General features: G+C 75.0%; 55 protein-coding genes, 2 pseudogenes and 1 riboswitch. Of the genes and pseudogenes, 30 read left to right on the top strand and 27 right to left on the bottom strand.

Annotated elements, in window-relative coordinates; translation table 11 throughout:
- Window positions 1–132: 132 nt before the first annotated feature.
- On the bottom strand, window positions 133–552 hold the full coding sequence (locus tag DQ240_RS21525) for a DUF5313 family protein (RefSeq protein ID WP_113841752.1): 420 nt from the start codon (window positions 550–552) through the stop codon (window positions 133–135).
- Between the two features lie 103 nt (window positions 553–655).
- On the opposite strand from DQ240_RS21525, the gene DQ240_RS21520 reads away from it, so the two are divergent.
- The 6 genes from DQ240_RS21520 (at window position 656) to DQ240_RS21495 (ending at window position 7,956) form a co-directional block, all read left to right on the top strand.
- The gene (locus DQ240_RS21520; protein WP_113841751.1) at window positions 656–1,087 is read left to right on the top strand and encodes a CBS domain-containing protein; all 432 of its coding nucleotides are present in this window, start codon (window positions 656–658) and stop codon (window positions 1,085–1,087) included.
- Between the two features lie 55 nt (window positions 1,088–1,142).
- Window positions 1,143–2,060, top strand: a complete 918-nt coding sequence (rarD, locus tag DQ240_RS21515) for an EamA family transporter RarD (RefSeq protein ID WP_113841750.1) — start codon at window positions 1,143–1,145, stop codon at window positions 2,058–2,060.
- Window positions 2,061–2,139: 79 nt separating this feature from the next.
- Complete coding sequence (locus DQ240_RS21510) at window positions 2,140–2,508, top strand: DUF3263 domain-containing protein (protein ID WP_113841749.1); 369 nt, start codon at window positions 2,140–2,142, stop codon at window positions 2,506–2,508.
- Window positions 2,509–2,519: 11 nt separating this feature from the next.
- The gene (locus tag DQ240_RS21505) at window positions 2,520–4,148 is read left to right on the top strand and encodes a LytR C-terminal domain-containing protein (protein WP_113841748.1); all 1,629 of its coding nucleotides are present in this window, start codon (window positions 2,520–2,522) and stop codon (window positions 4,146–4,148) included.
- Window positions 4,149–4,207: 59 nt separating this feature from the next.
- Window positions 4,208–7,087: an alpha/beta fold hydrolase gene (locus DQ240_RS21500; RefSeq protein ID WP_113841747.1), complete on the top strand. Its 2,880-nt coding sequence runs from the start codon at window positions 4,208–4,210 to the stop codon at window positions 7,085–7,087.
- Window positions 7,084–7,956, top strand: coding sequence for an ABC transporter permease (locus DQ240_RS21495; RefSeq protein ID WP_113841746.1), 873 nt, complete (start codon window positions 7,084–7,086; stop codon window positions 7,954–7,956). Before DQ240_RS21500 ends, DQ240_RS21495 begins: the two co-directional genes overlap by 4 nt.
- Before the next feature lie 42 nt (window positions 7,957–7,998).
- On the opposite strand, the gene DQ240_RS21490 is transcribed toward DQ240_RS21495, so the two are convergent.
- The gene (locus DQ240_RS21490; protein WP_113841745.1) at window positions 7,999–8,820 is read right to left on the bottom strand and encodes an HAD hydrolase family protein; all 822 of its coding nucleotides are present in this window, start codon (window positions 8,818–8,820) and stop codon (window positions 7,999–8,001) included.
- A gap of 58 nt (window positions 8,821–8,878) precedes the next feature.
- A riboswitch (SAM riboswitch) is annotated at window positions 8,879–9,015 on the top strand.
- Window positions 9,016–9,027: 12 nt separating this feature from the next.
- On the opposite strand from DQ240_RS21490, the gene thrC reads away from it, so the two are divergent.
- The 3 genes from thrC to groL all read left to right on the top strand — a co-directional run bounded on the left by thrC (window position 9,028) and on the right by groL (window position 12,744).
- Entirely contained in the window at window positions 9,028–10,329 is a 1,302-nt protein-coding gene (gene thrC, locus DQ240_RS21485) for a threonine synthase (protein ID WP_199589454.1), read from the top strand.
- Between the two features lie 211 nt (window positions 10,330–10,540).
- The gene (locus DQ240_RS21480; RefSeq protein WP_073418412.1) at window positions 10,541–10,741 is read left to right on the top strand and encodes a cold-shock protein; all 201 of its coding nucleotides are present in this window, start codon (window positions 10,541–10,543) and stop codon (window positions 10,739–10,741) included.
- 374 nt (window positions 10,742–11,115) lie between these two features.
- Window positions 11,116–12,744, top strand: a complete 1,629-nt coding sequence (gene groL, locus DQ240_RS21475; protein ID WP_113841744.1) for a chaperonin GroEL — start codon at window positions 11,116–11,118, stop codon at window positions 12,742–12,744.
- Between the two features lie 193 nt (window positions 12,745–12,937).
- On the opposite strand, the gene DQ240_RS21470 is transcribed toward groL, so the two are convergent.
- Together DQ240_RS21470 and DQ240_RS21465 are read right to left on the bottom strand one after the other, a co-directional pair.
- Window positions 12,938–13,324: a VOC family protein gene (locus DQ240_RS21470; protein WP_113841743.1), complete on the bottom strand. Its 387-nt coding sequence runs from the start codon at window positions 13,322–13,324 to the stop codon at window positions 12,938–12,940.
- On the bottom strand, window positions 13,321–14,751 hold the full coding sequence (locus DQ240_RS21465; RefSeq protein WP_113841742.1) for a glucose-6-phosphate dehydrogenase (NADP(+)): 1,431 nt from the start codon (window positions 14,749–14,751) through the stop codon (window positions 13,321–13,323). The genes DQ240_RS21470 and DQ240_RS21465 overlap by 4 nt, the downstream gene beginning before the upstream one ends.
- A gap of 69 nt (window positions 14,752–14,820) precedes the next feature.
- Between DQ240_RS21465 and DQ240_RS21460 the strand changes: the two genes are divergently transcribed.
- Window positions 14,821–15,627 (top strand): DUF72 domain-containing protein, encoded by an 807-nt coding sequence (locus DQ240_RS21460; RefSeq protein WP_113841741.1) that lies wholly within the window; start codon window positions 14,821–14,823, stop codon window positions 15,625–15,627.
- Here the strand turns inward: DQ240_RS21460 and DQ240_RS21455 are convergent.
- Window positions 15,624–16,619 carry a Gfo/Idh/MocA family protein gene (locus DQ240_RS21455; protein WP_113841740.1) on the bottom strand — a complete coding sequence of 332 codons (996 nt, stop codon included), beginning with the start codon at window positions 16,617–16,619 and terminating at the stop codon, window positions 15,624–15,626. The genes DQ240_RS21460 and DQ240_RS21455 overlap by 4 nt on opposite strands.
- 37 nt (window positions 16,620–16,656) lie before the next feature.
- Here DQ240_RS21455 and DQ240_RS21450 point away from each other — a divergent pair, with 37 nt between their 5' ends.
- Window positions 16,657–16,950: a DUF4031 domain-containing protein gene (locus tag DQ240_RS21450; RefSeq protein WP_113841739.1), complete on the top strand. Its 294-nt coding sequence runs from the start codon at window positions 16,657–16,659 to the stop codon at window positions 16,948–16,950.
- On the opposite strand, the gene DQ240_RS21445 is transcribed toward DQ240_RS21450, so the two are convergent.
- Both DQ240_RS21445 and DQ240_RS21440 read right to left on the bottom strand, forming a co-directional pair.
- Complete coding sequence (locus DQ240_RS21445; protein WP_113841738.1) at window positions 16,904–17,548, bottom strand: metal-dependent phosphohydrolase; 645 nt, start codon at window positions 17,546–17,548, stop codon at window positions 16,904–16,906. The genes DQ240_RS21450 and DQ240_RS21445 overlap by 47 nt on opposite strands.
- Window positions 17,548–18,819 carry an ArgE/DapE family deacylase gene (locus DQ240_RS21440; protein WP_113841737.1) on the bottom strand — a complete coding sequence of 424 codons (1,272 nt, stop codon included), beginning with the start codon at window positions 18,817–18,819 and terminating at the stop codon, window positions 17,548–17,550. The genes DQ240_RS21445 and DQ240_RS21440 overlap by 1 nt, the downstream gene beginning before the upstream one ends.
- An 84-nt stretch (window positions 18,820–18,903) precedes the next feature.
- Between DQ240_RS21440 and DQ240_RS21435 the strand changes: the two genes are divergently transcribed.
- From DQ240_RS21435 to DQ240_RS21425, 3 genes are all read left to right on the top strand, one after another.
- On the top strand, window positions 18,904–19,698 hold the full coding sequence (locus DQ240_RS21435) for a phospholipid scramblase-related protein (protein ID WP_113841736.1): 795 nt from the start codon (window positions 18,904–18,906) through the stop codon (window positions 19,696–19,698).
- A gap of 332 nt (window positions 19,699–20,030) precedes the next feature.
- Window positions 20,031–20,165, top strand: a complete 135-nt coding sequence (locus DQ240_RS24325; RefSeq protein WP_255410925.1) for a hypothetical protein — start codon at window positions 20,031–20,033, stop codon at window positions 20,163–20,165.
- A 38-nt stretch (window positions 20,166–20,203) separates the two neighbouring features.
- The gene (locus tag DQ240_RS21425) at window positions 20,204–23,179 is read left to right on the top strand and encodes a helix-turn-helix transcriptional regulator (protein ID WP_113841762.1); all 2,976 of its coding nucleotides are present in this window, start codon (window positions 20,204–20,206) and stop codon (window positions 23,177–23,179) included.
- Between the two features lie 99 nt (window positions 23,180–23,278).
- Here DQ240_RS21425 and DQ240_RS21420 read toward each other — a convergent pair whose 3' ends face one another.
- Both DQ240_RS21420 and DQ240_RS21415 read right to left on the bottom strand, forming a co-directional pair.
- Complete coding sequence (locus DQ240_RS21420; protein ID WP_113841761.1) at window positions 23,279–25,054, bottom strand: DEAD/DEAH box helicase; 1,776 nt, start codon at window positions 25,052–25,054, stop codon at window positions 23,279–23,281.
- A 212-nt stretch (window positions 25,055–25,266) separates the two neighbouring features.
- Window positions 25,267–25,551 (bottom strand): hypothetical protein, encoded by a 285-nt coding sequence (locus DQ240_RS21415; RefSeq protein ID WP_113841734.1) that lies wholly within the window; start codon window positions 25,549–25,551, stop codon window positions 25,267–25,269.
- Window positions 25,552–25,759: 208 nt separating this feature from the next.
- Between DQ240_RS21415 and DQ240_RS21405 the strand changes: the two genes are divergently transcribed.
- A complete protein-coding gene (locus tag DQ240_RS21405) occupies window positions 25,760–26,977 on the top strand; it encodes a PLP-dependent aminotransferase family protein (protein WP_113841732.1) in 1,218 nt (405 codons plus the stop codon).
- Here DQ240_RS21405 and DQ240_RS21400 read toward each other — a convergent pair.
- The 5 genes from DQ240_RS21400 to DQ240_RS21380 all read right to left on the bottom strand — a co-directional run bounded on the left by DQ240_RS21400 (window position 26,952) and on the right by DQ240_RS21380 (window position 32,279).
- Window positions 26,952–27,491 (bottom strand): GNAT family N-acetyltransferase, encoded by a 540-nt coding sequence (locus DQ240_RS21400; protein WP_233498890.1) that lies wholly within the window; start codon window positions 27,489–27,491, stop codon window positions 26,952–26,954. The two genes, DQ240_RS21405 and DQ240_RS21400, sit on opposite strands and share 26 nt — an antisense overlap.
- A gap of 107 nt (window positions 27,492–27,598) precedes the next feature.
- Entirely contained in the window at window positions 27,599–29,284 is a 1,686-nt protein-coding gene (locus DQ240_RS21395; RefSeq protein ID WP_113841731.1) for a DNA repair helicase XPB, read from the bottom strand.
- Window positions 29,285–29,437: 153 nt separating this feature from the next.
- Window positions 29,438–29,893 (bottom strand): PaaI family thioesterase, encoded by a 456-nt coding sequence (locus DQ240_RS21390; protein WP_113841730.1) that lies wholly within the window; start codon window positions 29,891–29,893, stop codon window positions 29,438–29,440.
- Entirely contained in the window at window positions 29,890–31,140 is a 1,251-nt protein-coding gene (locus DQ240_RS21385; RefSeq protein ID WP_113841729.1) for an FAD-dependent monooxygenase, read from the bottom strand. The genes DQ240_RS21390 and DQ240_RS21385 overlap by 4 nt, the downstream gene beginning before the upstream one ends.
- Window positions 31,137–32,279, bottom strand: a complete 1,143-nt coding sequence (locus DQ240_RS21380) for a cupin domain-containing protein (RefSeq protein WP_199589452.1) — start codon at window positions 32,277–32,279, stop codon at window positions 31,137–31,139. Before DQ240_RS21380 ends, DQ240_RS21385 begins: the two co-directional genes overlap by 4 nt.
- Window positions 32,280–32,328: 49 nt before the next feature.
- Between DQ240_RS21380 and DQ240_RS21375 the strand changes: the two genes are divergently transcribed.
- Entirely contained in the window at window positions 32,329–33,066 is a 738-nt protein-coding gene (locus DQ240_RS21375) for an IclR family transcriptional regulator (protein WP_199589451.1), read from the top strand.
- A gap of 16 nt (window positions 33,067–33,082) precedes the next feature.
- Window positions 33,083–33,418 (top strand): hypothetical protein, encoded by a 336-nt coding sequence (locus DQ240_RS21370; RefSeq protein WP_113841727.1) that lies wholly within the window; start codon window positions 33,083–33,085, stop codon window positions 33,416–33,418.
- On the opposite strand, the gene DQ240_RS21365 is transcribed toward DQ240_RS21370, so the two are convergent.
- Window positions 33,375–35,627, bottom strand: coding sequence for a helicase C-terminal domain-containing protein (locus DQ240_RS21365; RefSeq protein WP_113841726.1), 2,253 nt, complete (start codon window positions 35,625–35,627; stop codon window positions 33,375–33,377). The two genes, DQ240_RS21370 and DQ240_RS21365, sit on opposite strands and share 44 nt — an antisense overlap.
- 35 nt (window positions 35,628–35,662) lie before the next feature.
- On the opposite strand from DQ240_RS21365, the gene DQ240_RS21360 reads away from it, so the two are divergent.
- Together DQ240_RS21360 and DQ240_RS21355 are read left to right on the top strand one after the other, a co-directional pair.
- The gene (locus DQ240_RS21360; RefSeq protein ID WP_113841725.1) at window positions 35,663–36,181 is read left to right on the top strand and encodes a hypothetical protein; all 519 of its coding nucleotides are present in this window, start codon (window positions 35,663–35,665) and stop codon (window positions 36,179–36,181) included.
- A 97-nt stretch (window positions 36,182–36,278) separates the two neighbouring features.
- Window positions 36,279–36,512, top strand: coding sequence for a hypothetical protein (locus DQ240_RS21355; RefSeq protein WP_113841724.1), 234 nt, complete (start codon window positions 36,279–36,281; stop codon window positions 36,510–36,512).
- A gap of 44 nt (window positions 36,513–36,556) precedes the next feature.
- Here DQ240_RS21355 and DQ240_RS21350 read toward each other — a convergent pair whose 3' ends face one another.
- Both DQ240_RS21350 and DQ240_RS21345 read right to left on the bottom strand, forming a co-directional pair.
- Window positions 36,557–36,868, bottom strand: a complete 312-nt coding sequence (locus DQ240_RS21350) for a hypothetical protein (RefSeq protein ID WP_113841723.1) — start codon at window positions 36,866–36,868, stop codon at window positions 36,557–36,559.
- Window positions 36,869–36,887: 19 nt separating this feature from the next.
- Window positions 36,888–37,697, bottom strand: coding sequence for an endonuclease/exonuclease/phosphatase family protein (locus DQ240_RS21345; RefSeq protein ID WP_233498889.1), 810 nt, complete (start codon window positions 37,695–37,697; stop codon window positions 36,888–36,890).
- 60 nt (window positions 37,698–37,757) lie between these two features.
- Between DQ240_RS21345 and DQ240_RS21340 the strand changes: the two genes are divergently transcribed.
- From DQ240_RS21340 to DQ240_RS24135, 3 genes and pseudogenes are all read left to right on the top strand, one after another.
- The gene (locus DQ240_RS21340; RefSeq protein ID WP_113841722.1) at window positions 37,758–38,327 is read left to right on the top strand and encodes a nucleotidyltransferase family protein; all 570 of its coding nucleotides are present in this window, start codon (window positions 37,758–37,760) and stop codon (window positions 38,325–38,327) included.
- Between the two features lie 108 nt (window positions 38,328–38,435).
- Window positions 38,436–39,692: a cytochrome P450 gene (locus tag DQ240_RS21335; RefSeq protein ID WP_199589450.1), complete on the top strand. Its 1,257-nt coding sequence runs from the start codon at window positions 38,436–38,438 to the stop codon at window positions 39,690–39,692.
- Window positions 39,693–39,817: 125 nt separating this feature from the next.
- Window positions 39,818–40,003: pseudogene (locus DQ240_RS24135) on the top strand (cold-shock protein); the annotation flags it as partial.
- 307 nt (window positions 40,004–40,310) lie between these two features.
- Here the strand turns inward: DQ240_RS24135 and DQ240_RS21325 are convergent.
- Together DQ240_RS21325 and DQ240_RS21320 are read right to left on the bottom strand one after the other, a co-directional pair.
- Complete coding sequence (locus tag DQ240_RS21325) at window positions 40,311–40,736, bottom strand: DUF2771 family protein (protein ID WP_113841756.1); 426 nt, start codon at window positions 40,734–40,736, stop codon at window positions 40,311–40,313.
- Between the two features lie 14 nt (window positions 40,737–40,750).
- The gene (locus tag DQ240_RS21320; RefSeq protein ID WP_233498888.1) at window positions 40,751–42,625 is read right to left on the bottom strand and encodes an MFS transporter; all 1,875 of its coding nucleotides are present in this window, start codon (window positions 42,623–42,625) and stop codon (window positions 40,751–40,753) included.
- Window positions 42,626–42,706: 81 nt separating this feature from the next.
- On the opposite strand from DQ240_RS21320, the gene DQ240_RS21315 reads away from it, so the two are divergent.
- Window positions 42,707–43,474, top strand: a complete 768-nt coding sequence (locus DQ240_RS21315) for a DUF3027 domain-containing protein (protein ID WP_233498887.1) — start codon at window positions 42,707–42,709, stop codon at window positions 43,472–43,474.
- Between the two features lie 330 nt (window positions 43,475–43,804).
- On the opposite strand, the gene DQ240_RS21310 is transcribed toward DQ240_RS21315, so the two are convergent.
- Window positions 43,805–44,026: a DUF2530 domain-containing protein gene (locus DQ240_RS21310; RefSeq protein ID WP_113841719.1), complete on the bottom strand. Its 222-nt coding sequence runs from the start codon at window positions 44,024–44,026 to the stop codon at window positions 43,805–43,807.
- A 96-nt stretch (window positions 44,027–44,122) separates the two neighbouring features.
- On the opposite strand from DQ240_RS21310, the gene DQ240_RS21305 reads away from it, so the two are divergent.
- From DQ240_RS21305 to thpR, 5 genes are read left to right on the top strand one after another with little or no spacing between them, the layout of a single operon-like run.
- Window positions 44,123–45,649: an NCS2 family permease gene (locus DQ240_RS21305; RefSeq protein WP_113841718.1), complete on the top strand. Its 1,527-nt coding sequence runs from the start codon at window positions 44,123–44,125 to the stop codon at window positions 45,647–45,649.
- 31 nt (window positions 45,650–45,680) lie between these two features.
- Window positions 45,681–46,115 carry a MarR family winged helix-turn-helix transcriptional regulator gene (locus DQ240_RS21300; protein ID WP_199589449.1) on the top strand — a complete coding sequence of 145 codons (435 nt, stop codon included), beginning with the start codon at window positions 45,681–45,683 and terminating at the stop codon, window positions 46,113–46,115.
- Window positions 46,112–47,407, top strand: a complete 1,296-nt coding sequence (locus DQ240_RS21295) for an MFS transporter (RefSeq protein ID WP_233498886.1) — start codon at window positions 46,112–46,114, stop codon at window positions 47,405–47,407. Before DQ240_RS21300 ends, DQ240_RS21295 begins: the two co-directional genes overlap by 4 nt.
- A gap of 49 nt (window positions 47,408–47,456) precedes the next feature.
- Window positions 47,457–47,840: a hypothetical protein gene (locus DQ240_RS21290; protein ID WP_113841716.1), complete on the top strand. Its 384-nt coding sequence runs from the start codon at window positions 47,457–47,459 to the stop codon at window positions 47,838–47,840.
- Window positions 47,837–48,406: an RNA 2',3'-cyclic phosphodiesterase gene (gene thpR / locus DQ240_RS21285; protein WP_113841715.1), complete on the top strand. Its 570-nt coding sequence runs from the start codon at window positions 47,837–47,839 to the stop codon at window positions 48,404–48,406. Before DQ240_RS21290 ends, thpR begins: the two co-directional genes overlap by 4 nt.
- A 66-nt stretch (window positions 48,407–48,472) precedes the next feature.
- Here thpR and DQ240_RS21280 read toward each other — a convergent pair whose 3' ends face one another.
- Window positions 48,473–49,441 (bottom strand): aldo/keto reductase, encoded by a 969-nt coding sequence (locus DQ240_RS21280; RefSeq protein WP_113841714.1) that lies wholly within the window; start codon window positions 49,439–49,441, stop codon window positions 48,473–48,475.
- 27 nt (window positions 49,442–49,468) lie between these two features.
- On the opposite strand from DQ240_RS21280, the gene DQ240_RS21275 reads away from it, so the two are divergent.
- Entirely contained in the window at window positions 49,469–50,278 is an 810-nt protein-coding gene (locus DQ240_RS21275) for a thioesterase family protein (RefSeq protein ID WP_113841713.1), read from the top strand.
- Here DQ240_RS21275 and DQ240_RS21270 read toward each other — a convergent pair.
- The 5 genes from DQ240_RS21270 to DQ240_RS21250 form a co-directional block, all read right to left on the bottom strand.
- The gene (locus DQ240_RS21270; RefSeq protein WP_233498884.1) at window positions 50,275–50,835 is read right to left on the bottom strand and encodes a TetR family transcriptional regulator; all 561 of its coding nucleotides are present in this window, start codon (window positions 50,833–50,835) and stop codon (window positions 50,275–50,277) included. The genes DQ240_RS21275 and DQ240_RS21270 overlap by 4 nt on opposite strands.
- 59 nt (window positions 50,836–50,894) lie before the next feature.
- Window positions 50,895–51,662, bottom strand: a complete 768-nt coding sequence (locus tag DQ240_RS21265; RefSeq protein WP_199589448.1) for an ABC transporter permease — start codon at window positions 51,660–51,662, stop codon at window positions 50,895–50,897.
- On the bottom strand, window positions 51,659–52,384 hold the full coding sequence (locus DQ240_RS21260; protein WP_113841712.1) for an ABC transporter ATP-binding protein: 726 nt from the start codon (window positions 52,382–52,384) through the stop codon (window positions 51,659–51,661). The genes DQ240_RS21265 and DQ240_RS21260 overlap by 4 nt, the downstream gene beginning before the upstream one ends.
- 156 nt (window positions 52,385–52,540) lie before the next feature.
- Entirely contained in the window at window positions 52,541–53,566 is a 1,026-nt protein-coding gene (locus tag DQ240_RS21255) for an ABC transporter permease (RefSeq protein ID WP_147262059.1), read from the bottom strand.
- Window positions 53,566–54,516, bottom strand: a complete 951-nt coding sequence (locus DQ240_RS21250) for an NAD(P)/FAD-dependent oxidoreductase (protein WP_113841710.1) — start codon at window positions 54,514–54,516, stop codon at window positions 53,566–53,568. Before DQ240_RS21250 ends, DQ240_RS21255 begins: the two co-directional genes overlap by 1 nt.
- Before the next feature lie 50 nt (window positions 54,517–54,566).
- Between DQ240_RS21250 and DQ240_RS21245 the strand changes: the two genes are divergently transcribed.
- Window positions 54,567–55,370 (top strand): RNA methyltransferase, encoded by an 804-nt coding sequence (locus DQ240_RS21245; RefSeq protein WP_113841709.1) that lies wholly within the window; start codon window positions 54,567–54,569, stop codon window positions 55,368–55,370.
- On the opposite strand, the pseudogene DQ240_RS21240 reads toward DQ240_RS21245, so the two are convergent.
- A pseudogene (locus tag DQ240_RS21240) lies at window positions 55,367–55,492 on the bottom strand (integrase core domain-containing protein); the annotation flags it as partial. The gene DQ240_RS21245 and the pseudogene DQ240_RS21240 overlap by 4 nt on opposite strands.

Here is a 55,492-nt window from a genome sequence, read left to right as displayed (position 1 = left end):
GCCAAGACCGTCGCCCGCACCAGCCGAGGGGAGGTCCGCAAGAAGCGGGCATCGATCCAACGAACGACGTCCTGAGCGTCAAGGATCAACCGACGTAGCTCCGTCAAGCATCAACCGAAGCTGGACATCGGCTCAGTCGAAGCTGCCGGCGCCGTCGACCCGGTACGGCGCCCGCCGCTCGAGCTGCGCGCGTTCGGTGCGCTCCTCGCGCAGTGCCGCCGCGGTCCCCGCCGGGTACCCGGCCTTGGCCACCCGGTGCTCGGTCGTCTCGACCATGAACGCCAGGGAGAAGGTCAGGCCGATGAGCAGCCCGCCCAGGGCCGCCGACACCCGGTAGGCCCACGGCATCGGCACGAGCAGGCACAGGGCGACCAGCGGCAGCATCTGCACGACGGCGCGCGCGACGTGCCGGCGGATCCAGCCCGGCTCCGTGGTGTCGGCGAGCACCCACGGCGCGAACCGCTCGGGCAGCCCGCCGCCGAGGGCGTAGCGGAGCCACCGGAGGGCGCCGGGGCGGGGGAGGGCCGGCGCCGCGGTCTGCTGTGTGCGCACACCCCGACGGTAGGCCTCCTGGGGGAACGGGGGGAGTGGCATTGCCACGCAGATGTGACCGCGAGCACACTCCTGGCCGTCGCCCGCGTCCCGAGGAGGTCCCGTGCAGATCGCGCAGCTGCTCCGCCACAAGGGCCCGGAGGTGGCCACGGTCGACCGGGAGGCCACCGTCGCGGCCGCCCTCGCGCTGCTCGCCGAGCGTGGGATCGGGGCCCTGGTGGTCTCCCCGGACGGCCGTTCCATCGAGGGCATCGTCACCGAGCGGGACGTCGTCCGTGCGCTGCCCGAGCGCGGACCCGCCCTGCTCGACCAGCCGGTGTCGGCGCTGATGACCCCCGACGTCCGGACCTGCGTGCCCACCGCCTCGGTGCACGACCTCGCGCGCACGATGACCGACCACCGCATCCGGCACGTCCCCGTGGTCGAGGACGGCGCCATGGTCGGCATCGTGTCGATCGGCGACGTCGTCAAGGCGCGGCTCGACGAGCTGGAGCAGGAGCGGGCGCAGCTGGTCGACTACATCCAGACCGCCTGATCCGGCGTCGTGAGCCCGGCTCACGACCCCGGCTGGCCGGGCGTACGGTTCGGCGGTGCAGGAAGGCCGCTCCGGGGTGCTGTTCGGCCTCGGCGCCTACCTCCTGTGGGGCGTCTTCCCCCTGTACTTCCGCCAGCTCGAGCCCGCCGGTGGCCTGGAGATCGTCGCCCACCGGGTGCTCTGGTCGGTCGTCTTCGTCGCGCTCCTGCTCACCGTCGTCCGGCGCTGGCGCCAGGTGCCGCCGGCCGTCACCGACCGCCGGACCCTCCTGGTCCTCGCGACCGCCGCCGTCCTCGTGACGATCAACTGGCTGGTCTACGTGGTGGCGGTCAACTCCGGGCACGTCGTCGAGGCGTCGCTCGGCTACTTCATCAACCCGCTGGTGAGCGTGCTCCTGGGCGTCGTCTTCTTCGCCGAGCGGCTCAGACCGCTCCAGTGGACGGCGGTCGGGATCGCCACCGTCGCGGTGCTGGTCCTGACCCTCGACTACGGCCGCCCCCCGTGGATCGCCCTCGCCCTGGCCGGGAGCTTCGGGCTGTACGGCCTCATGAAGAAGCTCGTGCGCGTGGACCCCGCGCCCGGGCTCTTCGTGGAGACGGCCGTCGTGCTGGTGCCCGCGGTGGTCTTCCTCGCCGTCCTGCACGGCCGCGGCGAGGGGACGGCGGGCAGCGAGGGCGCCGGGCACCTGCTGCTGCTCATGAGCGCCGGCATCGCGACGGCCATCCCGCTGCTGCTGTTCGCCGCGGCGAGCCGCCGCGTGCCGCTGTCGACCATGGGGCTGCTGCAGTACGTGACGCCGCTGATCCAGCTCGCCGTCGGCGTCTTCGTCTTCTCCGAGCCGATGCCGCCGGCGCGGCTGGCCGGCTTCGTCATCGTCTGGGTCGCCCTGGCGGTGTTCAGCCTCGACAGCCTGCGCAACGCCCGCGCCGGCGCCCGCCGGCGGGCCGCCGACACGGTGCCCGAGCCGGTCTGACGACGTCGAGAACGTCGGTACCCCGGACTACCGTCGCCTCAGCGCTCCTTCCCCGCGCGCACGAACCGGAGGACGTCCGATGCACCCCGAACCAGCTCCCGCGGTCTCCCCGCCGGGGGGCGAGGGAACCCCGCCCGGGTCCGCCGTCCCGGCACCGGTGGCCGAGGCCGCCCCCCAGGACCCCGGTCCCGTCCTGACCGAGCGCGAGCAGGAGATGCTCGCCTTCGAGCGGCAGTGGTGGCGCCACGCCGGCGCGAAGGAGACGGCCATCCGGGAGCGCTTCGGCCTCGCCCCCACGCGGTACTACCAGGCGCTGAACGCGCTGGTCGACCGGCCTGCGGCGCTCGCCGTCGACCCCCTGCTCGTCCGCCGTCTCCGACGCCTGCGCGCCGCGCGCGGGCAGCGTCGTTCGTCGCACCTGCTGGGAAATGACAACCGTGTTGTCTAGATTCGAACACCGTGGGGAGGCATGACGCACCAGGCGGTGACGGACGGGACCGGGGGAACCCCTCGGCCCCGCTGAACCGTCGCCGGACCGACGCGCGCACCCCGCCCCCGGCCGAGCTGCCCGACGACCTCGGCGACCACCCGACGTCTCCTGCCCGCAGCCGCGCCGACCGGCGCCGCGAGGGCCTGCTCGAAGCCGGCATCGACCCCGGTCGTCCGCCCCGGCTGGGCCCGCCCGCCCCGCCGTCGCCGGCCCGCCCGGCCGCCGCGCAGCCCGCCCGCCTGGCCGGCCGGCCGGCCGCGCCGTCCCGGCCGGCCGCGGCGGTCCCGCCGGCTGCCGCAGCCGCGGCTCCCGCCCGTCCGCGACCGGTCGAGCCCCCGGCGCCCGCGACCGCCCGACCGCCGGTCTCCGCTCCCGTGACGGCCGCCGTGGCCGCCGCGCCGTCGCGCACCCCCGCGCCGGTGGCCCAGCCGCCGGCGTCGGTCCCCGGACCGCGGACCACGATGGCGCCGTTCCAGGCCGTCCCCACGCCGGAGCCGACCGAGCACCCGTCGGCGCCGCTGCCGGACGTCTCCTCGCCGGGTTGGGACCGCATCCGGCTCGACGAGCCCCCGGCCGCCCCGCCGACCGTCGTGCCGGGCGAGCCGGAGCGACCCGCCGAGCCGTTCCGCGCCCCGGTCGGCCCGCCGCCCGCCACGCCCAACGGCAACCCGGCCTACCGCGACTGGACCAGGCCCTCGGGCGCCGGGGCACCCCCGGCCACGACGGCGATCCCCGACCGGGAGATCGTCCGCGGCCGGGTCTCGGCGCCGGAGACCGTCGTCCCGGCCACGGAGGTCCCCGGCACCGGGGCGTACGACGAGCGGTTCGGTGAGGAGCCGTTCCCCGACCAGCGCCTCGACGAGGACGACCGGTTCTCCGGCGGCCGCGGCTCCGGCCTGCCCACCGGTGCCCGCGCCGCGAGCGGGCCGGACAGCGGCTCGCACACCGGCGTCGTGGGTGGTCGCGCCGCGCTCCGCGCCGAGCGCCGGGCCGCGGAGGAGGAGCGCCGCCGCGAGGACAAGCGCAAGGGCGTCCGGCACGTCCGCACGCCGGTTCCCGGCACCGAGGACGACGAGCCGGCCCCGACCCGCCGTCGCGGGCTGGCGGCGCTGGTCGCCGTCGTCGTGGTCGCGCTGCTGGTCCTGGGCGTGTACTCCTTCACCTCCCCGGACACGCAGGAGGCCTCCGACGGCCGCGACCAGGCCGCGCCCACCACCTCCGCGCCGGTGCAGACCAGCGGTGCTCTCCCGCCGCTGAGCGTCGAGCCGCTGCCCCCGGTCGAGGAGGCCCCGGCCACCCCCGTGCGGGTGCCGGTCACCGTCCTCAACGCGACGGGCGTCACCGGCCTGGCCGGCAGCATCGCCGGTGTGCTCGACGAGGGCGGCTGGCCGACGGCGGAGACCGGCCCGTACGAGGGCGCCGACGTGCCCGTCACCACCGTGTACTTCACCGAGGGCGACGAGACGCAGCGGCAGTCGGCGCTCCAGCTGGTCGAGGCCCACCCCGAGGTGACCGGGCCGGCGGTGCGCTTCTTCGAGGTCTCCGAGACCGCCGCCGACGGGCTGGTCGTGGTCGCCGCCGGAGACTGGCAGCCCTGACGCATCCGCCGGGCGGACACCTCCGGAACACCATCGTGTCGCCGTCCGTTGGCCGCTGCGTGCGCCGCCCTCACCGCGGGCCCGAACGTCCCCGCCCGCGCCCCGGCGCCCGGTCGACGCTCGTCGCCCTGCTGACGCTCCTGTTCTCCGGCGCCCTCCTCGTCGTCGTCCCCCCGGCCGCCGCGGCCGAGGTGACCACCGAGGACGCGATGGTCCCCTCGGGGACCGGCGCGGACGCGGTCGAGCTCGACACCACGCTCTACCTGCCCGACGCCGACGACCCGGCTCCGGCCGTCGTCCTGGCCCACGGCTTCGGCGGCAGCAAGGAGTCGGTGGCCGGCGACGCCCGGGACCTCGCCGGGCGCGGGTTCGTCGTCCTCACCTTCTCCGCCCGCGGCTTCGGTGTCAGCACCGGTCAGATCGGCCTGGACGACCCGCGCTACGAGGTCGCCGACCTCTCCACGCTGCTGGACCTGCTCGCCGACCGCGACGACGTGCTGCTGGACGGCCCGGGCGACCCGCGGGTCGGCGTCGCCGGAGCCTCCTACGGCGGGGCGCTGTCACTGCTGGGCGCCGCCTACGACGACCGGGTGGACGCGATCGCCCCGCAGATCACCTGGAACTCCCTGTCCGCCGCGCTGTTCCCGAACGCGTCCGGCTCCGTCGACGCCGCCACCGTCGCCGCGACCCCGCAGGGCGACGGCGGGGTCTACAAGCGGCTGTGGGCGGGCCTGTTCTTCGGCGTCGGCTCCGTGCCGACGGGCGGCGGCCTGCTCGAGGCACTGGGTGGCGGCGGAGGAGGGGACGCGGCGGACCTCCCGCAGATCGACCCGACCACGCTGGACCCCGACGCCGTCGACCAGTTCCTGACCTGCGGCCGCTTCCGCGCCGACATCTGCGCCGCCTACGGGGACGCCGCCGCGACCGGCACGCTGACCCCGGAGATCGCCGAGATCCTCGACCGGAGCAGCCCGGCCGGCGTCCTGGACCGCATCACCGCGCCCACCCTGCTGGTCCAGGGCACCCGGGACTCGCTGTTCGGTCTGGGCCAGGCCGACGCCAACGCCCGGGGCATCGCCGCGAACGGCACCCCGGTCCGGGTGGTCTGGTACGACGGCGGGCACGACGACGCCGGGTCCGACCGGGTCGCCGGCGCGCTGCGCGACGAGGTCGCCGGCTGGTTCTCCTGGCACCTGCGCGATGCCGACGACCCCGCCCGCGGCAGCGACCCGGGCACCGGCTTCGAGTTCCCCGCACCGACCGGCATCGCCACCACCGGCCTCACCGTCCAGGGCGGCAGCGCCGCGCGGACCGTCGTCGCCGACGCCTACCCCGGCCTGGACGACGCCGAGCCCGCCGAGCGCAGCGCCGTCCCGGTCTCCGGACCGGCCCAGCCGGTGGTCACCCCGGCCGGCGGGTCGCCCGCGGCGCTGACCACCGTGCCCGGGCTCGGCGCGGTCACCGCGGCGCTGGGCGGGGCCACCGTGGAGATCCCCGGCCAGTTCGCCACCTTCGCCAGCCGGCCCCTGGACGCCGCCGTCGAGGTGGTCGGCGCCCCGACCGTCGACCTCGCCGTCTCCTCGCCCAGCGGGGAGGCCGTGCTGTTCGCCAAGCTCTACGACGTCGACGCCGACGGCGGCCTGACCCTGCCGTCCGGGCTGGTGGCGCCGCTGCGGCTCAGCGGCGTCTCCACCGACCCGGCGGCGCCCACCGAGGTCTCCGTCGCCCTCCCGGGGATCGTGCACCGCTTCGAGGCCGGGCACACGATGCGCGTCGTCGTCTCCACCACCGACCAGGGCTTCGCGTTGCCGGCGGAGCCGACCGTCTACTCCGTGGCGCTCGCCGACGGCGACGGCGCGGTGCTCTCCGTGCCCGAGGTCGAAGGCACGCCGGTCGGGGACAGCGCCGCGACCCGCTGGTGGGTCCTGCTCGGCGTCCTGGTCGCCCTGGGCCTGCTCGGGTGGCTCGCCGCGCGGCTGTGGGGCCGGCGGCAGCGCCGGCGGGTGTCGGAGGTCGAGCCCGACGGCGAGGACGTGCCGCTGCGCTTCGAGGGCGTCACCAAGGCCTACAAGGACGGCTTCGTCGCCGTCCGGGACCTGTCGTTCGAGGTGCGGCGCGGGCAGGTTCTGGGCCTGCTCGGCCCGAACGGGGCCGGCAAGACGACGTCGCTGCGGATGCTCATGGGGCTGATCCGGCCGACCGAGGGGCGGATCAGCGTCTTCGGCCACGCGGCCGGACCGGGCCAGCCGGTGCTGTCGCGGCTCGGCTCGTTCGTCGAGGGCACCGGCCTGATGCCGCACCTGTCCGGCCGGGAGAACCTGCGGCTGTACTGGGCGGCGACCGGGCGTCCCGACGCGGACGCGCACATGGAGGAGGCCATCGAGGTGGCCGGCCTCGGCGCCGCCATCGACCGGCCGGTGCGCCGCTACAGCCAGGGCATGCGGCAGCGGGTGGCGATCGCGCAGGCGATGCTCGGCCTGCCCGACCTGCTGGTGCTCGACGAGCCGACCAACGGGCTGGACCCGCCGCAGATCCACGCGATGCGCGACGTGCTGCGCTCCTACGCGGCGACCGGGCGCACGGTGATCGTCTCCAGCCACCTGCTCAGCGAGATCGAGCAGACCTGCAGCCACGTGGTCGTGATGGCCAAGGGGCAGAAGATCGCGCAGGGCACCGTCGAGGAGATCGTCGGCACCGGCGGTTCGGTCCTCGTGGGTCTGGCCGACGAGGCGGACGAGGCCCGGGCGATCGCCGTCCTCACCGGGCTGCCGGGCGTGACCGCGGAGCGGGGCGACGACGGGCTGGTCGCCGACCTCGGCACCGGCGTCTCCCGGGCGGCGGCGCTGCAGGCACTGGTGGCGGCGGACGTCGCGGTGGACCAGTTCACCCCGCGACGGCGGCTCGAAGACGCGTTCCTGGCGCTGGTGGGGGAGTCATGACCGCGACCCGGCACGTGCAGCCGACCGGAGCGGTCGCCGGCTACCGGCCCGAGCGCACCCTGCGGCTGTCGGTGGAGCTGCGCCGGCAGTTCAAGCGGCGGCGCACGATCGGCGCCCTCGGGTTGATGGTCGCGCTCCCGCTGATCCTCATCGCGGCGCTGAAGTTCGGCGCCAGCGAGGACGCGCAGGAGAACAGCCGGCTGAACCTGGTCGACGTCGCCACCTCCGGCGGCCTCAACTTCACGCTGTTCGTCCTGTTCGCCACCACGAGCTTCTTCCTGGTGGTGGTCTACGCGCTGTTCTTCGGCGACACCGTCGCCAGCGAGGCGCAGTGGGGGTCGTTGCGCTACACGCTCGCGACGCCGGTCCCGCGGATGCGCCTGCTGCGGCAGAAGTTCGCCGCGGCGCTGCTGCTGTCGGTCGGTGCGCTCGTCGCCCTGACCGCGGTCGCGGTGGTCGCCGGCGGCATCGCGTTCGGCTTCGACGCCATCCGGACCCCGCTCGGGGTGACCCTCGACCAGGGCGAGGGGATGCTGCGGCTGGCCGGCATGGTCGGCTACCTCGCCGTCCACCTGCTCGTCGTCGGCACGCTGGCGTTCTGGTTCTCGACGATCACCGACGCGCCCCTGGCCGCCGTCGGTGGCGCGGTGTTCACCGTGTTCGTGTTCGCGATCCTCGACGAGGTGGAGCAGCTCGGCTCGATCCGCGACTGGTTCCCGACGGCGGGGTCGTTCGCCTGGACCGACCTGCTGCAGACACCGGTCGACTCCGGTGACCTGTTCCGCGGCGTCATCCAGTCGCTGGTCTACGCCGCCGTCTTCACGGCACTGGGCTTCCGCCACTTCGCCCGCCGCGACGTCACCTCGTGAGCGGAGTCGCTCGAGTGCGGAAACCGCACTCGAGCGACTCCATCACAGGCTGGCGCGGACGGCCTGGGCCCAGCCCTCGCCCATGGGTGCGTCGGTCACCGACGCGTTGGGGACGTCGTCCAGGCGGCGGCGCATCCCGTCGACGGCGGCACCGTTCGCGGTGATCCAGAGCCGGCCGACCGCGGGCGCCATGTCCAGGTCGCTGACGCTGTCGCCGATGGCCACGGCGTCGGCCGGGTCGATCCCGCGCCGCTCGAGGTCCCAGGCGATGGCCGTGCCCTTGGAGATCCCCCGCGGCATCAGGTGGTAGACGTGCGGCGGTGTGGGGTCGGGGTCCAGGCCCATGTACGACGCCGCGGGGATGGCGCCGTTGTCGTTGAGCGTCAGCCACTCGTAGCCGTGCTCGGCCAGCTCGGCGTCGACGGCCCGCGGGTCGACCCGGCCGCGCAGCAGGGCGTCGGCCTCGTGGGTCGCGTGCCAGGGCGCGTGCCACTCCAGCCGGCCCGCGTGCCGGGCCAGCAGGTCCTCGACCACCCGTGTCTCGGCGAAGACATCCATGGGCGTGCGGCCGGCGTACCGGTCGGGCAGCTCACCGGTGAGCAGGTGCCGGTGCCGACCGGCGTTCCAGCTGACCATCGCGCCCAGCTCGGCGATGGCGCCGTCCGCGGCGAAGATGCGCCCGGCCTCGATCACCTGCTCCAGCGTCCGGCCGCTGACCAGCACGAGGGCGATCCCGGCGCGGTGCAGCTCCAGCAGCGCCGTCGCCGGGTCGGCGGTCAGGTCGCGGCCGGCGGTGTGCCAGAAGGAGCCGCGCGGGCCCACCATCGTGCCGTCGAGGTCGGTGTAGACGATGCGGGTGGCCACGCGGTCAGTCTGGCCGCGTCCGGCCGGCCGCCCGGACGCGGGTAGCATGACGACGTTCCACTCATCCAGAGGGGCAGAGGGACACGGCCCGATGAAGCCCCGGCAACCGCGATGACGCAGCTCCCGAGCTGGCGCGTCGGCAGGTGCCAATTCCGTCCCGCGCGGCTCGACGGCCCGACGCGGGGAAGATGAGGAGGTAGTCGTCGCATGACTCTGACCGCTCCCGGATCCCTGCAGGCGGACTCCAGCGCGGGGGGCCCGGTCCCCCCGTGTCCGGCCCGCGGGCTGGTCTGTCGCAACTGCGGCGCCACCTTCGGCCTGATCGCCGAGCACGCCTGCGCCGAGTGCTTCGGCCCGCTCGAGGTCGACTACGACCCCGAGATCATGCGGGCGGTCACCCGCGAGCAGATCGAGGCCGGCCCGCAGAACATCTGGCGCTACGTCGCCCTGCTGCCGGTGGGCCAGGACCCGGCGGGGCGCGTCTCGCTCGACCCGGGGATGACCCCGCTGGTGCGCGCCGAGCGGCTGGCCGACGAACTGGGCATCACCGGGGGCCTGTGGGTCAAGGACGACTCGGCCAACCCCACGCACTCGTTCAAGGACCGGGTGGTGAGCCTCGCGGCCACCGCCGCCAAGGGCCTGGGCTACACGAAGATCGCCGCGGCCTCGACCGGCAACCTGGCGAACTCGGTGGCCGCGCACGCCGCCCGCGTCGGCCTGCCCTCCTACGTCTTCATCCCGTCGGACCTGGAGCCGGGCAAGGTCGTGCAGTCGGCGGTCTACGGCCAGACGCTGGTCGCCGTCGACGGCTCCTACGACGACGTCAACCGGCTGACCAGCGAGCTCGCCGAGACCGACGAGTTCGAGGACACCGCCTTCGTCAACCAGAACGTCCGGCCCTACTACGCCGAGGGCTCCAAGACGGTGGGCTACGAGATCGCCGAGCAGCTCGGCTGGCGGATCCCGGCCCAGGTCGTGATCCCGATGGCCTCGGGGTCGCTGCTGACCAAGGTCGACAAGGCCTTCCGCGAGCTGACCGCCGCCGGGATCGTCGAGGCCTCCGAGTGGACGATCTTCGGTGCCCAGTCCGCCGGCTGCGACCCGATCGCCACCGCCTTCGACAACGGCTGGGACGTCGTGAAGCCGGTCAAGCCCACCGGCATCGCGAAGTCGCTGAACATCGGCAACCCCGCCGACGGCCCGTACGCGCTGGACGCCATCCGCCGCACCGGCGGCTCGGTCGGCCGAGTGGGCGACGACGAGATCGTGCAGGGCATCCGCGACCTGGCCCGGACCACCGGCGTCTTCGCCGAGACCGCCGGCGGGGTCACCGTCGCCGTCCTCCGGCAGCTCGTCGCCGACGGGCGGCTGGACCCGGCCAAGGAGACCGTCGTCCTCAACACCGGTGAGGGGCTGAAGACCCTCGACCCGCTCGAGCCGGTCGTCGGCCCGACCCACCGTGTGGAGCCCTCGCTGAAGTCGGTCCGCGCCGCGGGGCTGATCCGCTAGCGCTACGCTGGTCACCTGACCGGGTGACGATACGAGAACGTCCGCCTCACCTGGGGCTCCGTCGCGCGCCGCACAGGTGTGTTCGACGTCTCTTTGTTGTAGCTTCTCGCGCGGTTCGAGTTCCACGCACGTGTCCGACGGGCGGGTAACGAGTGACCCGGCTCCCGGCATCACGGGGGACCGTCCGCACGCACCGAACGTGGGAGCACACGTGGCACAGGGCACCGTGAAGTGGTTCAACGCCGAGAAGGGCTTCGGCTTCATCGCCGTCGACGGCGGCCAGGACGTCTTCGTCCACTACTCCGCCATCCAGATGGACGGCTACAAGAGCCTCGACGAGGGCCAGCGGGTCAGCTTCGAGGTCGTGCAGGGCGAGAAGGGCCCCCAGGCGGACGCCGTCCGCGCCGTCTGAGTCCAGCAGTCCGCGCCGAGGCCCGGTCCCCGCTCGGGGGCCGGGCCTCCGTGCTGTGCGCCCCCACCCGGGTCGAGGCATCGCCTCCGATCCCCACGTCCTGGGGTGCGAGTACGGGGGGATCGCTTCCCATGCCGTGACGAGGGAGGGGGTCCTGCGGGCTGCGGGAACAGTCGGCGACGACCCCCCGTTCTTGCACTCGGCAGGGGCGAGTGCCAGACTTCTGGCTGGCACTCGACAGTGCCGAGTGCCAATCAGGTCGGAACGGTGAGGCACTGGTCCGCGGGCCGACGGAGCGCCCGCAGCACCGGTGTCGTCCGTCGCGGGCGCCGGTCCCGGCCGTGCAGCGATCCATGCATGGAGGACATCACCACATGGCCAAGATGATCGCCTTCGAAGAAGAGGCGCGCCGCGGCCTCGAGCGGGGCATGAACACCCTCGCCGACGCCGTCAAGGTGACGCTCGGCCCCAAGGGCCGCAACGTCGTCCTGGAGAAGAAGTGGGGCGCCCCCACGATCACCAACGACGGTGTGAGCATCGCCAAGGAGATCGAGCTCGAGGACCCGTGGGAGAAGATCGGGGCCGAGCTCGTCAAGGAGGTCGCGAAGAAGACCGACGACGTCGCGGGTGACGGCACCACCACCGCCACCGTGCTCGCCCAGGCTCTCGTCCGCGAGGGTCTGCGCAACGTCGCCGCCGGCGCCAACCCGATGGCCCTGAAGAAGGGCATCGAGAAGGCCGTCGCCTCGGTCACCGACTACCTGCTCTCGACGGCCAAGGACGTCGAGACCAAGGAGCAGATCGCCGCCACGGCGTCGATCTCCGCCGCCGACCCCGCCATCGGCGAGCTCATCGCCGAGGCGATGGACAAGGTCGGCAAGGAAGGTGTCATCACCGTCGAGGAGAGCAACACCTTCGGCCTCGAGCTCGAGCTCACCGAGGGCATGCGCTTCGACAAGGGCTACATCTCGCCCTACTTCGTGACCGACACCGAGCGCATGGAGGCCGTCCTCGACGACCCGTACGTGCTCGTCGTCAACTCGAAGATCAGCTCGGTCAAGGACCTGCTCCCGCTGCTGGAGAAGGTCATGCAGTCGGGCAAGCCGCTGGCCATCATCGCCGAGGACGTCGAGGGCGAGGCCCTGGCCACCCTGGTCGTGAACAAGATCCGCGGGACCTTCAAGTCCGTCGCGGTGAAGGCCCCCGGCTTCGGTGACCGCCGCAAGGCCATGCTGACCGACATCGCCATCCTCACCGGTGGCCAGGTCATCAGCGAGGAGGTCGGCCTCAAGCTCGACAACGCCGGTCTCGACCTGCTCGGCCGCGCCCGCAAGGTCGTCGTCACCAAGGACGAGACGACCATCGTCGAGGGCTCGGGCGACAGCGACCAGATCGCCGGCCGGGTGAACCAGATCCGCGCCGAGATCGAGAAGTCGGACTCCGACTACGACCGCGAGAAGCTGCAGGAGCGCCTGGCCAAGCTGGCCGGTGGCGTCGCCGTCATCAAGGCCGGCGCCGCGACCGAGGTCGAGCTCAAGGAGCGCAAGCACCGCATCGAGGACGCGGTGCGCAACGCGAAGGCCGCCGTCGAGGAGGGCATCGTCGCCGGTGGTGGCGTCGCTCTCGCGCAGGCCACGGCCGTCGCGTTCGAGAAGCTCGAGCTCGAGGGTGACGAGGCGACCGGTGCCAACATCGTGCGCGTCGCGCTCGAGGCCCCGCTGAAGCAGATCGCCGTCAACGCCGGCCTCGAGGGCGGCGTCGTGGCGGAGAAGGTCCGCAACTCCGAGACCGGCTGGGGCCTCAACGCCGCCTCCGGTGAGTACGTGGACCTGGTCGCGGCCGGCATCATCGACCCGGCCAAGGTCACCCGCTCGGCGCTGCAGAACGCCGCCTCCATCGCGGCGCTCTTCCTCACCACCGAGGCCGTCATCGCCGACAAGCCGGAGAAGAACGCCCCGGCCATGCCCGGTGGCGACGGCGGCATGGGCGGCATGGACTTCTGATCGAAGGACCCCCTCGCTCCCCGGGACACGCTCCGCGCGCCCCGGGTCCCTGCGAGGGGGCCGTTCCAGAACGTCTCGATGGGGGCGGTCCGCTTCGGCGGGCCGCCCCTGTCGGCGTTCCGCGGCCCGGCTCAGCCCGCCCCGGCGACCGTGGAGCCGCGTCGCGCCTCGGCCCCGGGGACGGCGAGGCGGCTCAACCCTCCTCGGGGGAGAAGACGCAGAACTCGTTGCCCTCGGGGTCGGCCAGCACGTCCCACTCGATGCCGTCGGGGGTGGGGACGGGGTCCCGCCGGCGCACCAGCCGCGCGCCCGCGGCGATCAGCGCCTCCGTGTCGCCGACGACGTCGACGTGCATCCGGTTCTTCAGGATCTTCGGCTCGGGCACCGGCACGATCCAGATGAGGGGTCCCTCTCCGGCACGATCGACGATCGGCACCGGCCAGTCGGCGGGGCGCGGGTCGCCGTCGGGCTCGAGATCGTCGCGGCGCACGTAGCCGAGCGCCGCGCACCACCAGTCGGCCTGCGACTGGTGGTCGCGCGCGTCGAGGCAGAGGTCCTTGAAGCGGGCGGGGGCGGTCACCCGCCGGAGTCTGCACCCCCCGAGGCGGGGCCGAGGACCCAGCCGCACGGCCCGGGCAGGTCGGTCGCGGCGTCGGGCCCCCAGGACCCGGGGGCGTAGGGCTGCACCTGGGGCGGCTGCTGCTGCAGCGGGGCGAAGGCCGTCCACGCCCGGGCGAGGCCGGCGCTGCTGGTGAACAGCGACCGGTCGCCGGTCATGACGTCGTGCAGCAGGGACACGTACGGCGGCAGGGGCGTGCCACCGGGGACGTCGGCCAGGTGCAGGACCGCGGTCCCCTCCGACAGCGCCAGCTCCGGGCCGGGCCGCTTGGCGACCAGCCGCAGCTCCACGGCCCCGGAGCCGGAGAGCGACAGCGTCAGCACGTTGCCGTGCCCCGGGACGTCGTCCAGCGGCCCGTCCGGGCGCCGCATCACCAGGCTGACCCGCTGCTGGCTGGCCGCCATCCGCTTGCCGGTGCGCAGCAGGAAGGGCACGCCGCGCCAGCGGTCGGTGTCGACCCAGAGACGGGCGGCCACGAAGGTGTCGGTGGTCGAGTCGTCCGCGACGGCGTCGATGTCGCGGTAGCCCTCGAACTGGCCGAGCACCACGTCCGCGGGGGCCAGTGGCCGGAACGCGTCCAGGACGCTCTCCCGGGCCGCCAGCAGGTCGGCGGGGGAGAAGCTGACGGGCGGTTCCATCGCCACCTCGGCCGCCAGTTGGAACAGGTGGGTGACCAGCATGTCCAGGGCGGCGCCCGTGGCGTCGTAGAACTCGGCGCGGTCGGCGACGTCGAGGTCCTCCGGCACGTCGATCTGCACCTCGGCGACGTGCTCGCGGCTCCACAGGTGCTCGAACATGCCGTTGGCGAAGCGGAGCACGTGCAGGTCCTGGGTGCCCTCCTTGCCGAGGAAGTGGTCGATCCGGAAGACCTGCTCCTCGTCCAGGACCGACAGCACCAGCTCGTCGAGCTCACGGAAGGACTCCGGCGACGTGCCGTAGGGCTTCTCGTAGACGACGCGGGCGCCCTCGGTGAGGCCGTGCGCGTCCAGGCCGCGGGTCAGTCCCTCGAAGGCCGACGGCGGGACGGCGAGGTAGTGCACGTACTGCACGTCGTCGCCCAGCTCCTCCCGGGCCTCGGCCAGGACGTCGAGCAGGCTGCCCGGGTCGTCGCTGCCGAAGCCGCCACCGGCGAAGCGCAGCCGATCCGCGAACCCGTCCCAGGGCCCCTCGCCCGGCTCGGGGCCGAACTCGGCCAGCGCCTCGCGCACGCGGTCGGCGAAGTCCTCGTGCGAGACGTCGCCGCGGCCGTTGCCGATCAGCCGCCAGTCCCGGGGGAGGAGGTCGTGGCGGGCGAGGTCGAAGAAGGCCGGCAGCACCATCCGGCGAGCGAGGTCCCCGGTGGCGCCGAAGAGGACGAAGACGGTGGGCGGCAGCTCGGACGAAGGCACGGGCAGCCCTGTGCCCCGGACGGGGGAACGGCACGCGTCGCCGTCTCTCCGTGCGGGTAGGCGGCCCCGGTGGCCGTGGTCATCGGGACGTCGGGGTGGCAGTACCGCGACTGGCGTGGGCGCCTGTACCCGCCCAGGCTGCCCCAGCGGCTGTGGCTGGAGCACCACGCCGCGCTGTTCGCCACGGTGGAGAGCAACGCGGCCTTCTACCGGCTGCCCGAGCAGCACACCTTCGAGGCGTGGCGGCAGCGCACGCCGGCCGACTTCCGGTGGGCGGTCAAGGCCAGCCGGTTCCTCACCCACATCAAGCGGCTGCGTGAGCCCGAGGAGCCCGTCGCCCGGCTGATGGAGCGCGCGACCGGCCTGGGGGAGCGGCTGGACGCCGTCCTGCTGCAGCTGCCGCCGACGCTCAAGGCCGACGCCGGGCTGCTCCGGGAGTGCCTCGCCTGCTTCCCGCCGACCGTGCGGGTGGCGGTCGAGCCCCGGCACGACAGCTGGTGGACCGACGAGGTACGGACCCTGCTGGAGCGCTACGGCGCCGCCCTCTGCTGGGCCGACCGCGGCGAGAAGCCGATCGCGCCGCTGTGGCGCACCGCCGACTGGGGCTACCTGCGCTTCCACACCGGCGCCGAGGGCTGGGGCTACCCGCCGGCGGTGCTGCAGACCTGGGCGGACCGGCTCGCCGCGACCTACACCGACGACGAGGACGTGCTCGTCTACTTCAACAACGATCCGGGCGGGAACGCCGTGGTGGACGCCGTGGTGTTCGCCGAGGCGGTGCGCCGGGCCGGCCGCACGCCCACCCGCGTCCCGACCGCCGAGCAGGCCACCGGGCTCGCCTGGACCGGAGAGGAGCGGCTGCCGGTCGCCACCTAGAGGGCGGCGGGGTCGTCCCGGTGCACCACGCCCAGAGCCCGCGCGGCCTGCCCGAGCACGTCCTGCACCGCCTGCGTGTCGGCCAGCGGCATCACCGTGCTCTCGCGGGACCCCGCCCGCAGGCAGTCCGTGACCTCGATCAGCTCGTGCGCGTAGCCGGTGCCCGACTGCGGCCGGGTGATGGTCTCGGGCTCGGCGCCGGCGCGGTTGAGCACGATCGTGTCGGGGTGGTGGAAGCGCGGCAGCACGTCGATCCAGCCGCCGGTGCCCATCACCCGCGCGGCACCCGGGGTGGGGTACCGCAGCGACGTCGTCAGGGTGGCCGAGCGGCCGTCGGCGTACCCGAGCAGCAGGGCGGCCTCGGCGTCGGCCCCCGTCGGGAAGGTCGACCCCGCGACGGTGACCGAGTCGGGCGTGCCGAGCAGCATCTGCGCGAAGGAGACGACGTAGACCCCGAGGTCGAGCAGCGCCCCGCCGCCGAGCTCGAGGGCGAACAGCCGGTCGGCGGGGTCGTACTCACGCGCGACGCCCAGGTCGGCCTGCACGGACCGGACCTCGCCGATGGCACCGTCGGCGATCAGCCGGCGCAGCTCCACCACGGCGGGCTGGAACCGCGTCCACATCGCCTCCATGACGAAGACGCCGGACTCCCGGGCCGCCGCGATCACCTGGGCCGTCGCCTCCGGGGTGGCGGTGAAGGCCTTCTCCACCAGCAGGGCCTTGCCGGCGGCGATCGCGCCGAGGGCGACGGCGCCGTGCTGGGCGTGCGGCGTCGCGAGGTAGAGGACGTCGACCTCGGGGTCGGCGAGGATCTCCGCATAGGAGCCGTGCGACCGCGGGATGCCGTGCCGCTGGGCGAAGTCGGCCGCCCGCTCGGCGGACCGGGAGGCCACCGCGGTCACCCGGGCCCCCTCGACGTGCGCGAAGTCCGGCAGCACGCTCTCGGCGATGCGCCCCGGCCCGACGATTCCCCAGCGGATCTCCGACGTCACCCGGCCGACGCTAGCCGCCGCGCGGGAGACTCGTCCGGTGGCCCTGCTGATCGACAGTCCGGTGTGGCCGTGGCGCGGACGGCGGTGGTCGCACCTGGTCAGCGACGTCTCCTACGACGAACTCCACGCGTTCGTGGCCGCCGAGCTGGGCATCCCGCGGCGGGCGTTCCAGGGCGACCACTACGACGTCCCCGAGGAGCTGCACGAGGTCGCGGTGGCCGCCGGTGCCGTGCCGGTGGGCTCCCGCGAGCTGCTCAGCCGGCTGGCGGCGGCGGGGCTCAGGGTCAAGAAGCCCCGCCCGCCCCAGCGGCGCGGGACCGCAGGAGGGTGAGCTCGGCGGTCAGGTTGGCGCGGGCGCGCGGCGTCCAGTCGGCGGCGACCGCGGGCAGCCGGAACAGCGTCTCCAGGCCGAGCAGGTGCTCCAGGACGGCGATCCGCCCGGTGGTGAACTCCGCGTCGGACAGGTGGCCGTACTCCTCGCGCACGGCCGAGGCGTACGCGGCATAGGCGTCCGGAGGGCCGGCCAGCACGGCCAGGTCGGCGTCGCAGAGGACGGCGCCGTTCGCGTCGCCGGGCGCGGCCCCGTGCCCGGCGGTGAGCAGCACCAGCCGCACGACCTCCTCGACCCGCTCGTCGGGTACCAGGCCGCGCAGCCCGGCCCGGGCCCGCTCGGCGCTCACCTCTTCGTTGTCCGCGCGGCGGGGGTCGTAGACGACGTCGTGGTACCAGGCTGCCAGCCGGACGGCGGCCGGGTCCTGCGCCGCCTCTTCCAGCCGCCCGACGATGCCCAGGACGGCGGCCAGGTGGGCCAGGTCGTGGTACCGGCGGTGCGGCTGTCCCCAGGCGTCGAGGACGGCCGCCCACTCGGTGCGCGAGGTGGCGGAGTCCCCGGCCAGAGCGGCCCAGGCGTCGAAGCCGACCAGGTCCATCAGGCGGTGCCGCAGCGGCGCAGGGTGAGCAGCGCGAAGGCGCGCGCCGCGGTGACCACCTCGGCCAGCGGCACCCGCTCGGCCGGGGCGTGCGCCAGGTTCAGGTCGCCCGGCCCGTAGTGCAGCGTCGGGATCCCCGCGGCCGCGTACAGCCGCAGGTCGGTGCCGGCCGCCACCGCCCGCTCCGGCACCGGCCCGGCGCCGACGTCGGCCAGGGCGGCCCGGACCTCGGGGAGCAGCTCGGAGCCGGGGGTGAGCTCGCCGCTGGCGAACGAGCCGCCCGTCCAGTCGACCTCCACCGGGTGCGCGGACAGCCACGGGTGCCCGGAGCAGAAGGCGGCCACCCGGCCGGTGAGCGCCTGCTGCGCGACCGCCACCGGTTCGCCGAGCCGCACGCCGTAGCGGCCCTCCGCCACGAGCAGGTCGGGGACGGTGCTGGCCCAGTCGCCGGCGTGCACGGTGCCGATCGACAGCCCGAACGGGTAGCGGGCCTCGCCGAAGCGCGGGTCGGCGCCCAGCTGCCGCTCCGCCTCGAAGGCGAGCAGGTCGGCGTGCAGGGCGGCGAACAGCTCCACGGCGCTGACGCCGCGGTCCCGCATGGCCGCGTGCGCAGCGGCGCCGTGCACCCGGAGCCGGAAGGTGAGGGCGCCGGCCGCGGCCGTGGTGACCGAGCCGTGCGTGGGCTCGGGGATGACGCAGGCGTCGCCGCGGTGTCCCCGCACGAGCGTGGCCCAGGCGCCGAGACCGCCGTCCTCCTCGCCGACCACGGCGTGCAGCGCGACCGGCCGGGCCAGCCGGACGCCGGCGGTGCGGATCGCGGCCAGGGCGGCGAGCGCGGAGACCAGCCCGCCCTTCATGTCGCACGCCCCGCGGCCGTGCAGCTCGCCGCCGGAGATCCGCGGCACGAAGGGGTCCCCGGTCCACCGGTCGCGGTCACCGGGCGGGACGACGTCGGTGTGGCCGCAGAAGACCAGCGCCGGGTCGCCGCCGTCCACCCCGGGCAGGGTGCCGACGACGCCCCACGCCTCGTCCCGGTCCACCTCCTGGCCCGGCGCGTCGGGGGCGGCCGCCGCCGCGGCGAGGTCGATGGGCCAGCGGTCGACGTCGCAGCCGAGCTCGTCCAGCCAGTCGGCGACCAGGTGCTGCACCTCGGCCTCGGCCGCGGTCCCGCCGACGGAGGGGACGGCGACCAGGCGGGCGAGCCGGTCGGTGGCCCAGGTCGCGTCGACGGCGGAGAGGACGCGTGCCTCGGCGGCGGTCAGGTCGGCCACCAGCGGAGTCTGGCACGGCCCCGACCGGCGAGCCGCGCGCCCGCGGGATCCGTTCCGGGCCGCGGTGGTGTTGACTCCCGCGGCGTGACGCAACCCCCTCCGCCCCCCGGCTGGTTCCCCGATCCCGGCGGCAGCGGCGGCATGCGCTGGTGGGACGGCCAGGGCTGGACCGAGCACCTCCAGCAGCAGGCCACCCCGCCGCCGCCGCCCGCCCCGGCCCCGCCGCCGCAGCAGCACGCGCCGGTGCAGCAGGCGCCCGTGCATGCGCCCGTGGCGCACGGCCCCTCGCTGTACGACCAGTCGGTCCTGGTCGTGAACCAGAAGACCAAGCTGATCGAGCTGACGAACGAGTACGCGGTGCTCGACGCCCAGGGGCAGCAGATCGGCGCCGTGGTCCAGGTCGGGCAGAGCGGGCTGAAGAAGGCGGCGCGCTTCGTCTCCAGCCTCGACCAGTTCATGACCCACCGGCTCGAGGTGCGCGACTCCTCCGGCGTCGTCCTCGTGCTCACCCGGCCGGCCAAGGTGATGAAGTCGCGGGTGCTCGTCGAGCGGCCCGACGGGATGCCGATCGGCGAGATCGTGCAGGCCAACGTCTTCGGCAAGATCCGGTTCGACCTGGTCGCGGCCGGTCAGGTGGTCGGCGGCATCCAGGCGGAGAACTGGCGGGCGTGGAACTTCTCCGTCGTCGACGCCGCGGGGACCGAGATCGCCCGGATCACCAAGAACTGGGAGGGCCTGGCCCGCACGATGTTCACCACCGCCGACAAGTACGTCGTCCAGGTGCACTACAAGCTGCCCGAGCCGCTGGCCAGCATGGTCATCGCCTCGGCGCTGACCGTCGACACCGCGCTGAAGCAGGACTCCCGCGGATTCGGGTGACCCCACCCGCGGTCGGTCGGTGAGGGGTAACCTCGGAGACGTCCGGGCCGGGCCTTCTGTGTCCCCGGGTGCCAATTGGATACCGCCTCCACGGACTACCGCCCCGGCTCCGGCCGGGGGCCTGGAGCCGTGTTGTGCTACTCGCCGCGAGGCGACCAGAGCCCGGTCCGGACCCTCATCGCGCCCCACGGCTGAGGCCCCTCAGGAACCCTCCTGAGGGGCCTCAGCCGTTCCCGGGCCCGGATCCGTGCGTGGTCGCCCGATGCCCCGGCCGCCCCCTCAGGACCACCGTCGGTCTCGTCCAGGAACGAGACGACGACGAGGAGCCGGTCGTGTACAGCGCCTATCCCAACCCCGGACTCGAGGCCGACCTGGCCTACCGCCGCGAGGTCCTGCAGGAACTCGGCCGCGGGAGCCGCACCCGCCGCAACCCGTGGCTGACCCGGCGGCGCCGGCGGGCCGACTGAGCGGAACCCGGTCGGCACCGTCGGCGGCCCGTGCCACCATGCCGGGCGTGCCGCAGTGGGAGGACCGTCCGCTCGTCGGCCGGGACGTCGAACTCGCCCGGCTGCTGGCGGCGGTCGACCGGGCGGCCGGCGGTCACGGGGCGGGCGTCCTGCTGGCCGGTGACGCCGGTGTGGGCAAGACCCGGCTGCTCGACGAGCTCTGCGCCCGGGCCTCGCAGCGCGGGCTGCGCGTGCTGACCGGGCACTGCGTGGACCTGGGCGACGTCGGGCTGCCCTATCTGCCGTTCGTCGACCTGCTGCGCCCGCTGGCGAGCGACCCCGCCGCCGAGCGGGCGGCGCTGGCCGGGCTGCTGGCGGGACGGGCCGTCGTCCCGTCGCCGGCCCCGCCGGCCGGGGACGCGGCCGACCTGGGGCGCCCGCTGTCCGGCCGCCAGCCGGCCGACGACGGCCGGCTGCAGCTGTTCGAGTCGGTCGCCGCGCTGCTGGCGGAGGTGGCCGTGCAGGCGCCGCTGGTGCTGGTCGTGGAGGACCTGCACTGGGCCGACCGCTCCAGCCGCGACCTGCTGCGTTACCTGCTGGCGAGGCTGGTGGAGGAGCCGGTCGTCGTGGTGGCCTCCTACCGCGCCGACGACCTGCACCGGCGGCACCCGCTGCGGCCGCTGCTCGCCGAGTTGGTGCGGCTGCCCGGCGTCGAGCGGCTGGAGCTGGCGCCGCTGCCGGGCCCGGCGGTCGGGCAGCTCGTGCGTGATCTGGCCGACGGGGTGCCGGAGGAGACGGTCGAGGACGTCGTGGCCCGCGCGGAGGGGAACGCCTTCTACGCGCAGGAGCTGCTGGCCGCGGGGCTGGCGGGGGAGAGCCTGCCGCTGGCCCTGACCGACGTCCTCCTCGCGCGGGTGGAGCGGCTGGGGCCCGACGCGCAGCAGGTGCTGCGGGCGGCGGCCGTGGCCGGTCGCGAGGTTCGGCACGAGCTGGTCGCCGCCGTCTCCGGGCTGGCGCCGGCAGGGCTGGAGCCGGCGCTGACCGAGGCGGTGCACTCCCACCTGCTGGTGGTGTCGACCGACGGGCGCTACCGCTTCCGGCACGCGCTGCTGCGGGAGGCCGTCCTGGCCGACCTGCTGCCGGGGGAGCGGGTGCGGCTGCACGCCGCCGTGGCCGCCCACCTGGCCGCCGAGCCCGGCGCCGGCACCGCCGCCGAACGGGCCCACCACGCGCGGGAGAGCAACGACCTGCCGACGGCGCTGGCCGCCTCCCTCGAGGCCGCCGCCGACGCCGCCTGCGTGGGCGCCCCGGCCGAGCAGCTCCAGCACCTGGAGGCCGCCCTGGCGCTGTGGCCGGCCGTGCCCGACGCCGCCGCGCTCACCGGCCGGGCACATGCCGACCTGCTGCTGGAGGCGGCGGCCGCGGCTCGCGCCGGCGGTGAGCTGCATCGGGGGGTCGCCCTCCTGCGCGCCGCCCAGGAGGTGCTCGAGCCCGACGGGGACCCGACCGCGCGGGCACGGGTGCACTACACGCTCGCGCAGGCGCTGGGCCGCATCGAGGACTCCGCCGCCGCCCACGCGGAGAGCTCCCGGGCGATGGAGCTGGTGCCGGCGTCCCCGCCGTCGGTGGTGCGGACCTGGGCCGCGGCCACCCACGCGCGCACCTCCTACGACATGGACCGGTGGGCCGACGGCGACGCCGCCGCCGAGGAGGCCCTGGCCGCCGCCGACGCCCTGGGCCTGGACAGCGCCTGGGCCGACACCGCGGTGACCCTCGCCCGCGCCCGGGGCGGATCGGGAAGCCGGGGCGCCTCCCTGGAGGCCGTCGTGGCGCAGCTGGAGGAGGCGCTGGCCCGGGCGCGCCGGTCCGGTGACCGCGACGTCGAGATCCGCGTGCTGTTCAACCTGGCCGTCGTCCCGTACGAGGCGGGTGACGTGGCGACGGCGCTGCGCTGGGTCGACACCGCGCTCGAGCACGCCGAGTCGCTCGGCCTGCCGTGGACGTTCTACGCGGCCGAGCTCCGGCACCTCGGCGTGGTGGCCCGGTACGTCACCGGGGACTGGGACGGCAGCCTGGCGCTGGCCGAGCGGCTGGCGCGGGTGCCCGACATGTCGGCGCACGTCCGCGCCGCCGGCCTGCTGGTCCGGGTGGGCCGCGGCGATCCCGCGGCCGCCGAGCGGCTGGCGTGGGCGCGCGGGCTCGCCTCCCGGCTGGAGGCGCACGTCCTGCTGATGCTCGCCACGGCCGGTGCCGCGATCGAGCTGGCCGCCCGCGACGGCGCCCCCGAGGTGGCCGTCGCCGAGGTGGAGGGGGCGGCCGCCCAGATGCGGGCCCTGTGGGGCAGCAACCGACTGGGCGTCGTCCGGTTGGTGGCCCTCGGCCTGGCCGCGCTGGCGGACGCCGCCGGGTCGGACGCCGACGGCGCCGGCCGGTGGGTCGCCCGCGGCGAGGAGCTCGCGGCGCTGGCGCACGCGGCGGTGGCCGACCACCGGCGCGACGTCGGGGAGTACGGCCCGGAGGCGGCGGCGTGGCTGGCGCGGGTCGAGGCCGAGGTCGGGCGGCTGCACGGGCGCTCGTCCCCGGAGGCGTGGCGGGCCGCCGTGGAGGCGTTCGGGTACGGGCACGTGTACGAGCAGGCCCGGTCCCGGTGGCGGCTGGCCGAGGCGCTGCTGGCCGCGGGGGAGCGGGAGACCGCCGCCGCGGAGCTGCAGCAGGCCGCGGAGGTCGCCGTGCGGCTGGGTGCCGCGCCGCTGCTCGAGGCCGTGACGGCGCTGGCGCGGCGGGGGCGGCTGCCGGTGGCCCTCCCGGGCCTGGGGCGGGTGCCCGACGCGACAGCGGTGTTCACCCCGCGGGAGGTGGAGGTCCTGGCGCTGCTGGCCCGCGGGCGCACCAACCGGCAGATCGGCGCCGAGCTCTACATCAGCGAGAAGACGGCGAGCGTGCACGTCAGCAACATCCTGGCCAAGCTCGGCGCCGGCAGCCGCACCGAGGCGGTGGCGATCGCCGCGGCCCGGGGCCTGCTGCCCGTGTCGTGACCGCTGAGGGGCCCGGAGGGTCCTCGGCGGTTGCGACGAGGGGGCTCCACGGTGGTCGGGACGGCACGTGGCCGCGGTGCGGTCCGGAGGGCCGCGGTGTCAGAGCATCGTGCGGAGGCGTTCCCGGCGGGCGCGCAGCACGTCGACCGACGCCGACGCCGACGGCGGTCCCGGCACGTACTGGCGGAGCTGGGTGTGCACCACGGCGTGCGGGGTCGAGGTCTTCGCCGACACCCGGCTGACCAGGCGGTTGATCTCCCGGCGGAGCTCCGCGGCGTCGCGCCAGGAGCGGCCGGCGTCGTCCTCCTCGGGGTGGTCCTCGACGAGCATGAAGTCGCTGTCGTCGACGCGGTGGCTCTGCGCGATGCGCAGCCGCAGCTCGTCGTCCCGCCTGGCCAGCAGCTCCGCCGTCTGCGCGGGGGTGAGCAGGCCGGGGATGCCGAGGAAGTCGTCGTCCTCGGGCGCCAGGGCGACGGCGCCCGAGCCCTCACCGGTGTGCGCGGTCCCGCTGTGCAGCACGTGGGCGAAGCGGGCGTCGGCCTCCAGCGCCTCCCACTGCTTCATCTCGCCCTCGCGCGGCTCCCGCGGCGGCAGGTCGAGCGCCTCGAGCTCCTCGTCGGGCTGGCTCTTGGGCGGGGGCATGACGTGGTTGCGCTGCTCCTCCATGGAGGCGGCCAGCGACAGCAGCGGCCGCACCGCGGGGAGGAACACCGTCGCCGACTCGTGGGAGGCGCGGGAGCGGACCACGCGGCCGACGGCCTGGGCGAAGAACAGCGGCGTCCGGTAGGAGGTCATCCAGGCCAGCACGGCGGCGCGGGGGACGTCGACGCCCTCGGAGATCATGCGGACGCAGACGGCGATCCGGGCGGACCCGGTGGCGAAGCGCTCGATCTTCTTCGACGCCTTGGGGTCGTCGGAGAGGATCAGCTCCGGCGCCTTGCCGGTCACCCGGCGGACGATCTTGGCGTAGGCGCGGGCGTCGTCCTGGTCGCTGGCGAGGATCAGACCGGCGGCGTCGGGCATGCCGCCCTCCTCGCGCAGGTGCGTGATCCGGTCGTCCATCGCGGCGATGACGTGCGGGACCCACTGGCCCTTGGGATCCAGCGCGGTGCGCCAGGCCTGCATCTCCACGGACTTGGTGCCGGCCTCCGAGAGGGAGGCGGCGACGACCTCGCCGGCGGAGTTCCGCCAGCGCGAGGTGCCGGTGTAGGCGGCGAAGACGACGGGGCGGACGACGTTGTCGGCCAGCGCCTCCTTGTAGCCGTAGGTGTAGTCGGCGCGGCTGACCAGGCCCCCGGCCTCGCCCTCGAAGGTGTCCTCCTCGTAGCGGACGAAGGGGATGCGCTCGTCGGGCTTGGTGCGGAACGGCGTCCCGGTCAGGCAGAGTCGGCGGGCGGCCATGCCGTAGGCCTCCTCGACCGCCTCGCCCCAGGAGAGGCCGTCGCCGGCGTGGTGCACCTCGTCGAGGATGACCAGCGACTTCACCGCGGTGGCGCGGGCCGCGTGCAGCATCGGCTTGCCCGCGACCTGGGCGTACGTCGTGACGTAGCCCTGCGTGCCGGCGCGGACCGGGCCGACGGCGTTGGTCAGGTTCGGGTCGAGCACGATGCCCATCGCGTCGGCGGCCTCGGCCCACTGCAGGCGCAGGTGGTCGGTCGGCGCGACGACGACGACGCGGGCGACCTCGCGGCGCGAGAGCAGCCGGGCGGCCAGGGTCAGGGCGAAGGTCGTCTTGCCGGCGCCCGGGGTCGCGGTGACGAGGAAGTCCTTGGGGGACTGCTCCTCGTACTGGCTCAGCGCGGCCTGCTGCCATACGCGGAGCGGCCGGCTGGTGGTCTGCGGGGCGACCGCCTCCGCACGTGCTGCACTCCCCATGTCGGGGTCCATCCTGCCGTCCGGGGAGGAGACACGCCCAACCGGATCTGGCTTGCGCGGCCGCCTCCCGACGACGTATAGCGCTCGACCGGCACGCCGCTGACCTGGACTTTCGCGCGCGAAGTGCCTCGGGGTGTGGCGAGCGTCATGCCCGAGCGGACCGGTCCGTCCGGCCTCGCGGGTCCCGGCGTCCCCAGCCGTCCCGGGAGGGCTCAGCGCTCCTGCCGGACCACCGTGAGGTGGGGCCGCGTGTCGATCTCGGCGCGCGGGTCGGGCACCTGGGGGAGCTCCGCGACGCGGCGCAGCCGGGACTCCGGGACGTCCAGCGCCCGGGCCAGGGGACGGGCCAGGCGCTCGGCGACGAAGCTGCTGCCGCCGCGCGCCATGAGCTCCAGCACCTGGGCCGGGATCTCCCAGCGCGACCGCCGCGCCGCTTCCTGCGGGCTGCGTCGCAGCTCCCACAGACGGCGGCGTACGAGGTCCGAGACATCGGCCATCCCCGCAGGTTAGGACCGGCGCGCCGCGCGGGCATCCGGAGCGGTGCCGCGACCCGGCCGGAAGTCGGTGGCGGACCGGACGACGGTGGCTAGTCTGACCCCGAGCTCCTCGACCAGGCAGCCCGACCGAGCGCGTCGACCCGCGGCACACCACCCGCCCTCCGCGCCGGACTCCCCACCCCCGTCGAGGCACCCGCAGGAGCCGTCCGTGTCCGCCGTCGTCCCGTCCCGCCCCACGCCAGCCCTCGCCGCACGGCTGCGCGGCGTCGCCAGCTCACCCGTCCGGGAACTGCTCGCCCTGCTGGAGCGGCCGGAGGTCATCTCCTTCGCCGGCGGCCTGCCCGCGCCGGAGCTCTTCGACGTCACGGGGCTCCGTGCCGCCTTCGACTCCGCGCTGTCCGACGACCGGGCCCGCCGCAGCCTGCAGTACGCACCGACCGAGGGGGACGCCCGCCTGCGCGCCCTCGTGGCCGAGCGGATGACCGCGCGCGGGCTGCCCACCACCGCCGGCGACCTCCTCGTGACCACCGGCTCCCAGCAGGCGCTGACGCTGGTCGCCACCGCGCTGCTGGACCCGGGGGCCGTGGTCGCCGTCGAGGAGCCGACCTACCTCGCCGCGCTGCAGTGCTTCCAGCTCGCCGGGGCGCGGATCGTGCCGGTCCGCTCCGACGAGCACGGCATCGACCCGGACGCGCTGGCCGACGTCGTCGCCGCCGAGCGCCCGGCGCTGCTCTACCTGGTGCCCACCTTCGCCAACCCGACCGGCCGCACGCTGCCCGCCGAGCGCCGTACCGCCGTCGCCGAGATCGCCGCGTCGTCGGGGATGTGGGTGGTGGAGGACGACCCGTACGGCGAGCTGCGCTACCGCGGGACGGCGGAGCGGCCACTGGCGGCCGAGCCGGCGGGGGAGGACCGGGTCCTGCACCTCGGCAGCTTCTCCAAGGTCGCCGCGCCCGGTCTGCGGATCGGCTGGCTGCGGGCTCCGGCGTCGGTCCTCCCGGCGCTGACGGTGGCCAAGCAGGCCGCCGACCTGCACACCTCGACGGTCGACCAGGCCGCGGCCGCCGCGTGGCTCGCCGCCACCGACGTCGACGCGCACGTGGCCCGGCTGTGCGCGGCCTACGTCGAGCGCCGCGACGCGATGATGGCCGCGATGCCGGGCACGCTGCCGGACGGCAGCACGTGGACCGACCCGGACGGCGGCATGTTCACCTGGGTCCGGCTGCCGGGGGACGTCGACACCGCGGCGCTGCTGGAGCAGGCCGTCCGCGCCGACGTCGCGTTCGTGCCGGGTGCGCCGTTCTTCGCCGGGACGCCGGACCGGGCCACGCTGCGGATGTCGTTCACCACGAACACCCCCGACCAGATCGCCGAGGGCATGGCGCGACTGGCCGGCGTGCTCAGGGGAGCGGGCGCACGAAGCTGACGCGGTCGAGGCCGGGGCCGTCGTAGTCGGAGTGCACCGGGATGCCGTCCTCCTCGCGGTCCCCGGGCTCCAGTACGAAGCCCATGCGGGTGTGGAAGGCGACCGAGTCGCGGTTGGCCGGGCCGGTGATGCAGCGGACCTCGCGGGCGCCGCGAGCGGTCGCGGCGGTGAAGAAGGCCTCGTAGAGCCGCCGGCCCAGCCCGGTGCCGCGCATCGCCGGGTCGACGCCGACGAAGTGGACGTAGGCGGCCGGCCGGTCGGGGGAGAGGAAGCCGACGAGGAAGGCTGCGATGCGTCCGTCGGCGTCCTCGACCAGCGTGCTGGTCGCGGTGAAGTGCTGGAAGAACAACCGGGGCAGCAGCAGCGCCCGCTGCAGGTCGCCGAACTCCCCGCCGAGGTGTCCCCACCAGTCGCCGAGCGTCGCCTGGACGCGCGCGTGGTCGGCCTCGGTGGGACGGCGGGCGGTGAGCCCGTCGGGCAGCACCAGCAGGTCGACGGGGTCGGGCGAGGTCACGCCCGAGACCCCACCACCCCCCCATCAGCCGCGTCGACGTGTTTTCGGCCCGCTCGCAGAGGCCCGGCCCGAGCGGAGCGAGGGTCGGGGGGCGAGGGGGTCCTTCATCAGTCGGCGGGCTCGTCCACCCAGTCGGGGCCGTTGACCTCGCCCGGGCCGGCCAGGTCGTCGGCGTCGACGATCGTGTACGCGTAGCCCTGCTCGGCGAGGAAGCGCTGCCGGTGGGCGGCGTACTCGCTGTCGAGGGTGTCGCGGCTGACCACGGTGTAGAAGTGCGCCTGCCGGCCGTCGGCCTTGGGGCGGAGCACCCGGCCGAGGCGCTGGGCCTCCTCCTGCCGGGAGCCGAAGGTCCCCGACACCTGCACGGCGACCGCGGCCTCGGGCAGGTCGATGGAGAAGTTGGCGACCTTGGAGACGACGAGGGTCTTGATCTCGCCGGCGCGGAAGGCGTCGAAGAGCTTCTCCCGCTCCTTGTTCGTCGTCGATCCCTGGATGACCGGGGCGTCGAGCGCGCGGCCGAGCTCCTCGAGCTGGTCGAGGTACGCGCCGATCACGAGCTTCTGCTCGTCGGGGTGCCGGTCCAGCACCCGCCGGATGACCGGCAGCTTCGAGGTCGCGGTCGCCGCGATCCGGTACCGCTCCTCGGGCTCGGCGACGGCGTAGGTCATCCGCTCCTCGTCGTCGAGGCTGACCCGCACCTCGATGCACTCGGCCGGGGCGATGTAGCCCTGCGCCTCGATGTCGCGCCACGGGGCGTCGTAGCGCTTCGGGCCGATGAGCGAGAAGACGTCGTCCTCCCGCCCGTCCTCGCGGACCAGCGTCGCCGTCAGGCCGAGCCGCCGGCGGGACTGCAGGTCGGCGGTCAGCCGGAAGATCGGCGCCGGCAGCAGGTGCACCTCGTCGTAGACGATCAGGCCCCAGTCCTGCGCGTCGAACAGGTCCAGGTGCCGGTACTCGCCCTTCCGGCGGGTGGTGATCACCTGGTACGTCGCGATGGTGACCGGGCGGATCTCCTTGCGCTCGCCGGAGTACTCGCCGATCTCCTCCTCGGTCAGTGACGTGCGGGCGATGAGCTCGCGCTTCCACTGCCGCCCGGCCACGGTGTTGGTCACCAGGATCAGCGTGGTCGCCTTGGCCTCGGCCATCGCCGCGGCGCCGACCAGCGTCTTGCCCGCGCCACAGGGGAGGACGACGACGCCCGAGCCACCCGCCCAGAAGCCCTCGACGGCCTCCTGCTGGTAGTCGCGCAGGTGCCAGCCGCTCTGGTCGAGCTCGATCGGGTGGGCCTGCCCGTCGACGTACCCGGCGAGGTCCTCCGCGGGCCAGCCGACCTTGAGCAGCGCCTGCTTGAGCCGGCCGCGCTCGGAGGGGTGGACGACGACCGTGTCGGAGTCGATCCGCGCGCCGATCATCGGGGCCACGCGCTTCGAGCGCACGACCTCCTCGAGCACCGCGCGGTCGGTGGTGGTGAGCACCAGCCCGTGCACCGGGTTGTTGGCCAGGGTGAGCCGGCCGAAGCGGTCCATCGTGTCGGCGACGTCGACCAGCAGGGCATGCGGCACCGGGTAGCGGGAGTACCGCACCAGCGCGTCGACGACCTGCTCGGCGTCGTGGCCGGCCGCTCGGGCGTTCCACAGCGCGAGCGGGGTGACCCGGTAGGTGTGCACGTGCTCGGGGGAGCGCTCCAGCTCCGCGAACGGCGCGATCGCCGCCCGGCACTCCTTGGCCAGCGGGTGGTCGACCTCCAGCAGGAGGGTCTTGTCCGACTGGACGATCAGGGGGCCGTCACTCACGCAGGCAGTCCTTCGATCGGGGACGACGGCGCGCGAAGGGCGCGCGCCGGACTACCCAAGGTAACGCCGTGGGCCGACAGCCCCTTCCAGGAAGGACCCCCTCGCCCCCCGACCCTCGCTCCGCTCGCGGCGGGCCCCTGCGAGAGGGCCGAGTCAGCGGGGGCGCCAGCGCTTCCAGGAGGCGACGGCGGTGGCGCGGGGCTTGCCGTCCCAGTGCAGCTGCACGTCCACGGTCATCTCCGCCTCCGCCGCCTCGGTCACCACCGCGTGCAGCGTCACCGGCTCGGTCAGCGGCGCCGGGCGGAGGTAGCGGACGTCGAGGCCGGCGGTCACGTACGCCAGCGAGGCCCCGGGCAGCGGGCCCCACCCCCGGACGTCGGCCTCGTGCATCACGGCCGCGGCGCTGTGGCAGTCCAGGACCGTCGAGATGATCCCGCCGTTGAGGTAGCCGAGGCCGTTGTCGTGCTGCGGCCACGGCGTGAAGGTCGCGGTCACGCCGTCCCCGCTCGGGTAGCTGCGCAGCCGCAGGCCCTCGGGGTTGGCCTGCCCGCAGCCGAAGCAGGTCAGTTCCGGGAAGAGCCGCTCCTGGATGCTGGTGCCGTCGGTCATCCCGCCAGCTTGCCCCGCGAGGGGACGGCGGTCCCGCGCGGGATCGGCGTGAACATCGGCGGCTCCTGGTCCGGCGTGAGCGCCGTGGGCCCGTAGAGCCAGTCGACGAACGCGTAGTCGTGCACGTCGCGGGCGCGCAGCACCTCGTTGCGCCAGAGACGGTCGGCGCCGGTGAGGTGCCACAGCTCGCCCCACGCGCGGGCGGTGGTCTGCACCCGTCGGCAGTGCCCGGTCCGGACCGCCTCGTAGGCGGCGAGGGCGGCGTCCCAGTCCAGCGTCCCGGCCGCGACCTGGTCCCCGACGTGCGTGGCGAGCACCCAGGCGTCCTCCATCGCCATGACCGCCCCCTGCGCCAGGTACTGCAGCGGTGGGTGCGCGGCGTCCCCGGTGAGCGCGAGCCGGCCGCGGACCCAGGTGTCGAGGGGCTCGCGGTCGAACATCCGCCACCGGCGGTCGCGCCACATCAGCGGGAGGCCGGCGCGCACCTGCGCGCAGGTGCCGGCGAAGGCGGCGTCCAGCTCGTCCGGCGTCCCCCAGTCCTCGCGGCCCGCCAGGGCCTTCGACGAGCGGAACACCGCGACCTGGTTGAACACCTCGCCGCGGCGCAGCGGGTACTGCACGAAGTGGCAGTGCGGACCGACGTACACGACGACCTCGGACATCGACACGTCCATCGACGCCACCTGCTCGGCCGGGATCGCGCCCCGGTAGGCGACGTAGGCGGAGCTGACCGGCTCGTCGTCGCTGAGGAGCCCCCGGGCGAGGGAGGTGAGCCCGTCGGCGGCGAGCACCACGGGCGCGGTCTCCCTCCCGGCCTCGTGCAGCACCGCGGCGCCGTCGTCGAGCGGCTCGTAGCCGCTGACCTGGACGCCGGTGACCAGGTCGACCCCGGCGTCGCGGCAGGCGTCCAGCAGCGTGGCGTGCAGGTCGCTGCGGTGGATGACGACGTAGGGCGACCCGTAGCGCGACCGGGCGTCGGCGAGGTCGAGCCGGGTGAGCAGGGAGCCATCGAGTGCGTCCCGCATGACCAGGGCCTCCGGCCGGACCCCGAGCTCCAGCACCCGGTCGAGCAGTCCCCACGACTCGAGGATGCGGGTGCAGTTGGGCGCGATCTGCAGGCCGGCGCCGACCTCGCCGAACTCGGCGGCGCGCTCCAGCAGCCGCACCTGAAGCCCCGTCCGGGTCAGCGCCAGGGCGTTGGCCAGCCCGCCGATGCCCCCGCCGACGACGAGGACGTCCGGGCTCATCGGCCGGCGTCCACCGAGACCCGGTCGAGGCCGAGCGCGGCGAGGATCGGGGTGTCGCTGAACCGGAAGAGGTCCAGCGCGCCCGAGTCGGAGTCCGACGCCGACGCCTCCGAGCGGATCGACAGCGGCTCCCACGAGGGGACGACGAACATGTCGCCGCGCTCCACCCGCCAGGAGGTCTCGCCGACGGTCACCGTCCCGGTGCCGTCGAAGACCTGGAACACCGAGGAGCCGGCCTCCCGCCGCGGCGCCGTCTCGGTCCCGCGGCGCACCCGGTGCATCTCGGTGCGGATGGTCGGCAGGACGTCGCCGCCGGTGGTCGGGTTCGTGTACCGGACGGCGGCGTGACCCGGCTCCACCGTGCCGGGGAACCCCTCGTCCTCCAGCTCCAGCTGGTCGGTCAGCGCGGCGTCGGTGTCCACCCAGCGGTAGTTCAGCAGCGGGCTGGACGGCTGCGGGCCCGGCACCGACACCGGTCGCAGGCCCGGGTGGCCCCACAGCCGCTGGGCACGCGACCGCTCGGGGGAGATCCGCTCGGCGTCGCTGATCGCGTCGCGGCCGAACTCGAAGAACTGGGTCTCGGTGGCGTACTGGAACGGGATGTCCAGGCCGTCGATCCAGGCCATCGGGTGCTGGGCGGCGTTGTGGTGGGCGTGCCAGATCCAGCCGCCCTGCGGCAGGAAGTCGCCGCGGGTCATCGGCACCGGGTCGCGGTCGACGACGGTCCACACCCCGTCGCCCTCGACGACGAAGCGGAACGCGTGCTGGGTGTGCCGGTGCTCGGGGGCGTCCTCGCCCGGCATCAGGTACTGGATGGCCGCCCACAGCGTCGGGGTGGCGTAGGGCCGCCCGCCCAGCGCCGGGTTGGCCAGGGCGATCGCCCGCCGCTCGCCGCCGCGGCCGACCGGCACCAGGTGCCCGGCGCGGTCGGCGAGCTCCAGGAGGTTCTGCCAGCGCCACAGGTGCGGCGCAGCCTTCGACTGCGGGTGCACGGGCATCAGCCCGCTGATCTCGGTCCACAGCGGCACCAGCAGCTCCCGCTCGAACCCGCGGTACAGCTGCTCGAGCTCCGGGCTCGGGGTCGGCTGGCCCGGCGCGTCGACGGCGGTCAGGGAGACGGGGGAGGCCACCTGGGTCACGCCGTCCAGCGTGAGCGCTCCGGAGCCGGGCAGCCCATACGATTCTGCTGTGAAGAACCGGCCGTCCTACGCCATCGCGAGCGTCGACGCCGCCCTGCAGCTGGCAGTGGCCCTGCAGGTGGAGGGTCCGATGACCGTCAGCGAGGCCGCCGAGCGACTGGGCGTCGCCCGGTCCACGGCGCACCGGCTGCTGGCGATGCTGGTGTACCGGGACTTCGCCACCCAGCTGGCCGACCGGCGCTACGCCGTGGGGCCGGCGCTCTCGCCGGGCCTCCGCCCCTCCGCGCCCGTGCCCGCCCTGCGGCCGGTGGTCGTGCCGCACCTGACCGCGCTGGTCGAGCGGGTGGAGGAGACGGCGAACGTGCAGGTCCTCGCCGGGGACCTGGTCCGCTTCGTCGCCTCCGTGGAGTGCAGCCGGGCGCTGCGGGTCGGTGACCGCGAGGGCATGGTCTTCCCGGCCCACCTCACCTCCGGCGGCAAGGTGCTGCTCGCCGACCTGCCCGACGAGGAGCTCGCCGAGCGGTTCGTCGGGGCCGGCGGCCCGGATCTCGCCGCGCTGCGGACCGAGCTGCGCGCCGTCCGGGAGAACGGTTTCGCGCTCAACGTGGGGCGCACCGAGGCCGGGCTGACCGCGGTGGGCCGGCCGATCCGGCCCGACGGGCGCCGGGCCGAGGCGGCGGTGTCGGTGTCCATGCCCAGCTCACGGTTCTCCGAGGAGCGCCTGCCGCAGATCGTCGCGGCGCTGGCGGCCACCGCCCGGGACATCGAGGCGGTACTGAACCGCTGACGGCGGTGTCACCATCGTGCCCGGCGGCTGCTGGGCGCACTACTCCGCCCTCGCCATCGGCGACGGGTACGAGTCGGCCACCGCGGGCGACGTCGTCACGCTCGAGTACGAGCAGGCCGAGCAGGGCGGCCACGGGTACCGGGCGGTGCGGTTCTGGCCCGCGAGCACCGATCCCGTCGAGCCGACGGTCTCGCCCCCCGGAGCGGCCTACCGGAGCACGCTCACCACCACGTTCGACGACGAGGGTCGAGCCGCGTCCGTGACCGTTGAGCCGGGTCGTGGCGCGGCTCGACGGTCGGCGGTGCGGCTCAACCCGCGGGAGCGTCGTCGTCGACCAGCGCCACGGAGGTGATCCGGTGGACGGCGAAGGTGCGGGTCTCGCCCCGGCCCTCGTCGAACGCCTGCAGGAACCCACCGCCCAGCGACACCGGCTGCACCACCCGCTGGCTGCCGCTGCCCTGCGCGTCGACGTAGCCCAGCCACACCGGCAGGCCGCCGCGGATGGCCCGGGACAGCAGCTCCAGCGTGCCGGCGGTGGTCACGCCCGGCACCTGCCGGACGGCCTCCCCGCGGCGGGCCGAGAGCGCGGCGTCGCCGGCCCGGATCTCCCGCACGGTCGCGGCCAGCTCGGCCTCGGTGAGCGGCCGGGGCGCGGCCGTGGTCGCCGTCGTGGGCTTGCGGCCGAGCGCCCGCGGGCGGGCCGGGGGCCGGGTGAGGACGGCGCCGCCGGCGGACTCGCCCGCCGGGGAGTACCCCGCCTCGCGCAGCACGGTGAGCACCTCGTCGGCGCCCAGGCCGGAGACCAGGACACCGGGGGCCAGGCGGCGGAGCTCGGCGTTGGCAGCACGCCGGTCGTTGAGCAGTTGGGAGAGCAGCCCGTGGTCGTCGGAGCGGACGTAGCTCTCGATCGACCCGACGCGGATGCGGCCGTGCTGGCGGGCGACGTCGTCCACCAGGTAGTCCAGGGCCTGCGGCACCGGCGTCCGGGAGGCGCGGGCGAAGAACTCGTGCAGGTCGGTCGCCGACCAGCCGGCGTCCAGGGCGCGGCGGACGCTGGCCTCGGAGACGCGGAAGACCGTCGCCCCACCGGAGGACTCCACGTCGGCGACGACCGCGAGGGTGTCGGCCAGCTCGGCGACCAGCGGGCCGGGCGCGACCAGCGAGAGGTCGGGCTGGGCCAGCACGTGGTCGACCGGGTCGGGCAGCAGCCCGCGCATGCCGTCGGCGGCGCCGTCCTCGCCGGCGGTCAGCAGCCCGCGGCCACCGGTGGACAGCACCCCCCCGACGAGGACCCCCAGCCGGGTGGCCTCGTCGAGCATCGCGGGCACCGGGGCCAGGCGGTCGGCCCGCCGCGGTGTGCGCCAGCGCAGCAGGTCCACCAGCTCGTCGGGCTCGAGGCCCGACCCCGGCGGGTACTCGGCGAGCGCGGCCAGCGCGCCGCGCCGGATGCCGGCGGCGGTGTGCCGGACGAGGTCGGGGGAGAGGGCGTTGACCGCCTTGCCGGCGACGTCGCGCTGCCCGACCAGCGACGGGATCCGGGTGCTCTCGAGCCAGCCGCCGACCAGCGTGGCCCAGCGGTCGGCGAGGTCCTGCTCGCGCCAGACGTCGTAGGCGCGGGTGGGCAGCCACTCGTCGCGGTGCGGACCGCCGACGTCGAGCAGCCCGGCGGCGTGGGCCAGCTCGAGCAGCCAGCCGGCGTCGGCCTCGTCGACGTGCAGCGTGCGGGCGATGCGCTTCTGGTCGCGGACGGCGACCCCGCCGCTGCGCAGCAGTCCCGCCGGCTCCTCCTCGAGCAGCGTGAGGAGCTCCCCGATCCGGCCGACGGTCTCCAGTGCCGCGCCGGCCGCGCGCCGGTCCAGGGTCGCGGTGTCCCGGGTGACGACCGCGGGCTCGGGTCGCATCCGCGGCGGGCCGTAGGGCCGGTCCCCGCGCAGCAGCAGGCCCACCTCGCGGGGCAGCTCCACGTTGAGCGCGTCGATGCGGGCGAGCAGGCCGCGCTGCAGCAGCCGGCGCGCGGGGGTGGCCGGACCGCCGGCGTTGTCGGGCAGGTGGCCGACCGGCCGGCTCCCCGACAGGCGGTCGAGGACGTCGCGCTCGTCGGCGGGCAGCTCGGCGACCGCCGCGGAGAGGTCGGTCGGGAGCACCAGCCGCAGCTCCGCGGCGCGCCGGCCGAGCCCGGCGGGGTGCCGGACCGCGCGGCGCACCGGGTCGGGGGCGTGCAGGACGTCGTCCCCCCAGAGCAGGGCGCGCGTCGTCAGCGCGTCGATCGCCCCGCTCAGCACGTCCTCGGGCACCTCGGGCAGCGCGGCGAACAGCTCCGCGGCCTCCACCCCGTCGGTGGGCGCGAGCAGCACGACGTCCAGGACCTGCAGCGTGGCCGCGTCGAGCTCGTCGAGGGCCCGGTCCACGGACACGGGCACGGCGAGCCGGCTGGCCAGTGCCACGACGTCCGACGGCGCGGGCCGCGCGACGTCGGGCCGGGCCGCCAGCAGCGCGGCGACCTGGGCGTCGCTGCGGGTGCGCAGCCAGCCGGCCAGGGTCGCGGGGAGTTCGACGGACATCCGGTCCACGGTACGGCGCCTGCGACGATGGCCGCGTGCAGCCGGCCGCCGACGACCCCGCCACCGCCGCGGCGCTCACCGCCTACCGCGGCGGGGCGCTGCGCTGGGTGGCCGGCGGAGCGGTCGCGGCCGTCGTCGCCGTGCTGGTCGGGGTGGCCGCCGCCGGGGTCGCCGAGGACACCGGGCGCCGGGTGCCCGTGCTCGGGCTCGCGGTCGTCGCGCTGCTGCTGATCGCGCCGACGGCGGTCGCCATCGGGATCGGGTCCCTGCTGCGCGCCCGGCGGTGGGCCGAGGCCCTGACGCGCACGCACTGGCGGCCCGGTGTGCTGCGAGCGGCGGGACCGGCGGTGCTGTCGTTCGAGTACGGCGGTCCCGACGCCGCCGAGGCCGTGCGCCTGGAGCTGGAGACCACGACGCTCTGGCGGGCGCGGATGGTGCAGGGACTCGACGGCGCAGCGATCCGTGCGTTGCCGGTGGGCGGCGGCGAGTGGGTGTTCACCGCCGACGGGCTGGGCACGCTGGTCGGGGCGCGTGAACCCCGCCGGAGACGCTGACCCCGTCCGGACGGTGTCGCGCGCGCCCGCGCCGAGCGGGTCGGGGAGAATGACGGCGAGAGCGCACCCCGCGTGCGCACCGGACCTCGGAGGCGACATGTCGAAGGCCAACCCCAAGAAGGAGCACCTGGTGGAGCCCACCTGGGGCCAGTCGGAGGGCGACGGCCCGCCGGTGACCGAGCTCATCAGCGAGATGGCCGGGGCGCTGTCGCCGTTCGGCGAGGACCACAGCTTCCCGCTGCCGCCGGAGCGGCTGCGCTACGCGCACCCCACCGACAAGCCCAACCGGGCCGGGCTGCAGGCCGGCGAGGACCCCCGCAAGAAGCGCTGAGCGTCGACCGGCTCAGCGCATCCGCGCTGAGCCGGGACGCGGGGTCAGCCCGCCTTGGCCTTGGGGGCCGGGGCCAGCCGGACGATCAGCTTCGAGACCGCCGTCCCGACGACGACCCAGATGAGCGCCGCGATGGCGGCGTTGATCGTCTCGCGGATCTTCAGGTCGTCGGGCGTGAACAGGTTCTCCGTGAACCCGCCGAAGTCCTGGCGGATGCTCCGCGTGAACTCGACGATGCCGTTGTCGGGGTTCGCCTCGAAGAAGACGAAGATCGCGTACAGCAGGATGACCGCTCCGATGACGGAGCAGACCACCCGCACCACGGTGGCGACGATGTTGAGCGCTCGGGCGGCCATGCCTAGATGATCGCGCAGGTCACATCCGCGCGCGACCCGTCGGACCGGTTCCGCGCACCCGGCAGTCCACCGCGAGGGCGCGGTGGTCCGACAGCGGCAGCCGGACGGCCTCCGCCGGCCCCTCGGCGGTGACCGGACCGCGCGCCAGCAGGTGGTCCAGCTGCCGGGTGGGTGCCTCCGCCGGGAAGGTCGCGGCCGAGGCCAGCGGTCGCAGGCCGCTCACCCGGGCGGCCTGCCGCGGCTCCATGTTGAGGTCGCCCATGACGACCAGCGGCTCGCGGGTGCCGGCGAGCGAGCGCATCAGCCGGCGCAGCTGGAGCACGTTCCACCCCGGGACGAACGACAGGTGCGTGTTGGCGACCGTGAGGTGGCCGTGCGGTCCCTCCAGGACGGCCGCCACGGCGACGCGCGGCTCGTCGCCCACGACCTTGGGCAGCCGGTCGCCGCGGAACCACACCGGCACCCGGCTGGGCAGCGCGGGCAGCCGGACCACCCGCCAGGACACCACCGGCAGGCGCGACAGCAGCGCGATGCCGTAGCTGGCCGAGCCCGGCTGCTCCTCGCCGGTGGCCGCCATCCACGTGCCGCCCGGGGTGCCGGACAGTGCCGCCACGAACTGCGAGTCCACGGCGCCCATGGCTTCGGCGGCCACCGCGGTCAGGTCGGCGTTCATCGAGCGGGGCTGGTCGCGGTCGACCTCCTGCAGGCCGAGCACGTCGGCGTCCAGGGCCTTGACCGCCGCGGCCAGCCGGTCGACGTCGACGCGGTCGTCGTCGAGGGACCGGCCGTGCAGGATGTTGAACGTCGCGATGCGCACGGTCCTGCCCATGCCCCGGACCGGCCGCTCCCTACCGTGCGTGCTCCTCCGCCGAGCGGGTAGCAGGCTGCGGTGCAGCCCGACGACCGCGACGAGATCCGCGACCTCCTCAAGCGCACCGCTGTCGCCCTCAAGGAGGGCGACGTGCCCTTCGCCCTGTGCGGCGGGTACGCCGCCTGGGTGCGCGGAGCGCCCGAGCCCGACCACGACGCCGACTTCCTCGTGCCGGCCGCGGAGGCCGAGCGCGCCGCCAAGGTCCTCGCCGAGGCCGGCCTCGAGGTGGTCGACCCGGCCGAGGACTGGCTGACCAAGGTCGTCCAGGGCAACTCGTTCGTCGACGTGCTCTGGCGGGTCTGCGGCAGCCCGGTGGAGACCGACCTCATCGACCGCGCCGAGGACCTGCCGGTGCTCTCCGTGCACATGCCGGTCCTCGCCGCGACCGACATCGTCGTCACCAAGCTGATGGCGCTGGACGAGCACTACTGCGACTTCGCCCGGATGCTCCCGGTCGCCCGGGCGCTGCGCGAGCAGGTCGACTGGGAGCGGGTCCAGCGCGACACCGCCGGCAACGACTTCGCGGTCGTCTTCCTGGTCCTGATCGGCCGGCTGGGCATCGTGGAGGGTCTCCACCCCTTGAGCTGAACTCAGTTCAGCGACATGATGCCGGTCACATACCAATCACTATGTGGTCGGCGGCGGAGCCGGTCCGGGGATCCGGGCGCCCGCGCGGCGACCGGCGAGGACGCTGACGTGACCGCGACGGTGAACACCACCCGGGCCGAGATCGACTTCTCCGTCTACGACCCCTACTCGATGGACTTCGCCCGCAACCCGTGGCCGACGTGGGACCGGCTGCTGAACGAGTTCCCGGTCGCCTGGCACCGGGACCTGCAGTGCTGGATGGTCTCGCCGCACGACCTGGCGGCCGAGGTGATGAAGAGCCCCCGGTTCAGCACCAACTTCGGCGACTACAAGCACGCGCCGCCGCCCAAGCCCCGCTCGGAGTGGACCCTCTACAACGAAGTCATGCAGTTCCACCTGCAGATGCAGGACGCGGCGGGCCACATGCGGCTGAGGCGGCTGACGGCGCCGGCCTTCTCCCGCCGGGTGATGGACCTCATCGAGCACCGGATCAAGGACTCGATCGTCGGCGTCTTCGACGAGATCCCCGATCCGCGGCAGTTCGACGTCGCCGACGACATCGCCGCCAAGGTCCCGATCCGGGCCATCGCCCGCATGGTCGGCGTCCCGTCCGACGCCGACACCCTCTTCGAGCACGGCCTCGGCTGGAACCTCGTCCGGGCCGCGAACCCGCTGTACTCGGCGGAGGAGCGCGCCGAGTTCCAGCAGGGCACGGTCCCGGGCCTGCAGTACCTCATCGACACCGTGCGCGAGGCCCGCAGCGGCGGCCACACCGACGACTTCATCGGCACGCTGATCGACACGGAGATCGACGGCGAGCGGCTGCACGACCTGGAGATCGTCGCGCTGCTCATCTCGCTGATCTCCGCCGGTGCCGACACCGCCGTCGACCTGCACACGATGGCGCTGCTCGCCTTCCTGACCCACCCCGAGCAGTGGGCGCTGCTCGGGGAGCGGCCGGACCTCCACGAGGCGGCGGTCATCGAGGCCCTGCGCTGGGGGTCCATGGGCAAGCTCGGCGCCATCCCGCGCTTCCCCCGGGAGGACGTCGAGATCGCCGGGCAGGTCCTGCCCAAGGGGGAGTTCGTCCACTTCATGCTCGGACCGGCCTGGGTGGACCCGAAGAAGTGGTCCGAGCCGCTGCGCTTCGACATCACCCGCAACCACGCCGGGAACCTCGTCTTCGGCGCCGGCCCGCACCTGTGCATCGGACTCAACCTGGTGAAGGTCCAGGGCCGGCTGATGCTCGACGAGTTCCGCCGCCGCTTCGGCGACACCGCCCGGCTGGCCGGGGAGATCGAGTACGACCCCCAGCACTGGAACGCGCGGCGGATCAGCCGGATGCCGGTCGCCACCGGGGACTGAGCGGGCGCGCGGACCGAAACGCGCTCTCCGGTTCGGAGCGGCGACGACTAACCTGGCCCGCGGGGGGCTCCGTGCCGCCCGCCGGCAGCCCGCCGGACCGACCGCGACGTGACTGAGGGATCGACGTGCCCACCGGCAGAGTGAAGTGGTTCAACCCGGAGAAGGGCTTCGGTTTCCTCTCCCGCGAGGACGGCCCCGACGTCTTCGTGCACAAGGACGCTCTCCCCGCCGGCACCGAGGAGCTCAAGCCCGGCCAGCGCGTGGAGTTCGGCATCGTGGCCGGCCGCCGCGGCGACCAGGCCCTGCAGGTCCGCGTCCTCGACCCGCTCCCGTCGGTCACGGCCGCGCACGCGGCGGCCACCCGCAAGAAGCCCGACGAGCTCGTGCCGATCATCGAGGACCTCATCAAGCTCCTGGACGACGTCTCCGAGGGCCTGCGCCACGGCCGGCACCCCGACCGGTCGCACGCGCGCAAGGTCGGCACCGTGCTGCGCGCGGTGGCCACCGACCTCGAGCACTGAGGAAGGACCCCCTCCCTCCCCACGCTTCGCAGGCTCAGCGCGGGCCCCTGGGAGGGGGCCGTTCCAGGTGTCGGCGGGCGGCGTCGCGTGCCCGTTGCTATCCGGCGCGGATGAAGCCGACGGGCCAGGCGCCGGAGAACTCGCCGCAGTCGGTGCCCTTGTCCTCGACGACCACGAGGTAGAACGCGGCCGGGACGACGTCGGAGCTGTTGACGTCGAAGCTGGTCTCGCCGGACTCCACGTCGACCTCGCCGATCACCTCCACCAGCTGGTCGTCGAAGACCTGGACGCCCCAGCCCTGCTCGGCGACCGTCTCGGGGACGGTGAGCGTGATGGGGGAGTCGGGGGAGACCTCGATGATCGGCGGCGTGATCGAGTAGCGCTCGCCGTCGCCGCCGAGGCAGTACTGGGTGGGCTGCACCTCGACGTCCTGCGGGCCGACCGTCACCTGCACCGACGGGGGCGCGTCGGGCTCGTCCTCGCCGCACCCGGCCAGGAGGGCCAGCAGGGCGACGGCGCTCACGGCACCGGCGCGCGTCACCGGGCCCACTGCTCGGTCGGCGGGGTGCGCCGCTGCCGGTCGCGCCCCCACAGGACCACGCCGACGGCCAGCACGAGCAGGGCGGCGGCGACCGTGAAGCCCAGCCAGCCGGTGGGCGGCAGGGCGATGCCCAGCGCCCCGCCGACGACCCAGGCCAGCTGCAGCATCGTCTCCGACCGGGCGAACGCCGAGGCCCGCAGCGAGTCGGGCACCTCCCGCTGGATGATCGCGTCCAGCGACACCTTGCCCAGGGCGTTGGCGACCGCGGAGACGCCGGCCACCAGCGCCGCCGTCCAGAAGCTGAAGAAGACCGCGGCCACCACGGTGATCCCGGCGGCCACGCCGGCGGACACGAGGACCATCTGGTCCGGGCTGGCCGTGTGCAGTCGCGACCCGACGGCGGTGCCCAGCACGCTGCCGAGGCCCGCCGCGGCGGCGATGCCGCCCAGGGCCAGGGTCGCCGTCCAGCCGTCGGCCGTGGCCTGCACCAGGAACGCCGAGAAGATCGTGAGGAACCCGCCGAGCCCGCGCAGGGCGGAGTTGGCCCGCAGCGCCACCACGACGTGCGGGCTGACCTGACGGCGGCGCTTGCCCACCGTGTCCTGCGGGGTGGTGGTGAGGACGTCGGCGGGCTGCTCCCCGGCCGGGACGTCGACGTGCGCCGGCAGCCGGATGGCCAGGACCCCGGCGACGGTGAACACGATCGCCGTGGCCCAGAGCTCCGGTGGGAAGCCGAACACCGCCGCGATGCCGGCGGCCACACCGCCGAAGACGCCGGCGGTGACCAGCCCGAACATCGAGGTCCGGGAGTTGGCGCTGGCCAGGGACATCGCGCCCGGGAGCACGCGGGGGAGGACGGCGGCCCGCAGCACGTTGTGCGCCTTGGACAGCACCAGGACCCCGAGCGCCGCCGGGTAGAGGATCAGGTCGTCGTAGTGGGCGGCCATCACCAGCGCCAGGACCGCGCGGCCGATCGAGGCCGCCCCCATCGCCCACCGCCGTCCGCGCTGCATCCGGTCCAGCAGCGGGCCGATGACGGGCGCGACCACCGCGAACGGCGCCATGGTGACCAGCAGGTAGAGGGCGACGTTGCTGCGCTGAGCGTCGCTCGTCGCGGCGAAGAACAGGGTGCCGGCCAGCGACACCGCGATCATCGCGTCGCCGGCGGCGTGCAGCGCGTTGGTCCAGAGCAGGTGCGTCAGGCCGCTCTCCTCGGCGCCGTCGGCCCGGCTGGCGGCCTTGACCCGGCGGACGGCGGCGCCGCTCAGCTCACGGGAGCGGGCCACCGCCACGCGGGTCACCGTCGCCCGCGGCCCCGGCGGGAGCGCCGCCGCGGGCTGCGTCTGCTCGGTCGGCAGGGCGGTCGTCCCGGCCGCCGCGCCGGGGTCCTGCTCCGGCCAGGAGGGCGGCTGCGGGCCCGGGTACCACGGCGCGGGCGGGCCCGGCTGGTACGGCCCCGGCGGGTAGCCCGGCTGATGGGCCCCGGGCGGGAGGCCGGCCGGCGGGTACCCGCCCTGCTGGTACGGCACCGGGCCCGGCGGATACCCGGCCGGGGGGTAACCGGCCGGGGGGTAGCCGCCCGGCGGGTACGGGCCCGCCGCGTACGGGACCGGGCCGGGGGGAGTCGGCGCGTAGGGCGCCGGGACGTACGGAGCCGCGCCGTACCCGGGCTGCGCCGGGTACGGGTGCGCAGCCGGAGGCAGCCGCTCGACCACGGTCTCCGCCTCGGCCGCGTCGTCCGCCAGGGGCAGGGGCCTGGTGACGGCCCGCGGGCGCTGCACCGGCGCGGTCTCCGGGGCCTCGCTCACCCGCGGTGCCGACCGGCGGCGGAGCACACCGCGGCGCGGACCGGGGGGCGGGGAGTCGGGCACCGCTCCATGGTGCCGCACCGGCCTGAACAGGCGGGGAAGGCATGAGCGCGGCACGGGCGGCCGGTGCGCGACAATGGCTGCGTGTCCGAGACCCCGCCGTCCTCCCTGGCCGCCGCCGTCGACCTCGCCCGCGCCGCGGCGGTGGAGACGGCCGGCGATCCCGCCGTCGTCGGCGAGCACCTCGCGGCCCTGCCGGAGAGCGCCGGTGACCCGGCCCTCGGCGAGGCGCTGACGCACTCCTTCGCCAGCACCCTGCCCGGCTACGTGGGCTGGTACTGGGCGGTGACGATCGCCCGCGCCGCCGGCGAGGACACCGTGACCGTCGACGAGGTCGTCCTGCTGCCGGGCGAGCAGGCGCTGCTCGCGCCCGCCTGGGTGCCGTGGCACGAGCGGCTGCGCCCCGGCGACCTCTCCGTCGGCGACGTCCTGCCCGCCACCGAGGACGACCCCCGGCTGGTGCCCAGCTACACCGTCGACGACGACGCCGCCGAGGACCCCGAGGGCCGCGTCGTGGCCCAGGAGATCGGCCTCGGCCGCGAGCGGGTGCTGTCCCAGGAGGGGCGCTCGCAGGCGCTGACCCGCTGGAACGACGGCGACTTCGGGCCGCGCTCGGCCATGGCCCGGCAGGCCCCCGGCCCCTGCGGGACCTGCGGCTTCTTCCTCCCGCTGGCCGGCACGCTGCGCGCCGCGCTCGGTGCCTGCGCCAACGCCTACGCGCCGGCCGACGGTCGCGTGGTCACCGTCGACTACGGCTGCGGCGCGCACAGCCAGGCCACCCTCGTCCCGCAGGACACCACCGAGGTCGTCACCACCGCGCGCTACGACACCGCCGACTACGACGTCCTGTGAGGATGTGATCTGTCGTCCTCCGGACCGACAACCGCGGCCAGGTGCCGTTCCCCTGCTGCGCTGAGCCGCGCCGTCGCAACTCGCGGGGACCCTCCGGGCCCGTGACACTGCGGTCCTCCGGACCGCACCGCGGCCAGGTGCCGTTCCCCTGCTGCGCTGAGCCCTGACGTCGCACCCGTCGCGGAACCCTCCGGGTCCGTGACACTGCGGTCCTCCGGACCGCACCGCGGCCAGGTGCCGTCCCCTGCTGCGCTGAGCCCTGACGTCGCACCCGTCGCGGAACCCTCCGGGTCCCTCTCGGGCACGACCCTCGCAGGGCGGCTCCCGTGGTCAGTCCTTGCGGCCGAGCTGGCCCTGCCAGCGCATGATGCCCAGACCGAGGAACGGCAGGACGATGCCGGCGACGCACGTCCAGGTCCACACCCGGTCCACGCGGTCGCCGAGCAGCAGCAGGACCACGAGCGCGACCGCCCAGACCGCCGTCCCGGCGAGGACGAGGCGCGCGGTGTCGACCCGCAGCGGCGGCGGGGCCTGCTTCGTCGGTCCGGGCACCCCTCGACCTTAGGCGTGACCAGACGGTGATCACCGGAGCCCGCGGGATGTGGCACTCTGTCGCCGCCCGTCCGGCGATCCACGGGGAGTTCCGTCATGCCCGAGCAGTCCCACCCGACCACCGGGGACACCCCCGCCGACGTCTCGGCCGCCACCGCGGCGACGACGCCGCGCCGCAGCGACGGGCCCCGCGTCCGGCCCCGCAACGGGCTGGACCGCTACTTCGAGATCAGCGCCCGCCGCTCGACGGTCGCGCGCGAGCTCCGCGGCGGCCTGACGACCTTCTTCACGATGGCGTACATCGTCATCCTGAACCCGATCATCCTGACGAGCATCGACACCGGGAACGGCCCGGGCGTCGACGTCGCCGGGAACTCGCTGTCGTTCGCGTCCGTCGCCGCGGTCACCGCGCTGATCGCCGGCGTCATGACGATCCTCATGGGCGTCGTCGGCCGGTACCCCTTCGCGCTCGCGACCGGTCTGGGCATCAACGCCGTCGTCGCGGTCTACGCGGCCACCCAGCTCTCCTGGCCCGAGATCATGGGCCTGGTGGTCCTCGAGGGCCTGCTCATCACGGTGCTGGTGCTCACCGGCTTCCGGAAGGCCGTGTTCGAGGCGATCCCGCCCCAGCTCAAGACCGCCATCGCCGTCGGCATCGGCTTCTTCCTGACCATCATCGGGCTCGCCGACGCCGGCGTGATCCGTCAGGGCAGCCCGCTGATCACCTTCGGGGTGGGCGGCCAGCTGGCCGGCTGGCCGCTGCTGGTGTTCGTCGTCGGCCTGCTGCTCATGGCCGTGCTCGTCGTCCGCAAGGTCAAGGGCGCCCTGCTGATCGGCATCGTGGCGACGACGGCGCTGGCGATCGTCATCGAGGCGATCGCCGACATCGGCCCGCGCGTGGGTGCGGAGAACCCGCGCGGGTGGGCCCTGCAGGTGCCCGAGCTGCCCGACGAGGTCGTCGACAGCCCCGACCTCTCGCTGCTCGGCAACTTCTCGCTGTTCGGCGGCTTCGAGCGGATCGGCATCATCGCCGCCCTGCTCATCGTCTTCTCGATCATGATCGCCGACTTCTTCGACACCGTCGGCACCGTGACCGCCGTCGGCGCCGAGGGCGACATGCTCGACGAGCACAAGAACCTGCCGAAGTCGCAGCCGGTCCTGCTGGTCGACTCGCTGGCCGCCGCCGCCGGTGGCGCCGGCAGCATCTCGTCGAACACGACCTACATCGAGAGCACCGCCGGTGTCGCCGACGGCGCCCGCACCGGTCTGGCCAGCGTCGTCACCGGCGTGCTGTTCCTCGTCGCGATGCTCTTCACCCCGCTGGTGCAGATGGTCCCGTCGGAGGCCGCGGCGCCGGCGCTGGTCATCGTCGGCGCGCTGATGATCACCCAGATCCGGCACCTGGTCTGGGACGACATGTCCCTGGTGATCCCGGCCTTCCTCACCATCGCGCTGATGCCGTTCACCTACTCGATCACCAACGGCATCGGGGCCGGCGTCGTGACCTTCGTGCTGCTGCGCCTGGCGGTGGGCCGCCGCCGCGAGATCCACCCGCTCATGTGGCTGATCGCGGTCATCTTCGTCGTCTACTTCGCGCTGGAGCCCATCCAGCAGCTCGTCTGAGGCGGCGCGATCGTTAGGTAGGCTACGGATCGTGCCCCGGACGACGCTGGACATCGCGGCGCTCGCCCACGACCTGCGACTGGCGGTCATGCGGTTCTCCCGCAGGCTCCGCAACCAGCGGGTCGACACCTCGGTCACGCTCACCCACCTCTCCGCGCTCTCCACGCTCAAGCAGCACGGGCCGATGAGCCCGGGCGAGCTGGCCGGGCACGAGCGGGTGCAGCCGCCCTCCATGACGCGCGTCGTGGTGGCGCTGGAGGGGATGGGGCTGCTCACCCGCAGCCCGCACCCGACCGACGGTCGGCAGGTCGTGATCGACCTGACGCCGGAGGCCGTGGCGCTGCTGAGCGCCGAGGCGCAGGCGCGCGAGGCCTGGCTGACCGGTGAGCTGGCGGGCCTCACCGACGAGGAGCGCACGATCCTCCGCGAGGCCTCGACGATCATGGAGAAGCTGGCCGGTCGGTGAGCGCAGCCGGCGTCGACAGCAGGTCCTCCCGGGGCATGTTCCGGTCGCTGCGGGTGCGCAACTACCGGATCTACGCCTCGGCCAACCTGGTGAGCCTCGTCGGCACGTGGATGCAGCGGATCGGCCAGGACTGGCTGGTCCTGCAGCTGTCCGACGACAGCGGCGTCGCCCTGGGCGTGGTCACGGCCCTGCAGTTCGCCCCCGGCCTGGTCCTCGGCATGTACGGCGGCGTGCTCGCCGACCGCTACCCCAAGCGCCCCCTGCTGGTCGCCACCCAGTCGCTGATGGGACTCGTCGCGCTCGCGCTGGGCCTGCTCGTCGCCGGCGGGCACGTGGAGCTGTGGCACGTCTTCGTGCTGGCCGGTGCGCTGGGCTCGGTGTCGGCCCTCGACGTGCCGGTCCGGCAGGCCTTCGTGTCGGAGATGGTCGGGCCGGAGCTGCTGACCAACGCCGTCGGGCTGAACTCGACGATCTTCAACGGGGCGCGGCTGGTGGGTCCCGCGGTGGCCGGCCTGCTGATCGGCGCCTCGTCCGGCGACACCGGCCCGGCGTTCCTCATCAACGCCGGCAGCTTCGCGTTCACGATCGTGGCGCTGCTCGTCATGCGGCGGGACGAGCTCTTCCCCAGTCCACCGGTCACGCGGGCGCGCGGGCAGCTGCGGGCCGGCCTGGCCTACACCTGGTCGCGGCCCGACCTCGTCCTGGCGCTGGTCCTCGCCTTCCTCGTCGGCACCTTCGGGCTCAACACCCAGGTGACCATCGCGCTGATGGCCCGTCAGGAGTTCGACCTGGGCGCGGAGGCGTTCGGCCTGCTCACCACCTCCTTCGCGGTCGGCTCGCTCACCGGTGCCCTGCTCTCGGCCCGGCGCAGCGACCGCCCGCGCGAGCGGTTCCTGGCCCTCGCCGTGGTGGTCTTCGGGCTGACCTGCGTCGTCGCCGGGCTCGCCCCCGGCTACGTCTGGTTCGCCGTGCTGCTGGTCCCGACCGGTGCCGCGGCCATGATGTTCACCGTCGCCAACAACAGCTTCGTGCAGCTGGGCGTCGACCCGCAGCTGCGCGGCCGGGTCATGGCCCTCTACTTCATGTGCCTGACCGGCGGGATGCCGCTGGGCTCGCCGGTGATCGGTCTGGTCGCCGAGCACCTCGGCGCGCCGTGGGCGTTCGCGCTCAGCGGCGGGCTGCTCGTCGTCGCCGGGCTGTGCGCGGCGGCCTGGCTGGCCCGCGGCGGGGGGTCGCGCGGGACGGTGCCGGGCGGGACGTCGGTCGCCCGCTCGGGCATCGGGGCGGGCTGAGCGGGCGTACCGTTCCAGCCACCCGCACACCGCCGTCCCGGAGGCCACCATGGCCGGCGCCCTGCTGCAGCTCGCCCTGCTCACCGCGGCCCTCGTCGGGTCGTTCGGTCTCCTGGGCCTGCTGACCGGCCTCTTCTGCGGCACCGTGCGGCTGCGCCCCCGGCGCCGGGCCGTGGAGCCGGTGCACCGGCCGGTGCAGCAGGTCGCCGCCGACCTCCGCCGGCTCTCCCGGCAGCTCGCGCTCGTGCCGGCCGGCGCGCCCGTCGCCCGGCGGCGCGGGCTGCAGAGCGCCTACGACGACGTCCTCGTCGAGGCGGCCGCGCTGCTCGAGGTGCCGCACGCCATGACGCTCACCCCGGCCGGTCCCCGCCGGGACGCCGAGCGCAGGCGCCTGCAGGCGGCCCTGACCGACGCCGGCCTGGACCCCCGCTGACCGCCTCGACCCCGCTGCGGCTGTTCGTCGCCGTGACCCCGCCCGAGGCCGCGCTCGCGGACCTGGCCGGTGCGGTGGCGCCGCTGCGCGAGGCGGCCGGCGCGCCCGCCTGGACCGCGGTCGAGCGCTGGCACCTCACCCTGCTGTTCCTGGGTGCGGTGCCCGCGGACCTGCTGGCGCCGCTGACGCAGCGGGTGGGGGAGGAGGTCTCCGCCGCCCCGCCGATGACGCTGCACCTGGCCGGTGGGGGGCGGTTCGGCTCGGTCCGCCGTCCGCAGGTGCTCTGGGCCGGGCTCGGCGGGGACGTCGAGGCGCTCGCCGCCCTGGCCGCCCGGCTGGGTCGGACGGCGCGGGCGTTGCGGCTGGACGTGGAGGACCGTCCGTTCCGCCCGCACCTGACGCTCGGCCGGTGGCGGCCGGGCCGGCCGGCCGACGCGACGCTGGCCGACCGGCTGGCCGGTTACCGCGGTCCGGAGTGGTCGGTGGCCGAGGTCGCGCTGGTGCGGAGCACCCTGGGGCCGGGCGCCCGCCACGACCGGCTGGCCGGCTGGCCCCCGGGCGGCTGAGCCGGGGTCGGCGTGCAGAACCGCCATTCCGTGCGGTGCAGAACCGCCATTCCGCCCGGGCTCAGGTCACCAGGCGTACTCCATGGGAGCCGGCCGGTAGCCCGGGAAGATCTCGTCGAGGCGGGCCAGCGTGGCGTCGTCCAGGGAGATGTCGACCGCGCGCAGGCCGCCCTCGAACTGCTCCATGGTCCGCGGCCCGACGATCGGTGCGGTGACCGCCGGTCGGTGCAGCAGCCAGGCGACGCCGACGTCGGCCGGCGCGTGCCCGAGCTCGGCGCAGAGCGCCTCCCAGGCCTCCAGCGCCGGGCGGTGCTGCTCGATCCGCTTCTGGACGTGCTCGTCCTTGCGGCGGTCCCCGGCGGACTCGTCGAGCACGCCGGCCAGCAGGCCACCGGCGAGCGGGCTCCACGGGATGACCCCGATGCCGTGGTGCTCGGCGGCCGGCAGCACCTCGAGCTCCACCTGCCGGGTGAGCAGGTTGTAGTGGGACTGCTCGCTGACCAGGCCCTGCGAGCCGCGACGCGCGGCGACCGCGTTGCCGGTGGCGAGCTGCCAGCCGGCGTGGTTCGAGGCCCCGACGTAGAGCACCTTGCCCTGGGCGACGAGCGTCTCGCAGGCCTGCCAGATCTCGTCCCACGGCGTGGCCGGGTCGCTGTGGTGGAACTGGTAGAGGTCGATCCAGTCGGTCTGCAGCCGGCGCAGCGACGCGTCGCACGACCGGACGATGTTGCGCGCGCTCAGCAGCGAGTCGTTCGGCCAGTCGCTCATGGTCCCGTAGACCTTCGTGGCCAGGACGGTCTGCTCGCGACGGTCGCCGCCCTGGGCGAACCAGGCGCCGATGACCTCCTCGGTCCGGCCGCGACCGGCGCTGCGGCCGTAGACGTTCGCGGTGTCGAAGAAGTTCACGCCCTCGGCCAGCGCGCGGTCCATGATCGCGTGCGAGTCGGCCTCCGGCGTCTTCCAGCCGAAGTTCATGGTGCCCAGGCAGAGCCGGGAGACCGACAGGCCGCTGCGGCCGAGGTGCGTGTACTCCATGGAAGTCACCCTGGCACCCTGACGGTCGTGCCGCAGAACCACCCCGACAGTGCCTTCGACCGTGCGACGACCGTCTCCCGCGCCGAGGGCGGTGGCGTCGTCGCGGAGCTGGACCCCGGCTGGGAGGTCGGCGGCGGCATCCTCAACGGCGGCTACCTCATGGCGGTCGCCGCCCGGGCGGCGCTGCTGGACAGCCCGCACCCGCACCCGGTCGCGGTGTCGGCCACCTTCCTGCGCGCGGCCGCCGGCGGGTCGGCCCGCATCGAGCTGATGGCCGCGCCCGCCGGGCGGACCCTCGCCAACACCGCCGCCGTCCTCTCGACCGAGACCGGCCCGCTCCTGACCGCGCAGGTCACCACCGCCACGCTCGGGGAGGAGCCGATCGACTGGTCGGCGAACCCGATGCCGCAGGCGCCGGCCCCCGAGGACTGCTCGGCGGCACTGCGCCCGCCGGGCGTGCCGGTGCCGGGGCTGGTACAGCGCCTGGACATCCGCTTCGACCCGGCGACGTCGGGCTTCGTGCACGGCCGGCCGGCCGCCGAGCCGCGGCTGCGGGCCTGGATGCGCCTGGCCGACGGCGGGGAGCCGGACCCGTTCTCGCTGCTGATGTTCGCCGACGCGCTGCCTCCGGCCGGGTTCGCCATCGGGCGGATGGGCTGGGCGCCGACCGTGCAGCTGCAGGTGCTCGTGCGGGCGCTGCCGGCGCCGGGCTGGTGCCTGGTGGAGAACGTCAACTCCGAGGTGGCCGGCGGTTGGGTCGACGAGGACTGCCGGATCTGGGACTCCACCGGCCGGCTGGTCGCGCAGAGCCGGCAGCTGGCGCGGCTGCCCCGCTAGTCCCGCCGGCCGGGCAGCTCGACGTCGCCGGTGAGGTAGCGCTGCACCGTCGGGCCGACCGCCGCCACCACCTGCTCGGCGGGCGCCGAGGCCAGCGGCTCGACGCCGAGCACGTAGCGGGTCATGACGACGCCGACGAGCTGCGAGGCGACCAGCGAGCCCCGCGCCGCGGCCTCCGCGGGCGGCAGGTCGAGCGTGCCGACGACCCGGCGCAGCACCTGGGAGACCAGGAACTCCCGCAGCATCCGGGCGCCCCACTCGTTGCCGACCGCCGAGCGCACCAGGGCCAGGCCGGCCGGGCGGGCCGGGCCGTCCCACACCCGCAGCAGCATCCGGACGACGTTGGCGCCGAGCTCGTCGCGGCCGCCGGCCAGCACCTCGGGGACGAAGTCCTCCGGGTCGGCGGGTGCCTCAACCGCGGCGAGGAAGAGCTTGTCCTTGGTGCCGAAGTAGTGGTGCACCAGCGCCGGGTCCACGTCGGCGGCGGCGGCGATCGCCCGGATGGACGCGCCGTCGAAGCCGCGCTCGGCGAACGCCGCCCTGGCCGCGGCCAGCACCGCCTCGCGGGTGCCGGGGTTGCCGGGGCGGCGTCCGCCGGGGCGCCGTCGGGTCTCGCTCAGCTGGTCCTCCTCCGCAGGGTCCCCGCCGCCAGGGACAGGGCGAGCACGGCGACGCCGGCGACGATGCCGACGTCCCGCCACATCGTCCCCGTCGCGATCGCGGAGGTGCCCACCTCCTGCAGGGCCTCCACCGCGTAGGTCAGCGGCAGGACGTCGCTGATGGCCTGCAGCCAGCCCGCCATCTGCTCGCGCGGGACCAGGAGGCCGCACAGGAAGAACTGCGGGAGGACGACGACCGGCATGAACTGCACCGCCTGGAACTCGCTGGTGGCGAAGGCGCTGGCCAGCAACCCGAGGGCCACCCCGAGCACGGCGTCGACCACGGCGATGAGCACGACCAGCCACAGGGAGCCGGCCACGTCGAGGTCGTACAGCGTGGTGGCGAGCCCGACCGTGACCAGTGCCTGCACCGCGGCGGCCGTGCCGAAGGCGGTGCCGTAGCCGAGCAGCAGGTCCAGCCGCGAGAGCGGGGTGGTCAGCAAGCGCTCGAGGGTGCCGGACGTGCGCTCGCGGAGCATCGCGATGCTGGTCACCAGGAACATCACCACGAACGGGAAGATGCCGAGCATCGTCAGCCCGATGCGGTCGAACACCGGCTCCTGCCCGGGCGGCGTCGGGACGTCGCGCCACAGCAGGTAGAGCAGGCCGAGGAGCAGCCCGGGCAGCACGGTGAGCATCGCGATGGTGCGGGGGTCGTGCCGCAGCTGGCGCAGCACGCGGCCGGTGGTCGCGCCGGTCAGCCGGGGGCTCAGGGCGGTGGTCACGCCGCCACCTCCTGCTGCCGGGCCCGCACCAGCCGGAGGAAGGCCTCCTCGAGGTCGTCGGTGCCGGTGTCGGCGCGCAGCCGCGCCGGGGTGGAGTCGCTGAGCAGCTCGCCCTCGCGGAGCAGCAGCAGCCGGTCGCAGCGGCCGGCCTCGTCCATCACGTGGCTGGACACGACGAGCGTCGTCCCGGCCGCGGCCAGGGCGGCGAAGCGGTCCCACAGCTCGACGCGCAGCACCGGGTCCAGGCCGACGGTCGGCTCGTCGAGCACCAGCAGCTCCGGCTCGCCGACCAGCGCGCAGGCCAGGGACGCCCGGCCGCGCTGACCCCCGGAGAGGTCGCCGACCAGCTGCCCGGCGGCCTCGCGGAGCCCGACGTCGGCGATCGCCGCATCGGCCGCCCGTGCACCCCGGCCGTACAGGGCGGCGAAGTACCGGGCGTTCTCCCGCACGGTCAGGTCGGCGTAGACGCTGGGCGCCTGGGTGACGTAGCCGACCCGGGAGCGCAGCGCGGGGGAGCCGGCGGGTTCCCCCAGCACGGTGACCCGTCCCGAGCGGATCCGCTGCACGCCGACCACGGCGCGCATGAGCGTGGACTTGCCGCTGCCGCTGGGTCCCAGCAGCCCGGTGACCCTCGCGGCGGGGACGGCGCAGCTGAGGCCGGGGAGCACGCGGCGGGCGCCCCGGTCGACGACGAGATCGGTGACGGTGACGGCGTCGGTCATGGAGACCTCCCGGAATGGAACTCAACGCCTGATGAACTCAACGGTAGATGAGTTCCTGCGACCGCGTCAACGCCGACGAGATCTGCACACTCGTCGGCATCAGCGGCTGATGGCGACGACTGTGCAGATCTCGTCGAGGAGAGGGCAGGTCCTTCTTCAGGCGGCGCGGCGGCGGGAGACGGCGTCGAGGGCCGCGACGACCAGGAACGGCACCACCGACCACAGCGCCAGGACGACGACGCCCCGGGGGACCGAGGAGCCCGAGAGGTACGCCGCTCCCCGGAGCGCCTGGACGGCGACGCCCGGCGGCAGCACGTCCGCGAGCGGCGCGAGCCAGCCGGGCAGGTACTCCGCGGGGAAGCTGCCGGTGCTGGTGGCCGCGCCCACGGTGAGCAGCGCGGCGGTGGCGACGAAGGTGCCGATCGCCCCGAGCAGGCGCAGCGCGAGCGCCGTCGCCGCGCCGCTGGCGAGGGCGAGCAGGGCGACCAGGCCGACCGCGGTCCAGAACCCGGCGGGGACGGCGTCGGTGACCTCCACCGACAGCCAGGCGCCGACCAGGCCCGCCGCCGCGGCGAACAGCCCGGCGCTGACCAGGCGCCACCGCAGCCGCAGCTTCGGGGCCACCTGGTAGCTGGTGATCCCGAAGAGGAACCCACCCAGGACGACGCCGAACGCGGTGTGGTCGATCGCCCGGCCGCGGGTGTCGCCCTCGGCCAGCGGGGCGACGTCGGTGACGGTGGGCTGTGCGCCGGCGGACGGACCGAGGGCCTCGGTGAGGTCCTGGGTGACCGACTGCCCGTGCGCCCCGGCCACGAAGAGCTGGGGCGCGGGACCGTCCAGCACCAGCGCCCCGTACAGAGCTCCGGAGGCCACCTCCCGCTCGGCGGCCGCGACGTCGGGCAGCTCCTCCAGGCGCAGCATCCCGGGCCGGTCGCGGTCCAGCGCCGCCTCCAGCTCGGCCACGCGGCTGTCGGAGCCGACGACGCCGACCGGGAGGTCGTGCGCCTCGGCAGTGGGGAAGGCCGCCAGGTAGACGGCGATCAGCAGCGCGCCGAGCGCGACGGCGACCAGTGCGGGCAGCACGATGCCGCGCAGCCCCACCCTGACCGGCGAGCCGTCGGAGCGCTCCTCCTCGACGGCCTGGTCGGCCGGGCCCGGCGGCGGGTCGAGTCCGGCCGGCATCAGGCGGACCCGGCCAGCGCGCGGCCGAGCGCGGTGCCCGAGGTCCAGGCGGCCTCGACCCGGGAGGGCGCGGCCCACCCGTCCCCGCACGCGCCGATGCCGTCGAGCAACCCGTAGGGCTCGGGGCGGGCATCGGCCGGGCGGGCGAAGGTCCAGCGGTGCACCGTCGTCCACGCCGGGACGGCGTCGAGGCCGAGGACGCGGCTGACCGCGGCGGTGACCGCGGGCGCGGCGGCCTCGGGGTCGTCGAGGTGCCGGCGGGCGAGCTCGGGCGTCGTGTGCGCGACGAGCACCGGGGCGCCGTCACCGCGCCGGTCGCCGTCGTCGGCGACCCAGGCGACCGCGGCGTCGTCGTGCACGAACACCCCGTGCAGGTCCGCCGGCCAGGAACGCCGGTCGAAGGCGAGGACGACGGCGAGCGCCGGCTCCCACGGGCGGTCGCCCAGCAGCCGGTCGGCGGTCGACGGGTCGAGCAGCCGGCGGGCCTGCGGGTCGGGCATGGCGAGGACGGCCGACCGCACCGGTTCGCCGTCGACCGTCGGCCCCGAGCGGACCTGCTCGACGGTGTGCTCGTGCCGGACGTCGACCTCGGCGGCGAGGTCGGCCACCAGCGAGCGCAGCCCGCCCGGCGCCGCGTACCGCACCGGTCCGGTGGTGGTGCGCTCGATCCCGCCGGGGCCGGCGACGGCGAACGTGTCGGTCCACGGCCGTGCCAGGCCGCGGTCCACCCAGCCCTCGACGACGCCGGCGAACTCGGACGCCGCCGAGGCGGTGAGGTAGGAGGCGCCGATGTCCACGACGCGGCCGCCGCGCATGCTGCGGGAGGCCATGCGGCCGCCGGGGCGCAGCGCGCGGTCCAGCACCCGGACGGCGACCCCGCCGGCGGTCAGGGCGCGGGCGCAGGCGATCCCGGCGATGCCGCCGCCGACGACGGTCACGGGGGAGGGCACTGCCTGATCCTGCGGGCAGGACGCCGCTGCCGCTCGGGGAGGATCTCCGCGTGGCCCCCGAGACGATCACCCACCCCGCCGACGAGCGGGTGGCCGACTTCCGCGATCTCGTCTCCGGCGACCGGCGGCCCGGCACGCCCCGGGGCAGCGGGCCGGTCATCGTCGAGGGCGTGCCGGCGGTGCAGCGGCTGCTCGCCTCGCCGTACCGGGTGCGCGCCGTCCTGGGCGTGCCGGGCCGGCTGGCCGCCCTGGACCTGCCGGAGGGAGTGGCTGCCTACGAGGCGGACAAGTGGGTGCTGTCGGAGGTCATCGGCTTCCGGCTCACCCGGGGCGTGCTCGCCTCGGCCGACCGTCGCCCGCCCTCCGACGTCGGTGAGGTGCTGGCCGGCCCCGACCCGTCCGCGCCCCGGCGGCTGGCGGTCCTCGAGGCGCTCAACGACGCGGAGAACCTCGGGTCGATCGCCCGCTCGGCGGTCGCGCTGGGCGTCGACGGGCTCCTGCTCGACCCGCAGTGCGCCGACCCGCTCTACCGGCGGGCGGTGCGGGTGTCGATGGGCCACGTGCTGTCGCTGCCGTTCGCCGTACTGCCCGACTGGCCCGGGGGCCTGGAGCGGCTGCACGAGGCGGGATACCTGACCGTGGCGCTCACTCCCGCCGCCGATGCGGTGGACCTGGCCGACGTCGACCCGCGCGCGCACCCGCGGACGGCGGTGCTGCTCGGCGCCGAGGGCCCGGGGCTCACGCCGGAGGCCCAGGCCGCGGCCCGGGTACGGGCACGGATCCCCATGCGCGCCGGCGTGGACTCCCTGGGCGTGGCCGCGGCGGCAGCGGTGGCGTTCGCGACCCTGCGCTAGCTGTACTGCCCGGACAGGTTGGTCAATCGAGTGATGGGCGGTCGGTTCTCCGTCGCGGTGTGGGGCCGGTGATGGTTGTACTCGTGGAGCCAGCCCGGCAGTGCTTTGCGGCGGGCTGATTC

The sequence above is a fragment of the Blastococcus sp. TF02A-26 genome (genome assembly GCF_003319125.1).
Classification (GTDB): Bacteria; Actinomycetota; Actinomycetes; order Mycobacteriales; family Geodermatophilaceae; genus Trujillonella.
Note: the sequence above shows the minus strand (reverse complement) of the source record. Positions and strands in the feature narration are given on the sequence as shown.

Bases quoted from the DNA above. Each gene is read 5' to 3' on its own strand.
- DQ240_RS21345 (WP_233498889.1), bottom strand. From the start codon at position 37,697: ATGGGCAGGACCGTGCGCATCGCGACGTTCAACATCCTGCACGGCCGG.
- DQ240_RS21365 (WP_113841726.1), bottom strand. From the start codon at position 35,627: ATGTCCGTCGAACTCCCCGCGACCCTGGCCGGCTGGCTGCGCACCCGC.
- DQ240_RS21510 (WP_113841749.1), top strand. From the start codon at position 2,140: ATGCACCCCGAACCAGCTCCCGCGGTCTCCCCGCCGGGGGGCGAGGGA.
- thrC (WP_199589454.1), top strand. From the start codon at position 9,028: ATGACTCTGACCGCTCCCGGATCCCTGCAGGCGGACTCCAGCGCGGGG.
- DQ240_RS21355 (WP_113841724.1), top strand. From the start codon at position 36,279: ATGTCGAAGGCCAACCCCAAGAAGGAGCACCTGGTGGAGCCCACCTGG.
- DQ240_RS21385 (WP_113841729.1), bottom strand. From the start codon at position 31,140: ATGAGCCCGGACGTCCTCGTCGTCGGCGGGGGCATCGGCGGGCTGGCC.
- DQ240_RS21260 (WP_113841712.1), bottom strand. From the start codon at position 52,384: ATGACCGACGCCGTCACCGTCACCGATCTCGTCGTCGACCGGGGCGCC.
- DQ240_RS21290 (WP_113841716.1), top strand. From the start codon at position 47,457: ATGGCCGGCGCCCTGCTGCAGCTCGCCCTGCTCACCGCGGCCCTCGTC.
- DQ240_RS21445 (WP_113841738.1), bottom strand. From the start codon at position 17,548: ATGGACCTGGTCGGCTTCGACGCCTGGGCCGCTCTGGCCGGGGACTCC.
- DQ240_RS21390 (WP_113841730.1), bottom strand. From the start codon at position 29,893: ATGACCGACGGCACCAGCATCCAGGAGCGGCTCTTCCCGGAACTGACC.
- DQ240_RS21420 (WP_113841761.1), bottom strand. From the start codon at position 25,054: ATGGGGAGTGCAGCACGTGCGGAGGCGGTCGCCCCGCAGACCACCAGC.
- DQ240_RS21425 (WP_113841762.1), top strand. From the start codon at position 20,204: ATGCCGGGCGTGCCGCAGTGGGAGGACCGTCCGCTCGTCGGCCGGGAC.
- DQ240_RS21305 (WP_113841718.1), top strand. From the start codon at position 44,123: ATGCCCGAGCAGTCCCACCCGACCACCGGGGACACCCCCGCCGACGTC.
- DQ240_RS21350 (WP_113841723.1), bottom strand. From the start codon at position 36,868: ATGGCCGCCCGAGCGCTCAACATCGTCGCCACCGTGGTGCGGGTGGTC.
- DQ240_RS21280 (WP_113841714.1), bottom strand. From the start codon at position 49,441: ATGGAGTACACGCACCTCGGCCGCAGCGGCCTGTCGGTCTCCCGGCTC.
- DQ240_RS21495 (WP_113841746.1), top strand. From the start codon at position 7,084: ATGACCGCGACCCGGCACGTGCAGCCGACCGGAGCGGTCGCCGGCTAC.
- DQ240_RS21415 (WP_113841734.1), bottom strand. From the start codon at position 25,551: ATGGCCGATGTCTCGGACCTCGTACGCCGCCGTCTGTGGGAGCTGCGA.
- DQ240_RS21255 (WP_147262059.1), bottom strand. From the start codon at position 53,566: ATGCCGGCCGGACTCGACCCGCCGCCGGGCCCGGCCGACCAGGCCGTC.
- groL (WP_113841744.1), top strand. From the start codon at position 11,116: ATGGCCAAGATGATCGCCTTCGAAGAAGAGGCGCGCCGCGGCCTCGAG.